45 protein-coding genes and 4 pseudogenes (2 of these 49 running past the window's edge) are annotated in these 57,671 nt (G+C 57.7%); 19 read left to right on the top strand and 30 right to left on the bottom strand.

Annotation, left to right across the window (positions count from 1 at the left end):
- Positions 1–1,629 (bottom strand): annotated as a pseudogene (aceE, locus tag KZ772_RS17395) (pyruvate dehydrogenase (acetyl-transferring), homodimeric type); it reaches 1,021 nt to the left of the window's first position.
- Between aceE (KZ772_RS17395) and KZ772_RS17390 the strand changes: the two are divergent.
- The 3 genes from KZ772_RS17390 to KZ772_RS17380 all read left to right on the top strand — a co-directional run bounded on the left by KZ772_RS17390 (position 1,607) and on the right by KZ772_RS17380 (position 3,637).
- Positions 1,607–2,419 (top strand): ATP-binding protein, encoded by an 813-nt coding sequence (locus KZ772_RS17390; protein ID WP_290539497.1) that lies wholly within the window; start codon positions 1,607–1,609, stop codon positions 2,417–2,419. The pseudogene aceE (KZ772_RS17395) and the gene KZ772_RS17390 overlap by 23 nt on opposite strands.
- Positions 2,416–3,087 (top strand): response regulator, encoded by a 672-nt coding sequence (locus tag KZ772_RS17385; RefSeq protein ID WP_290537691.1) that lies wholly within the window; start codon positions 2,416–2,418, stop codon positions 3,085–3,087. Before KZ772_RS17390 ends, KZ772_RS17385 begins: the two co-directional genes overlap by 4 nt.
- Before the next feature lie 223 nt (positions 3,088–3,310).
- A complete protein-coding gene (locus KZ772_RS17380; protein WP_290537690.1) occupies positions 3,311–3,637 on the top strand; it encodes a hypothetical protein in 327 nt (108 codons plus the stop codon).
- A gap of 97 nt (positions 3,638–3,734) precedes the next feature.
- On the opposite strand, the gene aceF is transcribed toward KZ772_RS17380, so the two are convergent.
- The 5 genes and pseudogenes from aceF to KZ772_RS17355 all read right to left on the bottom strand — a co-directional run bounded on the left by aceF (position 3,735) and on the right by KZ772_RS17355 (position 12,196).
- Complete coding sequence (gene aceF, locus KZ772_RS17375) at positions 3,735–5,381, bottom strand: dihydrolipoyllysine-residue acetyltransferase (RefSeq protein WP_290537689.1); 1,647 nt, start codon at positions 5,379–5,381, stop codon at positions 3,735–3,737.
- Positions 5,382–5,417: 36 nt separating this feature from the next.
- A pseudogene (aceE, locus tag KZ772_RS17370) lies at positions 5,418–8,086 on the bottom strand (pyruvate dehydrogenase (acetyl-transferring), homodimeric type).
- Between the two features lie 437 nt (positions 8,087–8,523).
- The gene (locus KZ772_RS17365; RefSeq protein ID WP_290537688.1) at positions 8,524–9,360 is read right to left on the bottom strand and encodes a hypothetical protein; all 837 of its coding nucleotides are present in this window, start codon (positions 9,358–9,360) and stop codon (positions 8,524–8,526) included.
- Positions 9,357–9,923: a 1,6-anhydro-N-acetylmuramyl-L-alanine amidase AmpD gene (ampD, locus tag KZ772_RS17360; protein WP_290537687.1), complete on the bottom strand. Its 567-nt coding sequence runs from the start codon at positions 9,921–9,923 to the stop codon at positions 9,357–9,359. Before ampD ends, KZ772_RS17365 begins: the two co-directional genes overlap by 4 nt.
- Positions 9,924–9,964: 41 nt before the next feature.
- On the bottom strand, positions 9,965–12,196 hold the full coding sequence (locus KZ772_RS17355; protein ID WP_290537686.1) for a DUF1631 domain-containing protein: 2,232 nt from the start codon (positions 12,194–12,196) through the stop codon (positions 9,965–9,967).
- Positions 12,197–12,404: 208 nt separating this feature from the next.
- Here KZ772_RS17355 and KZ772_RS17350 point away from each other — a divergent pair, with 208 nt between their 5' ends.
- The 3 genes from KZ772_RS17350 (at position 12,405) to KZ772_RS18655 (ending at position 15,590) form a co-directional block, all read left to right on the top strand.
- Entirely contained in the window at positions 12,405–13,742 is a 1,338-nt protein-coding gene (locus tag KZ772_RS17350) for a sodium:alanine symporter family protein (RefSeq protein WP_290537685.1), read from the top strand.
- 73 nt (positions 13,743–13,815) lie between these two features.
- On the top strand, positions 13,816–14,523 hold the full coding sequence (nadC, locus tag KZ772_RS17345; protein ID WP_290537684.1) for a carboxylating nicotinate-nucleotide diphosphorylase: 708 nt from the start codon (positions 13,816–13,818) through the stop codon (positions 14,521–14,523).
- 503 nt (positions 14,524–15,026) lie between these two features.
- Complete coding sequence (locus KZ772_RS18655; RefSeq protein ID WP_365870501.1) at positions 15,027–15,590, top strand: alanine:cation symporter family protein; 564 nt, start codon at positions 15,027–15,029, stop codon at positions 15,588–15,590.
- 122 nt (positions 15,591–15,712) lie between these two features.
- Here KZ772_RS18655 and KZ772_RS17340 read toward each other — a convergent pair whose 3' ends face one another.
- Complete coding sequence (locus KZ772_RS17340; protein ID WP_290537683.1) at positions 15,713–16,126, bottom strand: DUF1631 family protein; 414 nt, start codon at positions 16,124–16,126, stop codon at positions 15,713–15,715.
- Between the two features lie 208 nt (positions 16,127–16,334).
- Here KZ772_RS17340 and KZ772_RS17335 point away from each other — a divergent pair.
- Positions 16,335–17,671 (top strand): annotated as a pseudogene (locus tag KZ772_RS17335) (sodium:alanine symporter family protein).
- 73 nt (positions 17,672–17,744) lie between these two features.
- Complete coding sequence (nadC, locus tag KZ772_RS17330; protein WP_290537682.1) at positions 17,745–18,599, top strand: carboxylating nicotinate-nucleotide diphosphorylase; 855 nt, start codon at positions 17,745–17,747, stop codon at positions 18,597–18,599.
- A gap of 99 nt (positions 18,600–18,698) precedes the next feature.
- Here the strand turns inward: nadC (KZ772_RS17330) and KZ772_RS17325 are convergent, their stop codons facing one another.
- Positions 18,699–19,400 carry a transposase gene (locus KZ772_RS17325; protein WP_290537681.1) on the bottom strand — a complete coding sequence of 234 codons (702 nt, stop codon included), beginning with the start codon at positions 19,398–19,400 and terminating at the stop codon, positions 18,699–18,701.
- Here KZ772_RS17325 and KZ772_RS17320 point away from each other — a divergent pair.
- Positions 19,399–20,022, top strand: coding sequence for a Wzy polymerase domain-containing protein (locus KZ772_RS17320; RefSeq protein WP_290537680.1), 624 nt, complete (start codon positions 19,399–19,401; stop codon positions 20,020–20,022). The two genes, KZ772_RS17325 and KZ772_RS17320, sit on opposite strands and share 2 nt — an antisense overlap.
- Before the next feature lie 22 nt (positions 20,023–20,044).
- Here KZ772_RS17320 and KZ772_RS17315 read toward each other — a convergent pair whose 3' ends face one another.
- From KZ772_RS17315 to KZ772_RS18650, 4 genes and pseudogenes are all read right to left on the bottom strand, one after another.
- Positions 20,045–21,415 (bottom strand): O-antigen ligase family protein, encoded by a 1,371-nt coding sequence (locus KZ772_RS17315; RefSeq protein WP_290537679.1) that lies wholly within the window; start codon positions 21,413–21,415, stop codon positions 20,045–20,047.
- A gap of 91 nt (positions 21,416–21,506) precedes the next feature.
- Positions 21,507–21,944, bottom strand: a complete 438-nt coding sequence (locus tag KZ772_RS17310; protein WP_290537678.1) for a pilin — start codon at positions 21,942–21,944, stop codon at positions 21,507–21,509.
- A 357-nt stretch (positions 21,945–22,301) separates the two neighbouring features.
- Positions 22,302–22,829, bottom strand: a complete 528-nt coding sequence (locus tag KZ772_RS17305) for a pilin (protein WP_290537677.1) — start codon at positions 22,827–22,829, stop codon at positions 22,302–22,304.
- 44 nt (positions 22,830–22,873) lie between these two features.
- Positions 22,874–23,188: pseudogene (locus tag KZ772_RS18650) on the bottom strand (pilin); the annotation flags it as partial.
- A gap of 1,492 nt (positions 23,189–24,680) precedes the next feature.
- On the opposite strand from KZ772_RS18650, the gene KZ772_RS17300 reads away from it, so the two are divergent.
- Together KZ772_RS17300 and KZ772_RS17295 are read left to right on the top strand one after the other, a co-directional pair.
- Positions 24,681–25,322, top strand: coding sequence for a Wzy polymerase domain-containing protein (locus KZ772_RS17300; RefSeq protein WP_290537676.1), 642 nt, complete (start codon positions 24,681–24,683; stop codon positions 25,320–25,322).
- 191 nt (positions 25,323–25,513) lie between these two features.
- A complete protein-coding gene (locus tag KZ772_RS17295) occupies positions 25,514–26,683 on the top strand; it encodes an O-antigen ligase family protein (protein WP_290537675.1) in 1,170 nt (389 codons plus the stop codon).
- Here the strand turns inward: KZ772_RS17295 and KZ772_RS17290 are convergent.
- Positions 26,656–28,050 carry an O-antigen ligase family protein gene (locus tag KZ772_RS17290; protein ID WP_290537674.1) on the bottom strand — a complete coding sequence of 465 codons (1,395 nt, stop codon included), beginning with the start codon at positions 28,048–28,050 and terminating at the stop codon, positions 26,656–26,658. The genes KZ772_RS17295 and KZ772_RS17290 overlap by 28 nt on opposite strands.
- Before the next feature lie 75 nt (positions 28,051–28,125).
- Positions 28,126–28,557: a pilin gene (locus tag KZ772_RS17285; protein WP_290537673.1), complete on the bottom strand. Its 432-nt coding sequence runs from the start codon at positions 28,555–28,557 to the stop codon at positions 28,126–28,128.
- Between the two features lie 382 nt (positions 28,558–28,939).
- Here KZ772_RS17285 and pilB point away from each other — a divergent pair, with 382 nt between their 5' ends.
- The 7 genes from pilB (at position 28,940) to KZ772_RS17250 (ending at position 36,548) form a co-directional block, all read left to right on the top strand.
- Positions 28,940–30,646 (top strand): type IV-A pilus assembly ATPase PilB, encoded by a 1,707-nt coding sequence (pilB, locus tag KZ772_RS17280; protein ID WP_290537672.1) that lies wholly within the window; start codon positions 28,940–28,942, stop codon positions 30,644–30,646.
- Positions 30,647–30,648: 2 nt separating this feature from the next.
- On the top strand, positions 30,649–32,733 hold the full coding sequence (locus tag KZ772_RS17275) for an ATPase, T2SS/T4P/T4SS family (RefSeq protein ID WP_290537671.1): 2,085 nt from the start codon (positions 30,649–30,651) through the stop codon (positions 32,731–32,733).
- 2 nt (positions 32,734–32,735) lie between these two features.
- The gene (locus tag KZ772_RS17270; protein WP_290537670.1) at positions 32,736–33,959 is read left to right on the top strand and encodes a type II secretion system F family protein; all 1,224 of its coding nucleotides are present in this window, start codon (positions 32,736–32,738) and stop codon (positions 33,957–33,959) included.
- A 3-nt stretch (positions 33,960–33,962) separates the two neighbouring features.
- Positions 33,963–34,892 carry an A24 family peptidase gene (locus tag KZ772_RS17265; protein ID WP_290537669.1) on the top strand — a complete coding sequence of 310 codons (930 nt, stop codon included), beginning with the start codon at positions 33,963–33,965 and terminating at the stop codon, positions 34,890–34,892.
- Positions 34,879–35,637, top strand: coding sequence for an A24 family peptidase (locus KZ772_RS17260; protein WP_290537668.1), 759 nt, complete (start codon positions 34,879–34,881; stop codon positions 35,635–35,637). Before KZ772_RS17265 ends, KZ772_RS17260 begins: the two co-directional genes overlap by 14 nt.
- A 117-nt stretch (positions 35,638–35,754) precedes the next feature.
- Entirely contained in the window at positions 35,755–36,354 is a 600-nt protein-coding gene (gene coaE, locus KZ772_RS17255) for a dephospho-CoA kinase (protein ID WP_290537667.1), read from the top strand.
- Between the two features lie 2 nt (positions 36,355–36,356).
- The gene (locus tag KZ772_RS17250) at positions 36,357–36,548 is read left to right on the top strand and encodes a DNA gyrase inhibitor YacG (RefSeq protein ID WP_290537666.1); all 192 of its coding nucleotides are present in this window, start codon (positions 36,357–36,359) and stop codon (positions 36,546–36,548) included.
- A gap of 123 nt (positions 36,549–36,671) precedes the next feature.
- On the opposite strand, the gene KZ772_RS17245 is transcribed toward KZ772_RS17250, so the two are convergent.
- The 4 genes from KZ772_RS17245 to KZ772_RS17230 all read right to left on the bottom strand — a co-directional run bounded on the left by KZ772_RS17245 (position 36,672) and on the right by KZ772_RS17230 (position 42,940).
- Positions 36,672–37,631, bottom strand: a complete 960-nt coding sequence (locus KZ772_RS17245) for a Nudix family hydrolase (protein ID WP_290537665.1) — start codon at positions 37,629–37,631, stop codon at positions 36,672–36,674.
- Between the two features lie 151 nt (positions 37,632–37,782).
- Positions 37,783–38,985 carry a bifunctional glutamate N-acetyltransferase/amino-acid acetyltransferase ArgJ gene (gene argJ / locus KZ772_RS17240; protein WP_290537664.1) on the bottom strand — a complete coding sequence of 401 codons (1,203 nt, stop codon included), beginning with the start codon at positions 38,983–38,985 and terminating at the stop codon, positions 37,783–37,785.
- A gap of 135 nt (positions 38,986–39,120) precedes the next feature.
- On the bottom strand, positions 39,121–41,835 hold the full coding sequence (gene secA / locus KZ772_RS17235; RefSeq protein WP_290537663.1) for a preprotein translocase subunit SecA: 2,715 nt from the start codon (positions 41,833–41,835) through the stop codon (positions 39,121–39,123).
- Positions 41,836–42,007: 172 nt separating this feature from the next.
- The gene (locus tag KZ772_RS17230) at positions 42,008–42,940 is read right to left on the bottom strand and encodes a M23 family metallopeptidase (protein WP_290537662.1); all 933 of its coding nucleotides are present in this window, start codon (positions 42,938–42,940) and stop codon (positions 42,008–42,010) included.
- Positions 42,941–43,041: 101 nt separating this feature from the next.
- Here KZ772_RS17230 and KZ772_RS17225 point away from each other — a divergent pair, with 101 nt between their 5' ends.
- A complete protein-coding gene (locus KZ772_RS17225; protein WP_290537661.1) occupies positions 43,042–43,500 on the top strand; it encodes a hypothetical protein in 459 nt (152 codons plus the stop codon).
- A 134-nt stretch (positions 43,501–43,634) separates the two neighbouring features.
- Here the strand turns inward: KZ772_RS17225 and lpxC are convergent, their stop codons facing one another.
- The 12 genes from lpxC to KZ772_RS17165 all read right to left on the bottom strand — a co-directional run.
- A complete protein-coding gene (gene lpxC, locus KZ772_RS17220) occupies positions 43,635–44,552 on the bottom strand; it encodes a UDP-3-O-acyl-N-acetylglucosamine deacetylase (RefSeq protein WP_035248002.1) in 918 nt (305 codons plus the stop codon).
- Positions 44,553–44,674: 122 nt separating this feature from the next.
- The gene (gene ftsZ / locus KZ772_RS17215; protein WP_290537660.1) at positions 44,675–45,841 is read right to left on the bottom strand and encodes a cell division protein FtsZ; all 1,167 of its coding nucleotides are present in this window, start codon (positions 45,839–45,841) and stop codon (positions 44,675–44,677) included.
- A 125-nt stretch (positions 45,842–45,966) separates the two neighbouring features.
- Positions 45,967–47,202, bottom strand: coding sequence for a cell division protein FtsA (ftsA, locus tag KZ772_RS17210; protein WP_290537659.1), 1,236 nt, complete (start codon positions 47,200–47,202; stop codon positions 45,967–45,969).
- A gap of 19 nt (positions 47,203–47,221) precedes the next feature.
- Positions 47,222–47,995, bottom strand: coding sequence for a cell division protein FtsQ/DivIB (locus tag KZ772_RS17205; protein ID WP_290537658.1), 774 nt, complete (start codon positions 47,993–47,995; stop codon positions 47,222–47,224).
- On the bottom strand, positions 47,988–48,911 hold the full coding sequence (locus KZ772_RS17200; protein ID WP_290537657.1) for a D-alanine--D-alanine ligase: 924 nt from the start codon (positions 48,909–48,911) through the stop codon (positions 47,988–47,990). The genes KZ772_RS17205 and KZ772_RS17200 overlap by 8 nt, the downstream gene beginning before the upstream one ends.
- Positions 48,904–50,334 carry a UDP-N-acetylmuramate--L-alanine ligase gene (gene murC, locus KZ772_RS17195; RefSeq protein WP_290537656.1) on the bottom strand — a complete coding sequence of 477 codons (1,431 nt, stop codon included), beginning with the start codon at positions 50,332–50,334 and terminating at the stop codon, positions 48,904–48,906. The genes KZ772_RS17200 and murC overlap by 8 nt, the downstream gene beginning before the upstream one ends.
- Entirely contained in the window at positions 50,324–51,397 is a 1,074-nt protein-coding gene (murG, locus tag KZ772_RS17190; protein ID WP_290537655.1) for an undecaprenyldiphospho-muramoylpentapeptide beta-N-acetylglucosaminyltransferase, read from the bottom strand. Before murG ends, murC begins: the two co-directional genes overlap by 11 nt.
- Positions 51,394–52,551, bottom strand: a complete 1,158-nt coding sequence (gene ftsW, locus KZ772_RS17185; protein WP_290537654.1) for a putative lipid II flippase FtsW — start codon at positions 52,549–52,551, stop codon at positions 51,394–51,396. The genes murG and ftsW overlap by 4 nt, the downstream gene beginning before the upstream one ends.
- Positions 52,544–53,869 (bottom strand): UDP-N-acetylmuramoyl-L-alanine--D-glutamate ligase, encoded by a 1,326-nt coding sequence (gene murD, locus KZ772_RS17180; protein ID WP_290537653.1) that lies wholly within the window; start codon positions 53,867–53,869, stop codon positions 52,544–52,546. Before murD ends, ftsW begins: the two co-directional genes overlap by 8 nt.
- Positions 53,870–53,886: 17 nt before the next feature.
- Positions 53,887–54,969, bottom strand: a complete 1,083-nt coding sequence (mraY, locus tag KZ772_RS17175) for a phospho-N-acetylmuramoyl-pentapeptide-transferase (protein WP_035248018.1) — start codon at positions 54,967–54,969, stop codon at positions 53,887–53,889.
- The gene (gene murF / locus KZ772_RS17170) at positions 54,969–56,327 is read right to left on the bottom strand and encodes a UDP-N-acetylmuramoyl-tripeptide--D-alanyl-D-alanine ligase (RefSeq protein WP_290537652.1); all 1,359 of its coding nucleotides are present in this window, start codon (positions 56,325–56,327) and stop codon (positions 54,969–54,971) included. The genes mraY and murF overlap by 1 nt, the downstream gene beginning before the upstream one ends.
- Positions 56,324–57,671: the 3' portion of a UDP-N-acetylmuramoyl-L-alanyl-D-glutamate--2,6-diaminopimelate ligase gene (locus tag KZ772_RS17165; protein WP_290537651.1), read on the bottom strand. Its footprint extends 125 nt past the window's final position; only the last 1,348 of its 1,473 coding nucleotides appear in the window; the start codon falls outside the window, past its right edge; the stop codon is at positions 56,324–56,326. Before KZ772_RS17165 ends, murF begins: the two co-directional genes overlap by 4 nt.

Genomic DNA, 57,671 nt, shown 5'->3' with positions numbered 1-57,671 from the left:
GCATCCTCGGGCTCGTATTTCTGGCCACCGGAGGAATAGATACCCAGTTGCCGGAACAGGCCTTCCATGCCAAAGGTACGTGCCTCATCGGGCACAATCGGCACCACCCTTTCGCCGATCTGCTTGTCCTTGATCAGCGCACTCATCATGCGCACAAACGCCATGGTGGTGGAAATTTCCCGGTCGCCACTGCCCTCCAGGAAGTTGGCAAAGATATCCAGCCCGGGCAGGGTCAATGCCTGACTGGCCTGCTGTCGACGCACCGGCATATAACCGCCCAGCTTATCGCGCTGTTCTTTCATGAAACGCATTTCCGGGAGTCGGCGTCCGGCCGGTAGTAGGGCACATCCTTGAGTTCTTCGTCGGTGAACGGCATGTCGAAGCGGTCGCGGAATTCCTTCAGGCTTTCCAGATCCAGCTTCTTCATCTGGTGGGTCTTGTTGACCGCTTCACCGGCGCCGGTGGCATAACCTTTTACCGTCTTGGCCAGGATCACTGTGGGCCGACCGGTATGGTTAACCGCCGCGTGGTAGGCCGCGTAGACCTTGAACGGGTCGTGGCCACCGCGATTGAGGCGGTACACCTCATCGTCGGACATGTGCTCCACCAGCTTTTTCAGCTCCGGATACTCGCCGAAGAAATGCTCGCGGGTATAGGCGCCACCGTTCTTCTTGTAGGCCTGGTATTCACCGTCCACGCACTCTTCCATGCGCCGGCGCAGCAGGCCCTGGCTGTCCCGTTCCAGTAGCGGATCCCAGAGTCGCCCCCAGACCACCTTGATCACATTCCAGCCGGCGCCCCGAAACACACCTTCCAGTTCCTGGATGATCTTGCCGTTACCGCGCACCGGGCCATCCAGACGCTGCAGGTTGCAGTTGACCACAAAAATCAGGTTATCCAGTTTCTCCCGGCCGGCCAGAGCCAGGGCACCCAGAGATTCCGGCTCGTCCATTTCGCCGTCGCCCAGGAAGGCCCACACCTTGCGGTCATCCTTCTGGATCAGCTCACGGTTTTGCAGGTATTTCATCACGTGGGCCTGGTAGATGGCCTGAATCGGCCCCAGCCCCATGGACACGGTGGGAAACTGCCAGAAGTCCGGCATCAACCAGGGGTGCGGGTAGGAGGACAGGCCCTTGCCATCCACCTCCCGGCGGAAGTTGTCGAGCTGCTCTTCGCTGATACGCCCTTCCAGGTAAGCGCGGGCATATACCCCCGGCGCGGAATGGCCCTGGAAGAACACCAGGTCCCCTTCGTTCTTGTCACTGGGGGCCCGGAAGAAATGATTGAAACCCACATCATAAAGCGTGGCGGATGACGCAAAGGAAGCGATATGGCCACCCAACTCGTCGTCATTCATGTTGGCCCGCATCACCGTGGCCAACGCATTCCAGCGCACCAGAGAACGCACCCGGCGCTCCATGAAGATATCGCTGGGGATCGGCACTTCATCCTTGGCGGGAATGGTATTGAGGTACGGGGTATTGAGGTGAGTACGACGGATGCCCTGTTCCTGGGCCTCGTTGGTGATGGTATCCAGCAACCAGGCGGCCGGTTCCGGCCTTCGCGCTCGACCACGGATTCCAGGGCTTCTAGCCACTCTGCACCGATTCTTGCTCTGTCCAACCACACCCGCGACCTGCAGGAAGGCCACTACAGCGCCCGCCTGGAAACCCGGCGCCGGGACGAACTGGGCACCCTTACCAAACAGGTCAATCAGTTGGCCCAGCGGCTGGATCAGGGCCAGCAGGCCCGCCAGCGCTGGTTCTCGGATATCGCCCACGAGCTGCGCACCCCGGTGGCGATCCTGCAGGGCGAGCTGGAAGCCATCAGCGATGGCATTCGCCCCCTGAGCCCGGAGTTCATCAAGTCCCTGGAAGGGGAAGTGGCCCAGCTCACCCACCTGATCAACGACCTGCACGACCTGGCGCTGGCTGACGGCGGCAATCTGCGCTACCAGTTTCATCGGGACGATCTGGCGGACCTGCTTGGCGAGGTGGTGGACAGCTATCGCAACAGCTTTGCCCAGCAAACCATCAGCCTGGAGACCCGCCTTCCCGAACAGGCCGTTGTGGATATGGACCCGGTGCGCATTCGCCAGCTGCTGGACAACCTGCTACAGAACTCTCTCAAGTACACCGCCAGTGGCGGCACCCTGAGCATCTCGCTGACACAGCGACCAGACAACTGGGAACTGCTGATCGAAGATAGCGCCCCCGGAGTACCTGACGACGCCCTGCCCCGCCTGTTCGATCATTTGTACCGTGTGGAAAGCTCACGCAACCGTCGCACCGGCGGCGCTGGCCTGGGGCTGGCCATTTGCCAGCGGATTGTCGAAGCCCACGGCGGTACCATCGGCGCGGAGCACAGCCCCCTGGGCGGCGTCCGCATTCGCATCACCCTGCCGGGAGAGGCACCATGAATCGCATCCTGATCGTGGAAGACGAGCCACGTCTGTCACAACTGATGGCGGACTATCTCCAGCATGCCCACTTCCTGACCGAACAAACCGACAGCGCCCGGACCGCCATGACTCTGGCAAAAAAGGAACACTTTCAGGCCATCCTGCTGGACCTGATGCTGCCGGACGGCGACGGCTTGGAAGTGTGCAAGGCCATCCGCCAGCACAGCCAGGTACCGATCCTGATGGTCACCGCCCGGGTGGATGAGGTGGATCGGCTGCTGGGGCTGGAACTGGGCGCCGACGATTATATCTGCAAACCGTTCAGCCCACGGGAAGTGGTGGCCAGGATCAAGGCCGTACTGCGCCGGGCCAACCCGCAACTGGACAGCACCGCCCCAACACTGACCCTGGACGAAGAGCGCTACGAGGCGGTCATGGGCAAACAACGGGTGGCCCTCACCGCCATCGAATTCGCCCTGCTCGCCACCCTGGCCCGCCACCCCGGACGCATCTGGTCCCGAGACCAGTTGATGGATGAAATCTACCAGGACCACCGGGTCGTTTCCGACCGCACCATCGACAGCCACATCCGCAAACTGCGCCGCAAACTCAACGACGGCGACGACCAGTCCCATGACTGGATTGGTAGTGTTTATGGGGTGGGGTATCGGCTGGAGCAGCCGTAGGGCAGCTTCTAGCTTCTAGCTTCTAGCTTCTAGCTTCTAGCTATCAGTATGAGAGAGGACGGCAAATAGCCGTCAAGCACCCTCTGTCTTTTGTATTATCTTTTTCTAGTAGCTCGTAGCTCGTAACTGCTTCTTCCTTTTTTCCTGCATATTCCTTGCACCCTTTCCTTCCATACTGCTCCCACATATTCACAGGGACTCACTGAGTCACAAGGAGAGCATCATGAAAAAACTGGCTATCGTTGCCCTGGCAATCTTCACCACCTCTGCTTTTGCCTATGGCCCCGGCCATAAGGGCGGGGAGCACATGGTGGAACGTCTGGAGAAGAAACTGGAGCTGAGCGAAGAACAAAGCACCCAGCTCAAGGCCATCTTTCAGGAGCAGGGCGAAAAGATGAAAGCCCTGCACGAAGAAACCCAAGGCAAGATGAACAAGGTACTGACCCCTGAACAGCAGGAAAAGCTGGCCGAAATGAAGGAAAAACGCAAGGAACGCTGGGAAGAGCGCAAGGAGAACAGGAAAGAGAAAAAGGACAAGCGCGGGGAATAATTCAGGCTGCCGTTTGTAGTCGGACGTCCGACCCGCACCCTCCCAACGATGATAGCCGGAAAATTGCCGGCTATCATCGTTGGGTTGAGTGGACCTCTTAAAGCAACGCCCGCCGCATATCTGTCAGCAACTGACTGAGATAGGCGGTAAATCTTGCCGCGTCGGCGCCATCAATCACCCGGTGATCGTAGGACAGACTCAACGGCAACATCAGCCGGGGCTGAAACTGCTCACCGTCCCAGACCGGCTGCATATCGGATCGGCTCACCCCCAGGATGGCCACTTCCGGCCAGTTCACAATGGGCGTAAACGCAGTGCCACCAATTCCACCCAGAGAAGAAATACTGAACGTCCCGCCCTTCATGTCTGCCGGTGTCAGTTTGCGATTACGGGCCTTTTCCGCCAGCTCACTCATTTCAAGAGCAATGGCTTTCAGCCCCTTCTTGTCCGCATCCTTGATCACCGGCACCACCAGGCCATTGGGGGTGTCCACGGCAATGCCGATGTTAATGTAATGCTTCTGAATCAGGGCCTCACCGCCGTTTTCCAGGGAGCTGTTGAAACGCGGAAACTCCTGCAATGCCCTGGCACAGGCACTGACCAGGAACGCCAGCATGGTCAACTTCACGCCTTCTTTCTCCAGCGCCTTGTTTTGCTGTTTGCGGAAGGCTTCCAGGCCGGTGATATCTGCCACCTCGTGCTGGGTGACATGGGGAATGGTCAGCCAGGAGCGAGTCAGGTTCTGGGCGGACACCTTGCGCAGCTTGTTGAGCTCCAGCCGCTCGATCTCGCCGAACTGGCTGAAATCGATTTCCGGCAATTCCACCGCCAGGCTACCGCCAGCTGCGGCAGGTACACCTTCAAGGCGTTGTTTCACCCAGGCGTGCACATCTTCCTTGAGGATACGGTCCTTGGGACCGGTGCCGTTGACCTGGGCCAGATCCACACCCATTTCCCGGGCCAACTTGCGGACCGCCGGGCCAGCGTGCACGGACCGGGAAGGGGAACCGGCATCCGCAGTGGTTGGCTGCGACGTTGCCGGAGCCGGTTTTTGCTCGGTGGAGGCCTGCTCCGGGGCTGGCGCCGGCTTTGTTTCTGACTTTTCTGCCGCCTCGGCTTTGTTGTCCGCTGCCGGCTTGCCGCCGGCCACCGCCATGGTCAGCAGCGCATCACCGGTACCGACCTTGTCGCCCACCTTCACCGCCACCGATTCCACCTTGCCAGCGGAGGGCGCGGGAATTTCCAGGGAGGCCTTGTCCGATTCCACCACCACAATGACCTGCTCCTGCTCGAGCTCATCACCCACGGCCACATTCACTTCGATAATTTCTGCGGAATCGATATCGCCAAGATCCGGCACGGTAACGGTTTCGCTGCCACCGCTTTCCTGCGCTTCGGGCTCATCCTCTTCTTGCGGCTTTGACTCCGTATCCGTTTTTTCCTCTGCGGCCTGCGACGGTTCACTGGCAGCCTCGGAGTCCGCGGAGGCCTGATCTTCCGACTCGCCTTCGGCCTCGACTTCCATTAGTTCATCGCCTTCCTTGACCCGGTCGCCCACCTTGACACTGATGGCGGTAATTTTCCCCGCTTGCGGTGCGGGCACTTCTACCGTGGCCTTGTCGGATTCCAGAACAATAATGGTGTCTTCTGCGGCAATGGTGTCGCCGACTTTCACGCTGATCTCGATGACGTCAACAGGATCACTGCTGCCCACATCGGGAACACGAATCATGCTCTTACTCACACCGGTCTCCTTTTGTGAGATCACGTTGGGGTGCGATCAATGCATCACCGGATAGGGTTTATCCGTATCGATGCCGTATTTTTCGATGGCCTTTTTCACGGTAGCTGCCTCCACCTTGCCGTCCTTGCGCAATGCACTGAGGGCCGCCAACACCACGAAATGACGATCCACCTCAAAGAAGTGGCGCAGTTTCTGGCGGGAATCGCTGCGGCCGAAACCGTCGGTGCCCAGTACCGTATAAGGTGCGTGTACCCAAGGCCGGATCTGGTCGGCAAAGGCGCGCATGTAGTCGGTGGACGCGATCACCGGACCGTCGCGACCATCCAGGCATCTCTCTACCCAGGTGCGCTCGCGCTCCTGATCCGGGTTGAGGATTTCATCCCGGTCCAGACGCAGGCCTTCCCGGCGCAGTTCGTTGAAGCTGGTGACACTCCACACATCTGCCGCCACGCCGAAGTCATCACGGAGCAGCTCCGCCGCCGCTTCCACTTCGCGCAGAATGGTGCCGCTGCCCAGCAACTGCACGCGGGGGGATTTCCTGGTTTTCCCCTTGCCTTCGCGCAACAGGTACATGCCCCGACGAATACCTTCTTCGGCCCCTTCCGGCATGGCACCGTGCACGTAGTTTTCGTTCATCAGGGTCAGGTAATAGAAAACTTTTTCGTTGTCTTCATACATGCGCTTGAGGCCGTCGTGCAGGATCACCGCCAGCTCGTAGCTGTAGGTGGGGTCATAGCTGACGCAATTGGGCACGGTGCTGGCCAGCAAATGGCTGTGGCCATCCTGGTGCTGTAGCCCTTCGCCATTGAGGGTGGTACGTCCGGCGGTGGCACCCAGCAGAAAACCGCGTGCCTGACTGTCGCCGGCAGCCCAACAAAGATCGCCCACGCGCTGGAAACCGAACATGGAGTAATAGATATAGAACGGGATAAGGGTGAAATCGTGCACGCTGTAGCTGGTGGCGGCGGCCAGCCAGCCGGACATGGCGCCCGCTTCGTTGATCCCCTCTTCCAGGATGCGACCCTTCTTGTCTTCCCGGTAATACATGACCTGACCGGCATCCTCGGGCTCGTATTTCTGGCCACCGGAGGAATAGATACCCAGTTGCCGGAACAGGCCTTCCATGCCAAAGGTACGTGCCTCATCGGGCACAATCGGCACCACCCTTTCGCCGATCTGCTTGTCCTTGATCAGCGCACTCATCATGCGCACAAACGCCATGGTGGTGGAAATTTCCCGGTCGCCACTGCCCTCCAGGAAGTTGGCAAAGATATCCAGCCCGGGCAGGGTCAATGCCTGACTGGCCTGCTGTCGACGCACCGGCATATAACCGCCCAGCTTATCGCGCTGTTCTTTCATGAAACGCATTTCCGGGGAGTCGGCGTCCGGCCGGTAGTAGGGCACATCCTTGAGTTCTTCGTCGGTGAACGGCATGTCGAAGCGGTCGCGGAATTCCTTCAGGCTTTCCAGATCCAGCTTCTTCATCTGGTGGGTCTTGTTGACCGCTTCACCGGCGCCGGTGGCATAACCTTTTACCGTCTTGGCCAGGATCACTGTGGGCCGACCGGTATGGTTAACCGCCGCGTGGTAGGCCGCGTAGACCTTGAACGGGTCGTGGCCACCGCGATTGAGGCGGTACACCTCATCGTCGGACATGTGCTCCACCAGCTTTTTCAGCTCCGGATACTCGCCGAAGAAATGCTCGCGGGTATAGGCGCCACCGTTCTTCTTGTAGGCCTGGTATTCACCGTCCACGCACTCTTCCATGCGCCGGCGCAGCAGGCCCTGGCTGTCCCGTTCCAGTAGCGGATCCCAGAGTCGCCCCCAGACCACCTTGATCACATTCCAGCCGGCGCCCCGAAACACACCTTCCAGTTCCTGGATGATCTTGCCGTTACCGCGCACCGGGCCATCCAGACGCTGCAGGTTGCAGTTGACCACAAAAATCAGGTTATCCAGTTTCTCCCGGCCGGCCAGAGCCAGGGCACCCAGAGATTCCGGCTCGTCCATTTCGCCGTCGCCCAGGAAGGCCCACACCTTGCGGTCATCCTTCTGGATCAGCTCACGGTTTTGCAGGTATTTCATCACGTGGGCCTGGTAGATGGCCTGAATCGGCCCCAGCCCCATGGACACGGTGGGAAACTGCCAGAAGTCCGGCATCAACCAGGGGTGCGGGTAGGAGGACAGGCCCTTGCCATCCACCTCCCGGCGGAAGTTGTCGAGCTGCTCTTCGCTGATACGCCCTTCCAGGTAAGCGCGGGCATATACCCCCGGCGCGGAATGGCCCTGGAAGAACACCAGGTCCCCTTCGTTCTTGTCACTGGGGGCCCGGAAGAAATGATTGAAACCCACATCATAAAGCGTGGCGGATGACGCAAAGGAAGCGATATGGCCACCCAACTCGTCGTCATTCATGTTGGCCCGCATCACCGTGGCCAACGCATTCCAGCGCACCAGAGAACGCACCCGGCGCTCCATGAAGATATCGCTGGGGATCGGCACTTCATCCTTGGCGGGAATGGTATTGAGGTACGGGGTATTGAGGTGAGTACGACGGATGCCCTGTTCCTGGGCCTCGTTGGTGATGGTATCCAGCAACCAGGCGGCCCGTTCCGGGCCTTCGCGCTCGACCACGGATTCCAGGGCTTCTAGCCACTCCCGGTTTCTGCCGGGTCCATATCATCAAAGAAACTTCTTTTATGCATGGGCGTGCGTCCTTTTTCGCGTTGCCAGGCGGCACGGCAGGATCACTGCAGCACCGCGGAAATAAGCGCCCGGGGGTGTTGGGCGAACTGATACAAGCTCTTTCCATACTAGCCGCAATGACCGGCCGGTCAAATGACGATAATCACCACAGGCGAGTTACAGGCGGATGTTTTGGTACGGCAAAAGCCCTGCCAGCATGAGGCCTGACAGAGCAGGACGACATCAGACCTAAGTCGATGGGGAGAAAAGCAATTGATAATGGATAATTGAGAATTGATAACACGCGGAACACGCCCTTCTATCGTCAAACACAAGAGGCCGCGCCCAAGCTCTGGACGCGGTCACTCAGTTTTGACAAGCGCCACAGCGTTGATCGCGCCCTTATCAATTATCCATTCTCAATTAGATAGCACGTTCAGAACGCCTTGGGCTATCGTCAGATCACGATGATCCACAGCGCTGACAGGATCAGCCAGATGGCAACGCAGCGCAGTAGTAAGCCCTGCAGGGATTCCAAGTGATCCAGGGCGGCAGACAGGGAACCTCCTTGTTGAACCTGCGCATCCTCCAGGGCCACATTGGCCACCTCCTGCAGGCCCTGACCACTATGATCCAGGCGTAACCACTGGCCGCGCATCTTTTCCATGACAGCGGTGAAATCACCGGCCAGGGCCATGCTCAATACCAGCAGCTTGTTGGCCGGCCAGCATAACCAGCCATCCAGACGTACCTGCCAGCTATTGGCCTGCTCTTCCCCGGCCCAGGCCAGCCATGCCCGATTGAGCACAACCAGAAACGCCGCACCGAAGCCCAGCACTACCAGCCAGAAGATCGCGATAAAGAGCTGCTGCTCACGCGCCAGAATTTTTTCCGTCAGGGCACTCTGATAGGCCGGGTCACCCGGTGTACCGGTGACATCGAATTCATCCGTGGCCAAGGCGGCAAAGCCCTCCGGGTCGTTCATTCGACCGCGCACCAGCAATTCATCCACATGCCGGAACTCGCTCTGCCCGCCCACCAGCCACAGCATCAGCGCCATACCCACCGCCAGCACCAACAATTGGCCCCAGAAACCGTCCAGCCAGCAGGTCAGGAGGTAAATCAATAGTGCCGGCAACAGCACTGCCAACCACCAGACTCGTCGCCCCTGACCCAGGCGGTTGCTCCATTGCTGCAACCAGCCCTGATGACGCTGGGGGCTGACCAGCCAATACGGCCAGCTGGTATCCAGCCGGCGCAGGCCGAGAACCAGTATCAGCACCAGAAATTTCATGCCATTTCCTCCTTGAAACGTGTCAGGCGAGCCCGGTAAGCAGCCCAGTCGAAAGCGGGCCCCGGGTCGGTTTTGCGGCCAGGGGCAATATCTTCGTGGCCGGTGATGCGGGTATCGTCAATGGCCGGGTAGTGGGACTGCAACAGCGCGGTGAGCTCCGTCAGGGTCGCATACTGCGCGTCTTCATAGGGCACAGTATCTGCTCCTTCCAGCTCAATGCCGATGGAAAAATCATTACAGTTTTCCCGCCCGGCAAAGCAGGACACCCCGGCATGCCAGGCACGCCGGTCGCAGGGGACAAACTGCAACAGGCTACCGTCACGCCGGATGAGAAAATGCGACGATACGGTGAGCTGATGGATTTCGCGAAAATAGGGATGGTCGTCCGGGTTCAGGCAGTTCTGGAACAGGGCCTGGATATAATCGCCGCCGAACTGCTCCGGCGGCAGGCTGATGTTATGAATCACCAGAAGGGAAATATCATCGGGATCAGGGCGGAGATTGAAATTGGGGGATGGGCACCACTGTGCCTGATCAACCCGGTGTTCGTTAAGGGTGAGCACCCGCGCAAGCTCCTTATTCCTGCGCGGCACCAACCAGCGACTTAATGCTGTGCGTTGGCCTGCATGCGGCGCAGGTCGCCAATGACCGCTTCCAGAGCCCGGTCGAACAGGGCTCCCTCTTCGATGAGTTTAACAGTCCCTTCATGCAGGGCAACGGCCAGGGTGTAAGCGGAAAACTCTTCCACCTTGATACCGCGCCGGTTGGTAAACACCATCTTGACGCCGCTGCGGATATTGGCGGCCAGTTTGGCACGGCGAGGCTCATCGCCATCCACGATTTCAATCCACTGGCCGGGAGCAAGCTGGCCCGCCTTTTTCACCAGAAAATGATTTTCCGGCAAGGCCGCGTTCTCGGTAGCCTGTGGTTCCGTGGTCGGCATTTCCGGCTCCACCGCTACCCGCTCGGTTTCCAGCCCCTTGAGCAGCTGCTGGTGCACATCCCGGAACTTGATCAGCAATTGTTTGGCTTCCGCTTCGTCATAGCTGATTTGGCCAAGACCACTGTAAAGGGTTTTGAGGAGCTTGGGGCTTAGCGCCTTGAGCTTTTCCAGGGCGGTCTGGTCACGGTGCGGTAGTACACTCCAGACCACCCCGTCGACAACCTTGACCTGCTGCTGCCAGGTAGCGCTATCAGGCCCTTCTCGCAACCAGGTCAGATATAACACCTGTTGCCACCCCTGACGGAGCAGCCGCACCACCACATCAGGCAGCTGGCGGCCCGCCATGCGCTTGTCGAGCACGGCCACCACTTCCAGACGGGCCTGCTCGGCACGGGCCTTGCCCTCTTCCGCCTCACGGACCCGCTGCTCCACCCGTTCGGAGCGTGAGCTCTGGTTATCGAAAAAGCGCTGAAACTCGTCCAGAAGGGTGGCGAACAGGCTGGCATCCTCTTCAAAATCATCGATGATGCGGTGTACCGCGTGGTTGATTCGCTGGTACAGATCATCCTGGATACCCTGCTGCGGATCCCACTGGTTACCGGCCCGGGCCAGCATATTGAGCAGCAACCGGGCTTCGTGGTTGTCATTGCTGAAAAAGGTCTTGTCGGTGATCGCCACTTTCAGAAGGGGAATCTGCAAGCGGCCGATTAACGCCTTGATCTCCGACGGCAGGCCTTCGTCATCAAGGATGAAATCAAACAGCAAAGACACAAGGTTGATCACATCGTCATCGGCCTGGTCCAGGGCATGAATAGCTTCGCCATGCTCGCTGTCCAGTAGCTCGGACAGGTCTTCCTTGAGGTTAGCCCGTTCCCCGTCTTTTTCGCTGAGGCTACGCTCCACTCGCTGCAGGCGATTGAGCACACCCACCAGATCATCGGAACTGACCTGATGGACAGAAGCCGCATTAGATACCGGAGCGCCATTCAGGTAGGGCACGCCATTTTGCATTACCGCCATGGCTGCGCTCATGTCCGCACCGGGTGCAGCACCGCCCGCCGAGGCTCCACCGCCCTGGATACTGCGCATGGTAACCAGCAGCTCCTGCAGCAGGCTAAACATCTGGTCACTGCCTGCCGAGGAAGGGGCCGCTGATTGAGAGGAGGCACTCTGGGCCAGTGAGCGGTTACCAGGCTTGCGCACCGCGGCTATCGGCGCGGATTTCATGTCCGGCAATACACCGGCATCAATCAACACCTTGTTGACCTCGGTCACCATATAGCCGGTTTCCACCATTACCTCGCGCTCAAACAGCTTGAGAATGATCAGGCGGGCTTTGATATCCAGTGACAGCCGTTCGAGCCCCTGACTGAAGGCATCCACCAGTTGGCGAGGCTCCAGGGGGTTATTTTTCTCACTGACCTCAACCTTGCTTTCGAACAGGTATTCCAGGCGGTGGCACAGGACCTTCAGTTGTTCATCACAACCATTGCGGGCCCGGCGGGACATGTTATCCAGAGCTACCGTAGTCTCAAGGTCATCTTCATTGACCAAGGTCAGGGAGTCCAGATCGACCCTGGCATTCTCCAGAGTCCCGCCTGCGCGCTGCTGGGCAAGCTCGGCAAACTGATGCTGGAGTGACTGCTTCAGACCTGCAACCAGACCGGATCGCTGAATACGTAACTCGCGCATGGCATCAAAAAAACGCTCTCGCTCACCTTCCGCTTCTTTTTCGGCCAAATCGTAGAGGGTGTCATCAGCACCATCCAGCATGTCCTCAAGATAGGAAGAGGCCAGCGCCACATAGCGATCACGGACTTTTTCGATGGGCCTTGGCAGGCTGTTTGTTCCGGCTTTGCCAGAGACTGGTTTGAGCTGAGTAACTTTGGCCATGGCTCCCCCCAGGGAGAGTAAAATCAAGCCCGAGCATAACGGGACGATGGTTTTAATGCTTTACTACGCTATCATAGCATCGAGATAAGAATTTTGAACTAGTTCGCACGCAATGCTTTATGTGTAGTTTGCAGTAACCGCGTCGCCAGCTTTCCCTGCCCGCTAAATTCCCCTAGCCTAAGGCCTTTTGGGGAAATGGACGAGAGCCATGGAGCAAGCGGTTACCATTCTTAAACAGATCAGCGGCTTCCTGTGGGGATGGCCGGCACTGATCCTGATTGCCGGCACCGGCATCTACTTGACCCTGATCCTGCGCTTCCTGCCCCTTCGGCAGCTGGGGTTCGGCTTCAAGCAAATGTTCGGACCCCAGACCGGGGTTGGCACCATCGGCGCTGGCGCCGCCCTGGCTACGTCCCTCTCTGCCACTATCGGCACAGGTAACATCGTGGGCGTTGCCACCGCCATCCACTCCGGTGGTCCCGGAGCACTGGTGTGGATGTGGCTGATCGCCCTGGTGGGCATGGCCACCAAGTACGCGGAAGCCGTGTTGGCAGTGCAATACCGGGAAAAGGATGCCGCCGGCCAGTATGTGGGCGGCCCCATGTACTACATTCAGAACGGTCTGGGCCGTAACTGGCGCTGGATGGCCATCGCCTTTGCCATCTTCGGCATGCTCGCCGGGTTCGGCATTGGCAACAGCGTCCAGGCCAACTCTGTGGCCCATGGCCTGCAGGACAGCTTCGGCCTGCCCGCCTGGATCACCGGGGTGACACTGGCCGTACTGGTCGGCCTGGTTGTGCTCGGCGGCATGAAGCGAATCGCCACTGTGGCCACCTTCATTGTTCCGTTCATGGCGCTGACCTACCTGCTGGCAGGCCTGGTTGTGTTAGTGGACCATGCCGAGGCCCTGCCCGCCGCTCTTGCCCTGTGCTTCGAAAGCGCCTTTACCGGCACCGCCGCCGCCGGCGGCTTTGCTGGCGCCCTGGTCAAGGAAGCCATCCGTTTCGGTATCGCCCGTGGCATCTTCTCCAATGAGGCAGGTCTCGGCAGCGCGCCCATTGCCCATGCCTCAGCCAATACCGATCATCCGGCCCGGCAGGGGTCCATTGCCATGCTTGGCACCTTTATCGACACCATCATCGTCTGCTCCATCACGGGGCTGGCCATCGTCTCCTCCGGTGCCTGGACCAGCGGGGCCGAAGGCGCCCCCCTTTCCGCCCTGGCCTTCTCGTCCACCTTCGGGGACTTTGGCAACGTGATTGTGGCCGGCGGGCTGGCGATCTTTGCCTTTACCACACTGCTGGGCTGGAGCCTGTACAGCGAGCGCTGTACCCAGTTCCTGTTCGGCGACCGGGCCATCCTTCCCTTCCGGGTAATCTGGGTACTGGCGGTGCCTCTGGGGGCCGTTGTCAGCCTGAACCTGGTCTGGGCCTTGGCCGACATCATGAACATCCTGATGGCGATACCCAACCTGATTGCTCTGCTATTATTGTCCCCTGTGGTGGTGCGGCTCAGCCGGGAATTCTTTACCAACCGCCCGAATTGAAGGCACCATCGCCGCATAACACGACCCGCAGGCCTGTCTGCGGGTTTTCATTGAGTTCAGCACCGAGAACAGCATGACCATCACCCTGCCCGACTATGTGCGTGACGATATTCAGCGCAACGTGAGCTTTGCCCTGGAGGAAGATATCCGCAGCGGCGACATTACCGCCCAGCTTATCGATGCCGACAGCGAAAGCACCGCTACTATCATTACCCGTGAAGATGCGGTGATGTGTGGCATCCCCTGGGCGGATGAGGTCTTCCGGCAACTGGGTAACGTGCAGATCGAATGGCATGTTGAGGATGGCGACCGACTGGCTGCCGAGACCACTCTATGCACGCTTAACGGTAATACCCGGCAGATTCTCACCGGCGAGCGCACCGCGCTGAACTTTCTGCAGACCCTGATGGGCACAGCTACCACAGCACGCCGCTATGCGGATGCTGTAGAAGACACCAGAGTCACCATCCTGGATACCCGCAAGACACTGCCCGGCTTGCGAGCTGCCCAGAAATACGCCGTGCTTTGTGGTGGCTGCCAGAATCACCGCATCGGCTTGTACGATGCCTTCCTGATCAAGGAGAACCATGTGGCGGCCTGCGGGGGCATTACCGCTGCCATTGAACGGGCACGGGCAGGCGCTGATCCTGATTGCCGGCACCACGGCATCTACTTGGCCCTGATCCTGCGCTACACCCCAACACACGGCAGCTGGGGTTCACGGCTAACAAGCTTCGCTCGGCTCAAGGAATGCCTATCAGCACTAGGTAGCACTGTTTAAAGTCATATGTAGCGCTGTATCTGGCTGGGTGATCCGTGGGCGTTGCCACCCGCCATCCCACTCCAGTGGTCCCGGAGCACTGGGTGTGTGGATGTGTGGCTAATCGCCTGGTGGGCATGGCCGCAAGTACGCGGAAGCCAGCGTGGCGGTCTATTTTCCGGGAAAAGGATGCTGCCGCCGGCGGCCATGCTGAGGCGGCCCCATGTAGCCTACACATTCAGACGGTCTGGGCTGGCAGCCTGGCGAGCGCCTGTGGCCCATCATGGCAGCCATCTTAGCATCACTCTTGGGTTCGGCATTGTGCAGCAGCAATCCAGGAGCCCGGCTCTGTGGCCCATGGCCTGCAGGACAGCTTCAGCCTGCCCGCCTGGATCCTGCAGGGTGAGCCACTGGCCGTACTGAGTGAAGGCTGGTTGTGCTCGGGAGCATGAGAGCAAAATCGCCACTGTGGCCACGTTGTGTGTTCATGGCGCTGACTGCTGGCAGGCCTGGTGGTTGTGTTAATGGACCATGCCGGGGCCCTGCCCGCGCTCTTGCCTAATGCTTCAGCGCAGCACCGGCACCGCCGCCGCCGGCGTATGCCTGCAGCGCCCTGGTCAAGAGCCATCCGTTTCAGGCAATGTCGCCGTGGCATCTTCTCAATGAGGCAGGTCCTCGGCAGCGCACCATTTTGCCCATGCCTCAGCCAATACCTGCGATCAGCTCAGCGCGGGGTCATTGCTATGCTTAGCACCTTTATCGACACCATCATCGTCTGCTCCATCAGAATGCAGCCATCACGTCTCCTCGGTGCCTGGACCAGCTGGAATGAGGAGCGCCCCCCTTTCCGCCTGGCCTTCTCATCCACCTTCAAAGGGACTTTGGCAACAATGAGTTTGCTTAGCCCGACGGGCTGGCGATCTTTACCTTTACACTGCTGGGCTGGAGCCTGTCCACGTGAGCGCTGTGCCCAGTTCCCTGTTCGGCGACCGGAGCGCATCCTGCGCTTTCCGCATCTATCTGGGTGCTGGCGGTACCACTGGGCGCCGTTGTCAGGCCTAAGAACCCTGGGTCTGGGCCTTGGCTGACATCATGAACATCCCTGATGGCGATACCCAAGCCACAATTGCTCTGCTATTATTGTCTCTGTGGTGGTGCGGCTCAGCGGGATTCTTCTACCAACCGCCAGATTGAAGGCACCATCGCCGCACTAAGCACGACCCGCAGGCCTATCTGCGGGTTTTTCGTTGAGTTCAGCAGTCTCAAGGTCATCTTCATTGACCAAGGTCAGGGAGTCCAGATCGACCCTGGCATTCTCCAGAGTCCCGCCTGCGCGCTGCTGGGCAAGCTCGGCAAACTGATGCTGGAGTGACTGCTTCAGACCTGCAACCAGACCGGATCGCTGAATACGTAACTCGCGCATGGCATCAAAAAAACGCTCTCGCTCACCTTCCGCTTCTTTTTCGGCCAAATCGTAGAGGGTGTCATCAGCACCATCCAGCATGTCCTCAAGATAGGAAGAGGCCAGCGCCACATAGCGATCACGGACTTTTTCGATGGGCCTTGGCAGGCTGTTTGTTCCGGCTTTGCCAGAGACTGGTTTGAGCTGAGTAACTTTGGCCATGGCTCCCCCCAGGGAGAGTAAAATCAAGCCCGAGCATAACGGGACGATGGTTTTAATGCTTTACTACGCTATCATAGCATCGAGATAAGAATTTTGAACTAGTTCGCACGCAATGCTTTATGTGTAGTTTGCAGTAACCGCGTCGCCAGCTTTCCCTGCCCGCTAAATTCCCCTAGCCTAAGGCCTTTTGGGGAAATGGACGAGAGCCATGGAGCAAGCGGTTACCATTCTTAAACAGATCAGCGGCTTCCTGTGGGGATGGCCGGCACTGATCCTGATTGCCGGCACCGGCATCTACTTGACCCTGATCCTGCGCTTCCTGCCCCTTCGGCAGCTGGGGTTCGGCTTCAAGCAAATGTTCGGACCCCAGACCGGGGTTGCACCATCGGCGCTGGCGCCGCCCTGGCTACGTCCCTCTCTGCCACTATCGGCACAGGTAACATCGTGGGCGTTGCCACCGCCATCCACTCCGGTGGTCCCGGAGCACTGGTGTGGATGTGGCTGATCGCCCTGGTGGGCATGGCCACCAAGTACGCGGAAGCCGTGTTGGCAGTGCAATACCGGGAAAAGGATGCCGCCGGCCAGTATGTGGGCGGCCCCATGTACTACATTCAGAACGGTCTGGGCCGTAACTGGCGCTGGATGGCCATCGCCTTTGCCATCTTCGGCATGCTCGCCGGGTTCGGCATTGGCAACAGCGTCCAGGCCAACTCTGTGGCCCATGGCCTGCAGGACAGCTTCGGCCTGCCCGCCTGGATCACCGGGGTGACACTGGCCGTACTGGTCGGCCTGGTTGTGCTCGGCGGCATGAAGCGAATCGCCACTGTGGCCACGTTCATTGTGCCGTTCATGGCGCTGACCTACCTGCTGGCAGGCCTGGTTGTGTTAGTGGACCATGCCGAGGCCCTGCCCGCCGCTCTTGCCCTGTGCTTCGAAAGCGCCTTTACCGGCACCGCCGCCGCCGGCGGCTTTGCTGGCGCCCTGGTCAAGGAAGCCATCCGTTTCGGTATCGCCCGTGGCATCTTCTCCAATGAGGCAGGTCTCGGCAGCGCGCCCATTGCCCATGCCTCAGCCAATACCGATCATCCGGCCCGGCAGGGGTCCATTGCCATGCTTGGCACCTTTATCGACACCATCATCGTCTGCTCCATCACGGGGCTGGCCATCGTCTCCTCCGGTGCCTGGACCAGCGGGGCCGAAGGCGCCCCCCTTTCCGCCCTGGCCTTCTCGTCCACCTTCGGGGACTTTGGCAACGTGATTGTGGCCGGCGGGCTGGCGATCTTTGCCTTTACCACCCTGCTGGGCTGGAGCCTGTATAGCGAGCGTTGCACCCAGTTCCTGTTCGGCGACCGGGCCATCCTTCCCTTCCGGGTAATCTGGGTACTGGCGGTGCCTCTGGGGGCCGTTGTCAGCCTGAACCTGGTCTGGGCCCTGGCCGACATCATGAACATCCTGATGGCGATACCCAATCTGATTGCTCTGCTATTATTGTCCCCCGTGGTGGTGCGGCTCAGCCGGGAATTCTTTACCAACCGCCCGAATTGAAGGCACCATCGCCGCATAACACGACCCGCAGGCCTGTCTGCGGGTTTTCATTGAGTTCAGCACCGAGAACAGCATGACCATCACCCTGCCCGACTATGTCCGTGACGACATTCAGCGCAACGTAATCTTTGCCCTGGAAGAAGACATCCGCAGCGGCGATATCACCGCCCAGCTTATCGATGCCGACAGCGAAAGCACCGCTACTATCATTACCCGTGAAGACGCTGTCATGTGTGGCATCCCCTGGGCGGATGAGGTCTTCCGGCAACTGGGCGATGTGCAGATTGAGTGGCATGTGCAGGACGGCGACCGGCTGACCGCAGATACCACCCTCTGCACTCTGCACGGAAACACCCGCAAGATTCTCACCGGCGAGCGCACCGCGCTGAACTTTCTGCAGACCCTGATGGGCACGGCTACCACAGCGCGCCGCTATGCAGATGCTGTAGAGGGCACCAACGTCACCATCCTGGATACCCGAAAGACACTGCCCGGCCTGCGGGCTGGCCAGAAATACGCCGTGCTTTGTGGTGGCTGCCAAAATCACCGCATCGGCCTGTACGATGCCTTCCTGATCAAGGAGAACCATGTGACCGCCTGTGGAGGCATTACCGCCGCCATTGAACGGGCGCGGGCACTGGCGCCGGAGAAGAAGATTATTGTAGAAGTGGAAACGCTGGAGGAGCTAAAGGAAGCAGCACGACTGCAACCGGATCAGATCATGCTGGATAATTTCAGTGTGGAGATGCTGAGTGCAGCGGCGGAAATGGGAGTGGAATCCGCACTTGAAGTGTCTGGCAACCTGACAGTAGAAAATGCTGCAAGCCTTCCTGGAACACGGGAGTGGTTTCTCTCTTCAGGGGCATTGACAAAGCATGTACAGGCAATGGACTTGTCTCTTCGGCTGACTAACCAGGCACCAACGTAGAGCCCAAAAAATATTGGCAGGCAGCCCTCCAGTATAAGATTCACAAAGAACAACAAATAACCACTTTCCGGCCCCGGCCGGATTCAAGCGACGCAAGGCCTATGATAACAACAAACAAAAAGCTTTCAAGACGACGGCGTTAACAATGCCCCACAAGTGGGTCTTCAGGGTGACCGCTACTGTCTTCATCGGCGCCAGGCGACTACGCGCCATCCAGTTGATCAGGCGCTTCCACCCTTTCATCGCCCACGCCCTGTGCTGGTAGTGCCACAGCTGCGCCGCAAAGTCTTTCATTGCCCAGGCTCGGGCCGTTTTCAGGGTTGAATGGCGCAACGCAGTGAAGGCCCGCTGCTGGTGCCAGCTCATGTTGGCAGAGGATCTCAGCCACTGGTACTTGGTGCCCTTGAGCTGTTGGTCGCCAGCTTTGAGCAGCTGCCGGTGCTCATCACGGCGCACCTGATCAACGCCTTTGCCGAGGTATTGCGCAACGTGGAAGCGGTCAAAGGCAATTTTGCGATCAGCGCCCTCAATGGCCTCCCGGGTCGCCTTAATGTAAGCCGGCCACATGTCCATACAGACGACTTCAATAGCATCCAACTGATCATCGTCAAGCTGTTCGTAGAAACTGCCGAGACTGGCTGTCAGGCGGTCTTCGGCAACGTGCAGAACCGTGCCGGAATCCTGGTCGGTGACCACCGTAATGTAATCGTGGCCCTTGCGATAGGCCGTCTCATCAACGCTCAATCGCTTCGGCGCCAGGGCCTCGCGGCGCGACAAACCACGTCGCACGGCCCGTTGCATGATGCCGTCCACCGCATTCCAGCTCAGTCGCAGGCGCTCTGCCACCGCGCTGTNGTGCACATGGCTTGGCCTGTTTGGTTTATTGATATATTCAATGGTCGAATTCCCCTATGCCTTCACTTTTTTCATGATTCCATTTGGTTTGCTGCTGGGAACCACTATCAAAAAATCACCTACAGTCAATAACCGCACAGCCCCACTGTTTTGGATTGGCATCAGCATAGCACTGGCATTAGGGACTATTTCTGCAGTCAAAGACTATCAATTAATTGAGAAAGACCAGCTCAATGAAAAGCTGCGTAGGGCAAATTTGATGGGATTCCCGCCAGAAGACATGAACCAGATCCTTCTTCTGGAACAGCTTGCAGACGATCGGAGAATAAGGACCTTTCCTACCGATCAGGCGCTGAGTAAAGAACAACTTTCCACATTAGAAAAAGTATCTCAGCGCCGCCCAACACTCTCTAACCTTGCAAGGCTAGCATTAGCCTACTCACAGGAAAATGATCGAGGAAACGCCTGTGAAACTCTCCTGACAATCAGGAAAATCTACAAGAACGAAAGCTATAAGGAAGGACGTAAAATGGTTGAAACCATCTCCGGCATCGAATGCGATGATTAGCCCATTCGTGCCGGGAAAAGGATCAGAGAGATGGAATACGACTTTCGATCTGCCCATCTGTCCAGAAGCGCATCCCTTGCCCTGGCGTTGTTTCGGCAGCGATCTTGCCGGGCAAGTCTCGATAAACCACTAAAACCAGCCATAAAACGGCAGCACCAAAGAACAAAATGACAGGATAATTTCGGGGTTGCCTCTTCCAACCTTCGGGACATATGGCCGCCGGATTCGACATTCCCCAGTAAACGCCGACAAGAACGGCAAGCCACAACTGAGTATAGGGAACCACAAAGACACCGCTCACCAATGAATGCAGGCAGGCAGCAAGAATGGACGCCAACACAGCGACCCTTTCCGTACGGGGCCCCTCGCTCCCACGAGCTTCATGTTTATAAGCCAACCACAGCAGCCTGCCCACAACCAATAACGACACGGCTAAAGCCAGCCCACCCCACTCGTAGCCCAGCTGCAACAGCACATTATGCGGATGATTGCTGTGGGGCTGATCCAGAGCAGCAAAGCCCATAGGGCCCACACCCCAAAAAGGGCTCTCCAGAAATCCAGCCAGCGCCACGCCCCATAGTTCAATTCTCCCGGAGCTGGACATAACAAGTCTTTCAGCCCCTCCAGAGACGAGTTCCGCACTCACAAACGACATCATGCCCAGGTAAAGGCCAACCGCAACAGACAAGGCGGCAACCTGCACCAGAGCCCAATGCCGCCATACAGTCCCCATCATTAAAAACACAAGCATCACTGAAACCAGGGCCACCCAGCTTCCTCTCGTCCCGCCAATGATGCAGACAAGCCAGGATGCAACCAGAACGCCACCCATCAGCGATCCATACCCTTTGGATCGCGCAAAGAGCGCCGGTATCGCAACCATTATGGGGATGGTTATTGTCTGGAATTGACCAAAAAAACGGATATTATCAAATCCACTCATCAAGGCCTGAGGGTACAGAGGTAGTTCAAACGTGACTGCAGAGACTATCGAAACCAGGAACTTTGCTGTCAACGCCACAGAAATAAAAATTGCCAGTTTCAGTATAATAGGTGCCGCCCAACCCCTTTGTGCTACCAATGAAGCCGTGAATAGCGTCAACAGAAACAAACTGCAAAAGGTAGCCAACTCCGTCAAAGACCAAAGCCAGTGCCCCCCCATTAAAGATGAGAGCCCACCAAGCGCCAAAATCAACCACAGACACGAGCGAGTCAATCGTTCAACTCTCATCCAGTGATGCAAGAGCAGCCCCATCCCAGCAACAACGATGGCGAAAATCTGAAGCACCCTTTGCTGGTCATACCAGCTAATGCCAGGTATCACATCGACGAGAGGAGCCACCAAAAGGATGCCTCCTATCACAACCCAGCAGATCAGTCCCAACAGGTGCATAAACGGGCATCTCCAGACACGTTGATCCTTTGCACTCCTCATACAGAAAAGGCGCCCTGTGGGCGCCTTTCTCGTTATCCTGAAAAGGATATTAGGTGTTGCAACCAGCAGGAGCAAATTTCACATCAAAGCTGCCATTGACTACGCACTGGTAAAGACCAGTATCAGTACGGTCCAACCGGATGACGGCACCAGTACCAATACGACCCGGATTGTTGATGATGCAAGAGATTGCGCCAGTAGCGGAACCATCTGCTGCCGGAGCCACAACACCGATTGTGGAACAGTTACCAGTTGAAGCGCTCAGACCGATATCAGCAGGTGCAGAGATTGCTGCGGCACCATCCTCGATAAACAGTAATTCATAGCTGGTCTCACCAGCAGCGATATCAGCCAGAGCAGCAGCGGCCTTGGCTTTGGATACATAGTCCTGATAAGCCGGGATAGCGATGGCAGCCAGGATGCCGATGATGGCCACCACAATCATCAGTTCGATAAGGGTAAAGCCCTGCTGTATTTGTCTTTGCATGTCGTTCCCTCCAATAAATTGGCCAATCTTCCTATTGAGCCCACCCTTGGCGAACACTCTATGCAAAACAATGCATGAATGGGGCCAACTTTCTTCTTATTCTGAAATCAGTCATCTTCAGCGACCATCACCCCTCATCCAGTGATGCGATAGCATTTGAAGCCCCCTTATCCCCCATACCAGTAAGTATCGGGTATGACATCAACGAGAGAAATCTGCAGAAGACCTCCCCTATCAAAACCAAGTAACTCTCTCCCCCAGTGGGCATAAACACCCCAACCGAATACTTTGATTTTTGTGCCCCCTGATACAAAAAAGGCGCCCTAAGGGCGCCTTTCCCGCTATCCTGACTGAATATCAGGTACCGCAACCGGCAGGAGCAAACTTGGTGTCGAAGCCGCCGCCTACAACACACTGGTACAGACCAGTGGTAGTGCGGTTAAGAGCGATAGTCGCACCAGCACCGATACGACCCGGGTTGTTGATAGTACAGCTGATAGCACCAGTCGCAGAGCCGTCAGCAGCAGGAGCTGTGGTGGCAATGGCGCTACAGTTACCAGTAGAGGTATTCAGGCCAATGGAATTGGCACCGGAGATCGCAGTAGAACCTTTTTCAGTATACAGCAGCTCATAGCTAGTCTTACCGGCAGAAATGTCGGCCAGAGCAGCTGCGGCCTTGGACTTGGATACATAGTCCTGGTAAGCCGGGATCGCGATGGCGGCCAAAATACCGATAATGGCCACCACGATCATCAGTTCAATGGGTATGACATCAACGAGAGAAATCTGCAGAAGACCCCCCCTATCAAAACCAAGTAACTCTCTCCCCCAGTGGGCATAAACACCCCAACCGAATACTTTGATTTTTTGTGCCCCCTGATACAAAAAAGGCGCCCTGAGGGCGCCTTTCCCGCTATCCTGACTGAATATCAGGTACCGCAACCGGCAGGAGAAAACTTGGTGTCGAAGCCGCCGCCTACAACACACTGGTACAGACCAGTGGCGGTACGGTTAAGACCGATAGTCGCGCCAGTACCAATACGGCCCGGGTTGTTGATCGTGCACTGAATCGCCGGACTGGCAACACCATTGGAGTTTGCAGTAACACTAATAGTACTGCAGTTACCAGTGCTTCCATTCAGGCCAATGGATGCAGCACTGGTGATCGCGGTGTCACCTTTCTCGGTGAACAGCAGCTCATAGCTGGTCTTACCAGCAGAGATGTCAGCCAGAGCAGCAGCGGCCTTGGACTTGGATACATAGTCCTGGTACCACTAAAACCAGCCATAAACGGCAGCACCAAAGAAAAAAATGACAGGATAATTTCGGGGTTGCCTCTTCCAACCTTCCGGGACATATGGCCGCCGGATTCGACATTCCCCAGTAAACGCCGACAAGAACGGCAAGCCACAACTGAGTATAGGGAACCACAAAGACACCGCTCTGTGAATGCAGGCAGGCAGCAAGAATGGACGCCAACACAGCGACCCTTTCCATGCAAGGACCCCTCGCCCCCACGAGCTTCATGTTTATAAGCCAACCACAGCAGCCTGCCCACAACCAATAACGACACGGCTAAAGCCAGCCCACCCCACTCGTAGCCCAGCTGCAACAGCACATTATGTGGATGATTGCTGTGGGGCTGATCAGAAGCAGCAAAGCCTGGGCCCCACCCCCAAAGGGCTCTCCAGAAATCAGCCAGCGCCACGCCCATAGTTCAAATTCTCCGGAGCTGGACATAACAAGTCTTTCAGCCCCTCAGAGACGAGTTCTGCACTCACAAACGACATCATGCCCAGGTAAAGGCCAACCGCAACAGACAATGCGGCAACCTGCCAGAGCCCAATGCCGCCATACAGTCCCCATCATTAAAAACACAAGGCATCACTGAAACCAGGGCCGCAGCCTCGTCCCGCCAATGATGCAGACAAGCCAGGATGCAACCAGAACGCCACCCATCAGTGATCCATACGCTGGATCGCGCAAAACTTTATCCCGGTATCTGCCAACCATTATGGGGATGGTTATTGTCTGGAATTGACCAAAAAAACGGATATTATCAAATCCACTCATCAAGGCTGAAGGGTACAGAGGTAGTTCAAACGTGAGCTGCAGAGACTATCGGAAACCAGGGAACTTTGCTGTCAACGCCACAGAAATAAAAATTTGCCAGTTTCAGTATAATAGGTGCCGCCCAGCCCCTTTCGTACTTTACAATAGGCAATGAATAGCGTCAACAGAAACAAACGCAAAAGGTAGCCAACTCCGTCAAAGACCAAAGCCAGTGCCCCCATTAAAGATGAGAGCCCACCAAGCGCCAAAATCAACCACAGACACGAGCGAGTCAATCACGTTCAACTCTCATCCAGTGATGCAAAGGCAGCCCCATCAGCAACAACGATGGCGAAAATCTGAAGCACCCTTTGCTGGTCATACCAGCTAATGCCAGGTATCACATCGACGAGAGGAGCCGCAAAAAGTGCCTCCTATCACAACCCAGCAGATCAGTCCCAACAGGTGCATAAACGGGCATCTCCAGACACGTTGATCCTTTGCACTCTCATACGAAAAGGCGCCCTGTGGGCACCTTTCTCCTTCCTCCTGAAAAGGATATTAGGTGTTGCAACCAGCAGGGCAAATTTCACATCAAAGCTGCCATTGACTACGCACTGGTAAGACCAGTATCAGTACGGTCAACGGATGACGGCACCAGTACCAATACGACCCGGATTGTTGATGATGCAAGAGATTGCGCCAGTAAGCGGGACCATCTGCAAAATCCTGGCTCAAAGCCAAAACAGCGCAGACAAGTGCACATGGCTTGGCCTGTTTGGCTTATTGATATATTCAATGGTCGAATTCCCCTATGCCTTCACTTTTTTCATGATTCCATTTGGTTTGCTGCTGGGAACCACTATCAAAAAATCACCCACAGTCAATAACCGCACAGCCCCACTGTTTTGGATTGGCATCAGCATAACACTGGCATTAGGGACTATTTCTGCAGTCAAAGACTATCAATTAATTGAGAAAGACCAGCTCAATGAAAAGCTACGCAGGGCGAATTTGATGGGATTCCCGCCAGCAGACATGAACCAGATCCTTCTTCTGGAACAGCTTGCAGACGAGAGGAGAATAAGGACCTTTCCTACTGATCAGACGCTGAGCAAAGAACAACTTTCCACATTAGAAAAAGTCTCTCAGCGCCGTCCAACACTCTCTAACCTTGCAAGGCTGGCATTAGCCTACTCACAGGAAAATGATCAAGGAAGCACCTGTGAAGCTCTCCTGATAATCAGGAAAATCTACAAAAACGAAAGTTATAAAGAAGGCCGCAAAATGGTTGAAACCGTCTCCGGCATCGAATGCGATGATTAACCCATTCGTGCCGGAAAAAGGATCAGGGAGATGGAATACGACTTTCGATCTGCCCATCTGTCCAGAAGCGCATCCCTTGCCCTGGCGTTGTTTCGGCAGCGATCTTGCCGGGCAAGTCTCGATAAAATGCTGGCCGCCCCTTTGCCAACATCGGCCAGCCAAACCTGTTAAGTGGGCTTCTGGCCCTGGGCTTGACTGCCACACTCTATCTATACCAGAAAAAAAAGGTCCCTGCGGTCGCGGCACTGTTAATACCCATAGTACTTATTCTTGCTCTTGCTTTGGCTCAGTCGCGATTCGCCTGGGTCTTCATGATTTTCAGCACTCTCTATCTTTCCTGGCAAGCACACAAAAAATCCATTCAGCTACGGATTATTACCCCTTGGCTCATAACAGCCGTCTTTATCTTACTGGTTGTTGCATCACCCTATCTTGGTGAATGGCTGGGCCGCCCAGTCTCCAACCCCTTTTCCCATGCCAGCTCCAGTGGTCGGCTCCACATCTGGAAACTTATCCTCGATGCAATCCCAAACAGACCATGGACAGGATTTGGATGGAACCAGGCCGTCTTTGCACAGATTGAAAGCACATTTTCAACCCTTGAAGCCACCAGGCTAAACCACTCACACAACCTGATACTCGATTTATGTGTTTGGCTCGGCCCGATTATCGGCCTCGTTGCTGCCATTTCTGGTGCCATCATCCTGTTTAAAATCCTGACTCAAAGCCAAAGCAGCGCAGACAAGTGCACATGGCTTGGCCTGTTTGGTTTATTGATATATTCAATGGTCGAATTCCCCTATGCCTTCACTTTTTTCATGATTCCATTTGGTATGCTGCTGGGGATCACCATCAACAAGCCAGCCAGTATCAAAAATCGCCCCGCTCCACTGTTCTGGTTTGGTATCACTGTCGTTCTGGGCTTCGGGGCCGTTATCGTAATCAAGGATTATCAACTAATAGAGAAAGATCAGTTCAACGAGACATTACGCCGAGCAAAGGTAATAGGTCACCCCCCTGTTGATATGGATAAAGTCACCATTCTTGAGCAGCTTGCTGACGAGAGAAGAGGCAGAACCTACCCAACTGACAGCCCCTTAACTGAAAAACAGCTAAAAACTTTGACAAGGGTATCCAAACGACGCCCAACGTTGGCTAATCTGGCTCGCCTGGCACTGTCATACGCCAATGCAAACCTAGAAAGTCAATCCTGCCAAACCCTAGATCTGATAAAGAAGATCTACAGGGACGAAAATCATCAGAGGAGCCTTGAGATGATCCTGGAACGGTCAGCAGTAGAATGCCCAGATAACCCGAAAAGAAAGCATCCCATTCAACGGCTCACCCCCTCTGCCCCATGAATAGACCCCTGCGACCAGAATCTGGGGGCATCTCCCCCTTTTCCCGGCCTCAGTTCATAGGGGTACAGCGTTGGCAAATCTCTTAAAATCACTCCGCCCAAAAAAAGACAAGAGAGGCACACAGAAATTTGGAAAAGGGCTTTCACTCTTATGGGGTATCGGTACGAACAGTTCACGGCACGGCCCATTTTCAGCTCAGATGCAAGCACACCCACCAAAACCGCCAACCAGAGCTGACTATATGGCATAACGATCACACCACTTACCAAAGAATCAGCCATAACTGCCAGTATGGCTGCAAATAAAGAAACGTATACTAAATGCAGCCTACCGGAATCAAGCCTAATTCTTTTATAAACACTTAACACAAAGAGAAGAAACAACCAAAAACAAACCAATAAAGCAGGGATTCCCCATTCGTATGCTATCTGCAACACTGAATTATGCGGGTGAGCTACCCTAAAAACATAATTGGACGCAAAGCCCATAGGCCCTGCACCAAACAGGGGGGCAGACAATATACCTTTCAAGGTATACCCCCATATATCCAGACGGTTTGAGCTTGTTGCCAAATCTCGCGAGGTTCCCATGCCATCCCCCAAGATGCCGAACTCTCCTGCCAGATAAATAAAACAAAACCAAACCAGTGACATCGCCACCGTGACCGCAGCCAACTGCCACTTCAACCATTGCCTATAATCCTTGCCCAGACACACAAAGAGCAGCCCTACAGCAATCATGGAAGCCCAAACACCTCGGTTCCCAATCGCAATCGCCGAAACCCAGAGTGAAACCAAGGTAATAAACAAGCCCCATTTCATTAATGGCCTGCCTGTATATGCAATAAGCCCTGCAAAAACTGGCAGGCTTAGCGCCTGAAACTGACCAAACCAACGGACGTTATCAAACCCATTAATGACGGCATCAGGGTATAAATCTGCCTTAAAGTAAAATGCGGCAAGAACCGAAGAAACAAATCTCAACGCCAACAGGGCAGCCACGCAAGACAAAAGCACCATCACCCACAGCACTAACTGGCGCGAACAATTCGATGTCAGAGTGTATGCAAACAAACCAACAATAAATACACCGCCAAACAGGAACACCTCAACGAACGACCAAAGCGGGTATTTAGAAAGACTCGCTGACAAAACACCCAACAGGAAAAAAAGGCCCACAAGAATATGGACCTTAAAGGAAAAAACAGGTAGCAGGTGACGATTAATCCAAAGCCCTATAGCGGAAAGCAGAATTGATGCAACCTGCAGCGTTCGTTGCTGATCGTGCCAAGTCAATCCTGGCGTAAGATCAAAGAGAGGAGCAACAAAAAGAAAAAAGGTTATTATTGTCGCAACAAGAACAGACATAGACCAATCTTGCCCAATAAAACAATAGAAAAAGGGCGCCATATCCGGCGCCCTCTTCATCATTGCCAGGCTATTTTAGCTACAACCGGCCGGCTTGAATTTTGCGTCAAAACTGGCGCTTACAACACACTGGTACAGACCAGTGGCGGTACGGTTAAGACCGATAGTCGCGTTAGTACCAATACGGCCCGGGTTGTTGATCGTGCACTCAATCGCCGGACTGGCAACACCATTGGAGTTTGCAGTAACACTAATAGTACTGCAGTTACCAGTGCTTTGATTCAGGCCAATGGATGCAGGACTGGTGATCGCAGTAGCACCTTTTTCAGTGAACAGCAGCTCATAGCTGGTCTTACCGGCAGAAATGTCGGCCAGAGCAGCTGCGGCCTTGGACTTGGATACATAGTCCTGGTAAGCCGGGATCGCGATGGCGGCCAGAATACCGATAATGGCCACCACGATCATCAGTTCAATAAGGGTGAAACCCTGTTGCATTTGCTTCTTCATGTCGTTCTCTCCAATAAATTGGCAAATCTTGTTATCGAGCCCACCCTTGGCGAGCACCTGTGCATGGTAATGCAGGGACCGGGCCAACTTTCTTCTGATGTGGCAACCCACCGTTTTCACTGGCTTTCGCCGCTGCACACCCACGCATACTGCCACTTCAGGGCACCAAACGCCGACAATCGGTGACAATATGTGTCACTCATAACCACCCAGCGTCACACTTGCCTGCCCTAACTGCAGCTTTCTAATGAAGCGAGTGAAGAAAATGTGGCAAGGCGCTGATTTTCATGCACTCAACCTTCCCTGTACCACGTCTAACGGGTATGTTAAGAATAAAGTTTTGGGCACCCCCACAACTCTAAGCATAAACAAGCAGGTTGCCATGACGTCTCAGAACTCCCCCTTCAGCGGGCTACCCCTTCGTCTGGTCAAGCAGGAACTGCTGACCCAGGAAGAAGCCCAGTCTGCCATCCAGCAGGCCAGACAGGAACGTGTAAGCCTTGTCCACCACCTGGTGAGCAGCGGCAAGGTCGCGTCGGTTCCCATTGCCTGTACCGTGGCTGAAGAGTTTGGCGACCCGGTTCTGGACCTTTCTGCCTTTTCCCGGGATAGCCTGATCAAGGAGCTGGTCGACCCAAAGCTGATCACCAAGCACCATGTGTTACCCCTTTTTCGCCGTGGCAGTCGTCTTTTTGTCGCCGTGTCCGACCCGACCAACCTTCCGGCTCTGGAAGAAATCCGCTTCAACACCGGCCTCAACGTCGAGACCGTCATTGTAGAAGAGGACAAACTTACCCAGTGGATTGACAATCTGGAGTCCGAAGCGGAAGGCTCTGCCTTTGACGATCTTGATGACGGACTCGATGACCTGGACGTCAGTGCTCCAGAGGAAACCACAGACGAGACCAAGTCCGGTTCCGACGACGCCCCCATTGTTCGGTTCGTCAATAAGCTGCTGCTGGACGCCATCAAGAGCGGCACGTCAGATTTGCATTTCGAGCCCTATGAAAAAACCTATCGGATAAGGTTTCGCCAGGACGGCATCCTGCAAACTGTCTCCAAGCCTCCGATCAACATTGCCAGCAAGCTCTCGGCACGCCTCAAGGTCATGTCACGGCTGGACATCTCAGAACGGCGTGTTCCCCAGGATGGACGGATCAAACTGAAGATCTCCAAGACCCGGGCCATCGACTTCCGCGTCAACACTTGCCCCACACTCTTCGGCGAAAAGATTGTACTGCGGATCCTTGATCCCGAATCTGCCAAGATGGGCATTGATGCACTGGGTTACGATGAAGACCAGAAACAGCTATATATGGATGCTCTACAAAAACCCCAGGGCATGATTCTGGTAACCGGCCCCACTGGTTCCGGGAAAACCGTTTCTCTGTACACCGGGGTCAATATTCTCAACACGCCGGAGCGCAATATTTCCACAGCTGAAGACCCTGTGGAAATCAACCTGGAAGGCGTTAACCAGGTGAACGTGAACCCCAAGCAGGGAATGGACTTTTCTGCTGCACTGCGAGCTTTTCTTCGACAGGATCCGGATGTAATCCTGGTGGGGGAAATCCGCGATCTGGAAACTGCCAACATCGCCATCAAGGCAGCGCAGACCGGACACCTGGTATTATCAACCCTTCACACCAACAGCGCACCGGAAACCCTTACCCGTCTTCGCAACATGGGCGTCCCCTCGTTCAATATTGCTACGTCGGTCATATTGATCATCGCCCAGCGGTTGGCCCGCCGCCTTTGCGAACACTGCAAGACCCAGGTGGATATTCCCAAGCAATCGCTGCTGGAAATGGGCTTCACGGATGACGACCTGGGATCTGCTTTTACCGTTTACGGCCCCCAAGGTTGCGACAAATGCAAGAACGGCTACAAGGGTCGGGTGGGCATTTACGAAGTGGTGAAGATTACTGATGGCATTTCCCGCATCATCATGGAAGAAGGAAACTCCCTGGAAATTGGTGACCAGTGTCGAAAGGATGGATTTAATGATCTGTATCGTTCAGGTCTGGTGAAAGTCATGCACGGCGTGACCAGCCTTGAAGAAGTCAGCCGTGTAACGAGTGGACATTAATTATGGCCAGCAAAGCAGCACAGAAAAACGTTACCTTCATCTACGAAGGCACAGACCGCAAAGGCACCAAGGTCAAGGGCGAAGCAACCGGCAAGGCCCCCTCAGTGGTCAAGGCGGAGCTCCGCAAACAAGGCATCAACGCCAAGAAAGTGGTTCGGAAGCGGGAAATACACCTGGGCGGCAAGAAAAAAATCAAGCCCATGGATATCGCCCTCTTTACCCGCCAGATGGCCACCATGATGAAAGCGGGCGTCCCCCTTGTTCAGGCATTTGAGATTGTTGCAGATGGCCTCGAAAATCCCTCCATGAAGGAGCTGGTTTTAAAGCTCAAGGTAGACGTAGAAGGAGGCAACAACTTCGCAGGTGCACTATCCAAGCATCCAGACCAATTTGACGACCTTTATTGCAGCCTGATTGATGCCGGCGAACAATCCGGCGCATTGGAAACCATGCTAGACCGGGTTGCCATCTACAAGGAAAAAAGTGAAGCGCTGAAGATGAAAATCAAGAAGGCCATGAAATACCCCATGGTCGTTGTCGGCGCTGCTGTCATTGTAACTGCAATTCTATTGCTCAAAGTTGTGCCTGTTTTTGAGGAGTTGTTTGCAGGCTTTGGTGCTGAGCTACCCGCTTTCACTCAGTTTGTCATCGGGCTCTCAAAGGGGCTACAGGCAAACTTCCTGTTCATTCTGGTAGGTATAATTGTTTTCGTTATTGGCTTCACACAGCTGAAAAAACGCTCAACTGCATTCGCCAATTCACTTGATAGAATGATCCTGAAGATGCCCATCGTGGGTGACCTGGCTTTCAAGTCCACCATCGCCCGTTATGCACGAACTCTTTCCACCACCTTCTCTGCTGGCGTGCCCCTGATTGAAGCTCTGGACGCCTGTGCAAGGTGGCTCAAAATGGTGACCAGTGTCGAAAGGATGGATTTACCGATCTTTTCGTACCGTTCAGGTCTGGTGAAAGTCATGCACGGCGTGAAGGAAGATGTTGGTGGACTTCAATTACAGCTCCAGTTTGCATGCGATCCAGAAAGCGGAAGCAACCACTGCCATGGCTGCCGCAACATTGCCAGCAAGCTCTCGGCACGCCTCAAGGTCATGTCACGGCTGGACATCTCAGAACGGCGTGTTCCCCAGGATGGACGGATCAAACTGAAGATCTCCAAGACCCGGGCCATCGACTTCCGCGTCAACACTTGCCCCACACTCTTCGGCGAAAAGATTGTACTGCGGATCCTTGATCCCGAATCTGCCAAGATGGGCATTGATGCACTGGGTTACGATGAAGACCAGAAACAGCTATATATGGATGCTCTACAAAAACCCCAGGGCATGATTCTGGTAACCGGCCCCACTGGTTCCGGGAAAACCGTTTCTCTGTACACCGGGGTCAATATTCTCAACACGCCGGAGCGCAATATTTCCACAGCTGAAGACCCTGTGGAAATCAACCTGGAAGGCGTTAACCAGGTGAACGTGAACCCCAAGCAGGGAATGGACTTTTCTGCTGCACTGCGAGCTTTTCTTCGACAGGATCCGGATGTAATCCTGGTGGGGGAAATCCGCGATCTGGAAACTGCCAACATCGCCATCAAGGCAGCGCAGACCGGACACCTGGTATTATCAACCCTTCACACCAACAGCGCACCGGAAACCCTTACCCGTCTTCGCAACATGGGCGTCCCCTCGTTCAATATTGCTACGTCGGTCATATTGATCATCGCCCAGCGGTTGGCCCGCCGCCTTTGCGAACACTGCAAGACCCAGGTGGATATTCCCAAGCAATCGCTGCTGGAAATGGGCTTCACGGATGACGACCTGGGATCTGCTTTTACCGTTTACGGCCCCCAAGGTTGCGACAAATGCAAGAACGGCTACAAGGGTCGGGTGGGCATTTACGAAGTGGTGAAGATTACTGATGGCATTTCCCGCATCATCATGGAAGAAGGAAACTCCCTGGAAATTGGTGACCAGTGTCGAAAGGATGGATTTAATGATCTGTATCGTTCAGGTCTGGTGAAAGTCATGCACGGCGTGACCAGCCTTGAAGAAGTCAGCCGTGTAACGAGTGGACATTAATTATGGCCAGCAAAGCAGCACAGAAAAACGTTACCTTCATCTACGAAGGCACAGACCGCAAAGGCACCAAGGTCAAGGGCGAAGCAACCGGCAAGGCCCCCTCAGTGGTCAAGGCGGAGCTCCGCAAACAAGGCATCAACGCCAAGAAAGTGGTTCGGAAGCGGGAAATACACCTGGGCGGCAAGAAAAAAATCAAGCCCATGGATATCGCCCTCTTTACCCGCCAGATGGCCACCATGATGAAAGCGGGCGTCCCCCTTGTTCAGGCATTTGAGATTGTTGCAGATGGCCTCGAAAATCCCTCCATGAAGGAGCTGGTTTTAAAGCTCAAGGTAGACGTAGAAGGAGGCAACAACTTCGCAGGTGCACTATCCAAGCATCCAGACCAATTTGACGACCTTTATTGCAGCCTGATTGATGCCGGCGAACAATCCGGCGCATTGGAAACCATGCTAGACCGGGTTGCCATCTACAAGGAAAAAAGTGAAGCGCTGAAGATGAAAATCAAGAAGGCCATGAAATACCCCATGGTCGTTGTCGGCGCTGCTGTCATTGTAACTGCAATTCTATTGCTCAAAGTTGTGCCTGTTTTTGAGGAGTTGTTTGCAGGCTTTGGTGCTGAGCTACCCGCTTTCACTCAGTTTGTCATCGGGCTCTCAAAGGGGCTACAGGCAAACTTCCTGTTCATTCTGGTAGGTATAATTGTTTTCGTTATTGGCTTCACACAGCTGAAAAAACGCTCAACTGCATTCGCCAATTCACTTGATAGAATGATCCTGAAGATGCCCATCGTGGGTGACCTGGCTTTCAAGTCCACCATCGCCCGTTATGCACGAACTCTTTCCACCACCTTCTCTGCTGGCGTGCCCCTGATTGAAGCTCTGGACGCCTGTGCTGGCGCCACCGGCAATGTGGTCTATCGAAATGCGGTATTTCAAGTCAAAGAAGATGTTGCTACCGGCCAACAGCTCCAGTTTGCCATGCGATCCACTGGCGTATTCCCTGCCATGGCACTGCAAATGACCGCCATTGGCGAGGAGTCCGGCGCCCTGGATGCCATGCTCGAAAAGGTGGCGCTCTATTATGAGGATGAGGTCGATAATGCCGTAGACGGCCTTACCAGCATGATGGAACCTCTCATCATGGGTGTGCTCGGTGTCGTGATTGGCGGTCTGATCATCGCCATGTACATGCCGATCTTCCAGCTGGGCAACGTTGTAGGCTAATACATGCAAAATACATTGGAGCTACTCTCCACAAGCCCAACCCTGCTGGTTGGGCTTTGTGTTTTTCTGGGGTTGCTGGTTGGCAGTTTTCTCAATGTCGTCATTTACCGCCTGCCGGTAATGATGGAGCGTAGCTGGAAGCAGGAAGCACGGGAAATTCTGGAGCTGCCCGCAGAGGAGGATGAGGGGATCTTCAATCTGGTCACTCCGCGCTCCCGCTGCCCCAAGTGCAGCCACGCCATTGCCTGGTATGAAAATATTCCGGTGGTGAGCTGGCTGGCACTGAAAGGCAGGTGCAAAGGCTGTGCAACACCGATCAGCAAGCGTTACCCGATCATTGAAGTGACCAGTGGCCTGCTGGCGGGTCTGTGTGCCTGGCACTTCGGGTACGGCCCCTGGCTGATCTTCACACTGTTTGCCACATGGACCCTGCTGGCGGCGGCCTTGATTGACGCGGACACCACCCTGCTGCCGGACAGCATGAATTACCCACTAATGTGGGCGGGTCTGCTGGCGGCGCTGCTTGGTGTATCGCCGGTTTCCCTGCCAGATGCGGTAGTGGGTGCTATGGCCGGCTACCTGTCCCTGTGGAGTGTGTACTGGCTGTTCAAGCTGCTCACCGGCAAGGAAGGTATGGGCTATGGCGACTTCAAGCTGCTCGCCGCCCTGGGTGCCTGGGTGGGCTGGCAGTATCTGCCACTGATTATTCTGCTTTCTTCAGTGGTGGGGCTGGTCTTCGCCCTACTCGCCGCGCTCTTTGGCGGTGAAAAGCGCACCCAGATTCCTTTCGGCCCCTATCTCGCTGCAAAATACATTGGAGCTACTCTCCACAAGCCCAACCCTGCTGGTTGGGCTTTGTGTTTTTCTGGGGTTGCTGGTTGGCAGTTTTCTCAATGTCGTCATTTACCGCCTGCCGGTAATGATGGAGCGTAGCTGGAAGCAGGAAGCACGGGAAATTCTGGAGCTGCCCGCAGAGGAGGATGAGGGGATCTTCAATCTGGTCACTCCGCGCTCCCGCTGCCCCAAGTGCAGCCACGCCATTGCCTGGTATGAAAATATTCCGGTGGTGAGCTGGCTGGCACTGAAAGGCAGGTGCAAAGGCTGTGCAACACCGATCAGCAAGCGTTACCCGATCATTGAAGTGACCAGTGGCCTGCTGGCGGGTCTGTGTGCCTGGCACTTCGGGTACGGCCCCTGGCTGATCTTCACACTGTTTGCCACATGGACCCTGCTGGCGGCGGCCTTGATTGACGCGGACACCACCCTGCTGCCGGACAGCATGAATTACCCACTAATGTGGGCGGGTCTGCTGGCGGCGCTGCTTGGTGTATCGCCGGTTTCCCTGCCAGATGCGGTAGTGGGTGCTATGGCCGGCTACCTGTCCCTGTGGAGTGTGTACTGGCTGTTCAAGCTGCTCACCGGCAAGGAAGGTATGGGCTATGGCGACTTCAAGCTGCTCGCCGCCCTGGGTGCCTGGGTGGGCTGGCAGTATCTGCCACTGATTATTCTGCTTTCTTCAGTGGTGGGGCTGGTCTTCGCCCTACTCGCCGCGCTCTTTGGCGGTGAAAAGCGCACCCAGATTCCTTTCGGCCCCTATCTCGCCGCCGCTGGCTGGATTGCATTGCTGTGGGGCGATACCATCGTCAGCTCGTATCTGGGGATGTTTAGGATCAGTTAATAGTTAACAGTGAATAGTTAACAGCTGACAACATTCCCTTGATAATTTTCTGTTGGAGCTTTGGATTCGCCTTGCGAGCAAGGCTCCAGCGCCGGAGAAAACCCGTCTGGAGTGTGCATGTTCGTAGTCGGCCTGACTGGTGGCATTGGTAGTGGCAAGACCGCTGCCACGGATTTCCTCGCCCAGCAGGGCATCACCATTGTGGACGCAGATCTGGCATCGCGGGTAGTGGTAGAGCCCGGCCAGGCCGCGCTTGATCGTATCGCCGAACATTTTGGCAGCCATGTACTCACCGAGGATGGTGCTCTGGATCGTCGCGCCCTGCGCGAAATCGTATTTGCGGATGCGGATGCCCTGAAGGTGCTTGAAGGCATCACCCACCCCGCCATCGGCGAGGAGCTGCAACGGCAGATTGCGGCCAGTCAGTCACCCTATACCGTACTGGTTTCCCCGCTGCTGCTGGAGACCAGCCAGAAAAATCTGGTGGACCGTATTCTGGTGATTGATGCACCCGCAGAGCTGCAGGTGCAGCGCACCATGGAACGCGACCATGTGCCTGAAGACCAGGTTGCCGCCATCATGAAAGCCCAGATGGAAAGAACCAAACGCCTGGACCAGGCCGACGATGTGGTTGAGAATCACGGTTCGCTGCAGGCATTTCATGAGCAACTGATGGACCTGCACCAACGCTATCTGAAAATGGCCAACGCACTCTGAACATGTCTGAGACCAATAACACCACCCGCACCTATCCCTGCCCCCAGTGCAAATCCCTCACCCGCTGGGACAATAATCCCTGGCGCCCATTCTGTTCAGAGCGTTGCAAGCTGATCGATCTGGGCGACTGGGCGGCAGAGCGCCATGCGATCCCCGGTGATGACAATGCACCCGGGGATTTTGAGGAGTTTTGATCGTCTAACGGATGGGCTGTTACTTGAACTGCACGCAAAGCGTGCAGCCTGCTCTAACAAGGTGACGGCGCCCAAATACTGGCCCGACATCATGCATTCAGGATGCTTGCGACGAACTACACCCTACATCAGCGCAGGAGCAGCATCTGGCCAGAAGGCGCGGATGCCTGCCACGCCGATGGCACCATGCTGGCGGGCCGTTTGCAGATCCGCTGGCGTAACGCCACCCAGCCCATAGCATGCCAGCGGCAACCCGGTGATCCATTCCCCCGCCTGTTGCCAGCCAAGAGGAGCACGATCAGGATGGCTGGCCGTGGTTTTCACCGGAGAAACCAGCGCCATATCCAGCCCCAGGGACACCGCCTTTTCCAGGGCCTCACGGCGGTGACAGGCCGCCGATACTACGCCGGGGAAATCCGGTCGCTTCTGGCAATCCATCAAGACGGTCCCGGGCAGATGCAGCCCGAAGACGCCTTGCGAAGAGGCCAGCTCCACCTGCTTCGCCGATGAAGCCCGCAACCATACCTTGATGCCCTTCTCCTGACACAGCGACAGAATCTCCGGAAGTGCCGCATGCTCGCTCCACTGGCGCAGATACAAGCCTGTGGCGGCAGCATCCAGACGATCAATACCGGCCTTCAGTGCCTCCAGACCCAGGTTATCCGGCGCGATGGCAAGTTGGCCGGGCAAGGTAATCGCCGTCACCACGGGTCGGTTTGCCGCTGGAAACTCCAACGTTGGTAGCTGGGGAATCTCGAACCAGGCCACCTGCTGACCTTCACGGCCCGCAGGCTCGCCCTGCCAGGCAGTGACATCGCGAAAATGCAGGGTGACGTGCAGGTCTTCGTACTGGTGGGCAATGGTCATGAACGGGGAGGAAATGGCCGCCTGCATACCCAGCTCTTCCTCCAGCTCCCTGGCCAGGGCTGTCGAAAGGGGCTCCCCGGGCTCCACCTTGCCGCCGGGAAACTCCCAGCGACCACCTTGATGCTTGTGGTCCGGGCGCTTGCTCAGGCAGATACGACCGTCGTTGCCGCGGATGATGGCGGCAACGACGGTGATGGCAGGAGTGGTTGCGGTCATAAACAAGGTTTCTTCAGGAGCGTCGGAAGTGTCACGCCCGCAGGCGCAACAGCGGATGAACGTCGCGAGCACGTTCGCCATGCAAGCATAGCTCCCACAGAGGCTACGGCGTTTTGCGTCAGACGTCAGACGTCAGACGTCAGACACTAAATCATGTGCGATATTCCGCATTGATCTTCACGTAATCGTAGCTGAAATCACAGGTCCACACGGTGCACTCGGCATCACCGCTGGCCAGATCCGCACGAATACTGATCTCCGGCTGGGCCATCACTGCTGCCCCTTTCGCTTCTTCATAGCTGTCCGCCACACCGCCCTGCTCCACCAGCAACAGGTCGTCCAGCCAGACGTTGACCTTGTCCACGTCCAGAAACGCAATGGGGGCCCTACCAATAGCAGCAAGGATACGGCCCCAGTTGGGGTCGGAAGCAAACAGGGCGGTCTTCACCAGCGGCGAATGAGCGATGGTTTCTGCCACGACGCGGGCGTCGGATTCACTGGCCGCGCCTGTCACAGTTATCGCCACAAACTTGGTGGCGCCTTCGCCATCACGGACCAGAGCCTGGGCCAGCTCAACGAAGACACTTTCCAGCGCCTGATACAGCACCTGGCTATGGTCATCCAGCGTCTGGATTTCCGGCATCTGGGCCGCACCGGTGCTGATCAGCATGCAGGCATCATTGGTGGAGGTATCACCATCCACCGTGACCCGGTTGAATGACTTGTCCGCCAAGTCTTTCACCCATTGATCCAGCAACGGTTTGGCGATCGGCGCATCGGTGGCGATAAAGCCCAGCATGGTGGCCATGTTCGGTTTGATCATGCCCGAGCCCTTGGCCATACCGGTAACGGTAATCGGCACCCCGTCAATCTCGACCCGACGACTGGTTAGCTTGGGATAGGTATCGGTGGTCATAATGCCTTCCGATGCGCGTCCCCAGTGATGTTCATCCAGTTCAGCCAGTGCTTTGGGCAGGCCTTTTTCAAACGCTGGTAGCGGGAATTGCTCACCGATCACCCCGGTGGAGTACGGCAGAATCTGATCTTCTTCACAGCTCGCCGCTTCGGCCAGCAACCGACAACTGGCCAGGCAGTTTTCCATTCCCTTCTTGCCGGTACCCGCATTGGCATAACCGGTGTTGATCATCAGGTACTTGGGAGTCCCCGCCGCCAGACGGCTTTTCGCCACCTGCACCGGCGCCGCGCAGAAACGGTTCAGGGTGAAAACACCACTGACATGACTACCTTCGGCCAACTCCAACACCACCAGATCCTTGCGGTTGGCCTTCTTGATGCCAGCCTCAACAGCGGCAAGACGGATACCGGGGACGGGCAACCATTCTGTCTGTGTCATAACCAATCCTTGAAAGTTCAGCTACTAGCTTCTAGCGGCAAGCTACTAGCCATAATAACGAAAAGCACCGGTTTTCACCGGTGCCTTTGTCTTTCTCGTAGCTCGTAGCTCGTAGCTCGTAGCTCGTAGCTGATTCTATTCAATCTTGCCGTGGCATTGCTTGTATTTCTTTCCGGAGCCACAAGGACAAGGCTCATTGCGACCGACCTTTCGACCTTCACGAACCACTGTCTTCGGACCGTCAGCCTGATTGTTCTCGCCGGCCGTGCCATCAGTGCCAGGTTCTTGAGCCGCCTGCATCTTCATCTTTTCCGCCTGACGACGGGCTTCTTCCTGGCGCTGTTGCTCAAGGCGCTCCACTTCATCATCACGACGTACCTGGAAGCTGTGCAGTACCCGAATCAGCTCATGCTGAATCTGGTTGAGCAACCCCTGGAACAGCTCGAAGGACTCTTTCTTGTATTCCTGCTTGGGATTTTTCTGGGCGTAACCGCGCAGATGAATGCCCTGACGCAGGTGATCCATGTTGGCCAGATGCTCTTTCCAGTGACGGTCGAGAATCTGCAGCATCAGATGCTTCTCGATCTTGCGCAGGTCATCAGCACCGATCTCCCCTTCCTTGCGCAGGTAATCCTGCTCCAGGGTTTCCACCAGCTTCTCGATAACACCATCGATATGCATCTGGCTGTCTTCATTGAGCCACTGCCCCACCGGTGCATTGCACTGAAATTCTGCTTCCAGGGTCTTCTCCAGACCCGGCACATCCCACTGGTCTTCCACGGAGCCCGGCGGCAGGTAGCTGTGTACCAGCTCGGTCACCACATCATAACGAATGCCTTGTACGGAAGTGCGCAGATCCTCGGTTTCCAGAATCTGGTCACGCTGCGTGTAGATCACCCGACGCTGGTCGTTGGCCACATCATCGTATTCCAGCAAGTTCTTGCGGATATCGAAGTTGCGCCCTTCCACCTTGCGCTGGGCATTCTCGATGGCACGAGTCACCCAGCGATGCTCAATGGCTTCACCATTCTCCAGACCCAGAGAGCGCATCATGTTGCGAATCCGGTCGGAGGCGAAGATCCGCATCAGGTCATCTTCCATGGACAGGAAGAAACGGGTGTAGCCCGGGTCACCCTGACGACCGGCACGACCACGGAGCTGGTTATCGATACGACGGGATTCGTGACGCTCGGTACCGATGATGTGCAGACCGCCGGCTTCCATCACCTTGTCATGGTTGGCCTGCCACTCGGCACGGATTTTTTCCGCTTCCGCGTCCGAGGGAGCATCCATGTGCTTGATCTGTTCTTCCGGGTTACCGCCCAGCATGATATCGGTACCCCGGCCCGCCATGTTGGTGGCGATGGTTACCGCGCCTGGACGACCGGCCTGGGCAATAATCTGCGCTTCGCGCTGGTGGAACTTGGCGTTCAGTACCTCGTGCGCAATCTTGTCTTTCTTCAGACGCTTGGACAGATACTCGGACGCTTCAATGGTCGCGGTACCCACCAGCACCGGAGCCCCCTTGGCCACCGCCTCGGAGATTTCCTTGACGATGGCATCGAATTTTTCTTCCAGGGTCAGATACACCAGATCATTGGCATCCACACGAACCATGGGCCGATTGGTCGGCACTACCACCACGTCCATGCCGTAAATCTGACGGAATTCCATGGCCTCGGTATCAGCCGTACCGGTCATACCCGCCAGCTTGTTGTAGAGGCGGAAATAGTTCTGGAAGGTGGTGGATGCCAGGGTCTGGTTTTCCTGCTGGATATTCACCCCTTCCTTCGCTTCGATGGCCTGGTGAATCCCCTCGGACCAACGACGCCCGGGCATGGTGCGGCCGGTGTGCTCGTCAACGATGACGATCTGGTTGTTCTGGACAATATAGTCCCGGTCCACATGGAACAGGGCGTGGGCCTTCAACGCCGCATGAACGTGATGCAACAACGCCAGATTGTGGGCCGCATAAAGACTCTCACCCTGTTCCAGCAAACCATTACTGACCAACAGGCCCTCGATTTTCTGGTGACCCTCTTCGGTGAGCTCCACCTGCCGCTGCTTTTCATCAACAAAAAAGTCACCTTCCTGCTCTTCCTTCTGCGCAGTCAGGTTGGGCATCAACTTGTTCACGGCCAGGTACAGCTCGGAGGAATCCGCCGACGGGCCGGATATGATCAACGGAGTACGGGACTCATCGATGAGAATGGAATCCACCTCATCCACGATGGCGTAGTTGAGGCCACGCTGCACCCGGTCTTCCAGGCGAAAGGCCATGTTATCGCGCAGGTAATCAAAGCCGTATTCGTTATTAGTGCCGTAGGTAATATCGGCGGCGTAGGCTTCCCGCTTCTGGTCGGTGGGCTGCTGGGAGAGAATCACGCCGACACTGAGGCCCAGGAATTCGTACAGGGGGCGCATCCAGTTGGCGTCCCGCTCAGCCAGGTAATCGTTCACGGTGACCACGTGCACACCTTCACCGGACAGGGCATTCAGGTAAGCAGCCAGGGTAGCGGTCAGGGTTTTCCCCTCACCAGTACGCATCTCCGAAATACGCCCCTCGTGCAAGGCGATACCGCCCATCATCTGCACGTCGAAGTGGCGCAGGCCCATCACCCGGGTGGAGGCTTCACGAACTACCGCAAAGGCTTCCGGCAGTAATTCGTCCAGGGTCTTGCCATCCTGGAACGCCTGACGAAATTCACGGGTCTTGAGCTGCAGGTCCGCTTCACTGAGCTGTGCCAGGGCTTCCCCGTGGCTGTTGATCGTTTCGACCAACTTGCCCATGCGTTTCAGCTCACGATCATTCTTGGTGCCGATGATTTTTTTTACGATGGTACCCAGCATACAACTTCCGGTTCAGTAAACAGTCAGGACAAACAGCCCGTTGGCGGCAAAGTGGTGCCCACAAGGCCAGTCATTCTAAACACAATAAGATGAAGAGATAAGGTGATATTCCCGGTTATCAAGGGTGCTTAACGAAAAACGGCCCCTTGCGGGGCCGTTTTGCGCGATCCGGTTAACGTCGCGCACGATAGATATAAGGCTGGGGATTCACCTGGGTGCCATTTTTCAGCACCTCGTAATGGATGTGCGGCCCGGTGGAGCGGCCGGAATTACCCACTTTGCCGATAACGTCACCGGTGCGAACAATCTCGCCCGGCTCCACCAGTAATTCCAGGGCATGGCCATAGCGAGTGGCAATACCATTTCCGTGGTTGATTTCCACCATCAGGCCATAGCCAGACCGATCACCGGAATACGTCACCACACCGGCGCCAGTGGCAATAATCGGTGTGCCTTCCTTGCCGGCAAAGTCCACCCCCTTGTGCCAGGCCACACGACCGGTAAAGGGATCGGAACGACGGCCGAAGCGACTGGACATCCAGCCCTTGGCCAGAGGCCGCCCGGACAGGTAGGTCTGATCTTCAATCTGCTTGCCGGCCAGCAGGTTTTCCAGAATTTCCAGCTGACGCTCCCGGCGTTCCAGGGTATCCGCCATCTGGTCCACCGCTTCCATGAAGGAAGGCAGCTCGTAACTGGCCCCCTCTTCCGAGCCTTCCGGCCCGCCCAGCCCAGGCACGGTACTGAAATCAAATTCGTCACCGTCAATGTCGGCCACTTCCACCAGCCGCTCACCCAGCGCATCCAGTCGAACCAGTCTAGCCTGGGCCTGGGCCAGTTTCAGGGTCAGCGCCCGGAACTGCTCCTGGCTAAGACGGTCCAGGGATTCCAGGGCTTTTTGCTGCTCTTCCAGATGGGTGGAAAAACGTTCGGTCATTACCGGCGTATACTCTGGCTGGTCGCTGAGTCGCGATACCAGCAGGTAGCCGCTGACACCCATCAGCACCGGCACTACCACCAGCACGGCCGCCAGCAACCAGGGCCAGTGACGCGGGACCGGAAGTGTGCGCGAATGGCCACGCTTGCTGTTAATGACTAAGATATTCATAGATTCGTGTAACGCACCGACTAAAAATTAAGAATTTCAAATAGTTGCACTGGTTTTCTTGATTATTTTTTACAATTTGCAGGCTAGTCTAAGTAAAACCTATGAGCAAGACAACTTCGCCCAAAGCCCTGCTCGCCCTGCTGAGTGGTCATCCTACTCTCTCCAGCCTGACCAGGGAGGCCAAAAAAGTCGCCCGCAAGGCGCCGGATGACCTGACGCCCGCAGACCCGCTTGACTGCCTGCCACCGGCATTGCGCGAACGCGTCATGCTGGTAGAAGACAGCATGCGCTGGCTGGCCATTGCCGAAACCAGCGCGACCGCACAGCTGCTGCGCTTTCACTTACCGAAACTTCAGCAGGCCCTGCCCGGGCAACAGATCAAGATAATGGTCGGCGGCAAACGCCAGATGCAGAACAGCAATGTCCGTGCCAATCAACAGGATAAGCCCAGACTGGCCCGGGAAAGCGCCAGACAAATTGCGGATCTGGCAGACAGCATTGAGGACGAAGGCCTCAAGGCATCCTTGCAGCGGCTGGCCAGCCGCGGTGAATCAGAGTGAGTGATGCAGGAGCCATGTGAGCATGGCTCCTGCAAAAAAATCCTGTCTTCCCTGAAACGAAAAACCACCCGGCGGCGGGAGAACCGCCGGGTGGCAACAGGGTTTCGACGTTTCCAACGTGCTGCTGAGTATGACTACTCCGCCGCCGCCAACACCGGTCGCATGTAGGACACCGGGGCATCGGTGGCATCTTCGAAGGTCACTACCTCGTAAGAGTCTTCCTGACGGAGAATCTCGCGCAGCAAGGCATTGTTGAGGGCATGGCCGGACTTGTGACCGATGAACTCGCCGATCAGGCTGTGACCCAGCAGATACAGGTCGCCGATGGCATCCAGCATCTTGTGCTTGACGAATTCGTCCTCGTAGCGCAATCCGTCCTCGTTGAGGATGCGGTACTCATCCACCACGATGGCGTTATCGACACTGCCGCCCAGCGCCAGATTCTGGCTGCGCAGGAACTCGATATCGCGCATGAAGCCGAACGTCCGCGCCCGCGCCACTTCCTTCACGAACGAGGTCGTGGAGAAGTCGATGCTGGACACCTGGTTACGCTCTTCAAACACCGGGTGATCGAATTCGATGGAGAAGGTCACCTTGAAGCCATCAAAGGGAACGAAAGTCGCTGACTTGTCGCCCTCACGCACCGTGACTTCCTTCTTGATGCGGATGAACTTCTTGGCCGCTTCCTGCTCCTTGATGCCGGCAGACTGCAGCAGGAACACGAATGGACCAGCACTGCCATCCATAATCGGCATTTCCGGCGCAGACAGCTCCACGAAGGCGTTGTCGATACCGAGCCCCGCCATGGCGGACAGGAAGTGCTCCACGGTACCCACCTTCACGCCATCCTGAACCAGGGTCGACGACAGGGTGGTCTCGCGGACCGCATCGGCAGAAGCCTTGATCTCCACCACCGGGTCCAGGTCCACACGCCGGAACACGATACCGGTATCCACGGGTGCCGGACGGACGGTCATGTAGACCTTTTCGCCGGTGTGAAGCCCCACGCCGGTGGCGCGGATCACGTTTTTCAGCGTTCGTTGTCTGATCATCAGTCTGTCACACAGCTGCGGGTATCCTGCAGGATACCGCTTTCCTCAACACAAAATTAGGGCCGAATTATACTGCAATGCCCAAATTTTGCACCTTTATGGCCAATTCGGCCGCCAGACCGTTAGTCGGCCTGGCGACGGAGGAAGGTCGGGATATCAATGAAATCCAGATCTTCCGCGGTGTTCACCGCCTGTTGACCACGGCCGCTGGCCGCCTGCTGGGCAGCGCGTTTGCGCTCCACTGCCGGGCGATCCAGGTCGCTGTAGTCCACCCGACCATCCGCGGTGACCGGAGTCTGACGACCACGCACCACTTTTAGTTCCTGCTGGGCGGCACCCAGGCCGGTGGCAACCACGGTGACGCTGATGTTGTCGCCCATATCCGGGTCGATGGCGGTGCCGATAATCACGTTGGCGTCATCGCTGGCCAGTTCGCTGACAATGTCACCCACTTCGGAGAACTCGTCCAGGGCGATGGACTCGTTGGCGGTGATGTTGATCAGGATGCCGCGGGCGCCACGCAGGTCCACGTCTTCCAGCAGCGGGCTGGAAATGGCCGCCTGGGCCGCCTCTGCCGCCCGGCCTTCGCCGCTGGCAGTACCGGTGCCCATCATGGCCGTGCCCATTTCGCTCATCACGGTGCGCACGTCAGCAAAATCCACGTTGATCATGCCCGGGCGAACGATCAGGTCGGCGATCCCTTTCACTGCCCCTTGCAGCACTTCGTTGGCTGCCTTGAAGGCGTCCAGCAGGCTGGTGGAGCCGCCGAGAACCGCTTGCAGCTTCTCGTTGGGGATGGTGATCAGGGAGTGAACGTGCTCTTTCAGCTCCTCAATCCCTTCCTGGGCGGAGCGCATGCGCTTCTTGCCCTCAAAGGGGAACGGCTTGGTCACCACCGCCACGGTCAGAATACCCAGCTCCTTGGCGATCTCAGCCACCACGGGGGCTGCACCGGTGCCGGTGCCACCACCCATGCCGGCGGTAACAAACACCATGTCAGCGCCATCCAGCAGCTCGGCGATGCGGTCACGGTCTTCCTGGGCGGATTGACGACCGATTTCCGGGTTTGCGCCTGCGCCCAGCCCCTTGGTCACCTGGCTGCCCAGCTGAATCACGGTTTTGGAGGAGGCATTTCGCAGTGCCTGGGCATCGGTGTTGGCGCAGATAAAATCCACCCCTTCCACACCGGAACGCACCATGTGATCCACGGCGTTACCGCCGCCACCACCGACACCTACCACTTTAATGACCGCGCCATGCGGTACGCTGTCTTCCAGTTTGAATTGCATGGTTGATCTCCCGTTATTGCTTCCCTGTTACTACTTTGAACGTCATTTAACGTCGAATTGTCCCGGTGATGTTGCTGCGGCCCGGAACTGCCGCTTCCGCTAAAACGGTTAACCGGCCGAGGAAACTAGAAGTTGCCCTTGAACCAGTTTTTGAAACGCTCTACCCAGTTCACTTCCCCGCCACCGGCAAGGGCGCGGGCGCTGGTGCCGTCCTTTTCCATGCGCTGGCCGTACAACAGCAGGCCCACCGCGGTGGAATAGATCGGGTTCTTGACCACGTCGATAAGCCCGGAGATACCCTGCGGGGACCCCAGACGCACCGGCATGTGAAAGATTTCTTCGGCCAGGTCCACCGCGCCCTCGATCTTGGACGAGCCACCGGTGAGCACGATGCCACCGGGGATCAGATCCTCGAAGCCGGAGCGGCGAATCTCGGCCTGGATCAGAGTGAACAGCTCGTCGTAGCGCGGTTCCACTACCTCGGCCAGGTTCTGGCGGCTGAGAGTACGTGGTGGTCGGTCGCCCACGCTGGGCACCTTGATGGTCTCGTCGGCGCCGGCCAGCTGAGTCAACGCACAGGCGTACTTGATCTTGATCTCGTCCGCGTGCTGCTTGGGAGTCCGCAGGGCCATGGCGATATCGTTGGTCACCTGATCCCCGGCAATAGGGATATTGGCGGTGTGACGAATGGCGCCTTCGGTGAAGATGGCAATATCCGTGGTGCCACCACCGATATCCACGATGCAGACGCCCAGCTCACGCTCATCTTCAGTGAGAACGGCGTGAGCACTCGCTAACTGCTCAAGAATGATGTCATCGACTTCCAGGTTGCAGCGGCGCACGCATTTCTCGATGTTCTGGGCGGCGTTCACGGCACAGGTCACCAGGTGTACCTTGGCTTCCAGGCGCACCCCGCTCATGCCGATGGGCTCGCGCACCCCCTCCTGGTTGTCCACCACATATTCCTGGGGCAGCACGTGCAGGGTTTTCTGATCCGCCGGAATCGCCACCGCCTGGGCCGCGTCGATCACACGGTCGATATCTGCCTGGGCCACTTCCCGGTCGCGGATGGCGACGATGCCGTGAGAATTAAGGCTACGCACATGAGAGCCGGCGATGCCCGCATACACGGTATGAATGTGGCAACCGGCCATCAGCTCGGCCTCTTCCACCGCCCGCTGGATCGAGCGCACGGTGGCTTCGATATCCACCACCACGCCCTTCTTCATCCCCCGGGACGGCTGGGAGCCGATGCCGACGATTTCCATGGTGCCATCGGCGGATGACTGACCGACGATGGCCACCACCTTGGAGGTGCCAATGTCGAGTCCGACAATCATGTTTTCTGATGCGTTTGCCATGTCATCCATTCTCCTAAAACTAGCTTTGCTCGCCCCAGGTCACCGCCATGCCATCGGCATAACGCAAGTCGACCCGGGTTACCCGGCGGCTGTCCGTGCTCAGCACACCGCGATAAAGCCGCACAAAGCGGCGCAGTTTGCTGGTGTAGGCTTCACGGTCTACCACCAGCTGCATATCGTTGTTCAGGGTCAGTCGCGCGGTCAGTCGTGCGTTGACCTCCATGCTGCGAATACCCAGGTCCACATCTGCCAGCATCTTGCCCATGCTGTGATAGAACCCCATCACTTCTTCCAGCCGTTGTTGCGGTCCGCTCAGCCGCGGCAGGCCGCTCAGGTCATACTGCTTGAGCGCCTTGAAGGGCTCGCCGCTGTCTGAAATCAGTACGGTGTCATTCCACACCGCCACCGGGCGCCGCTCTTCCACGGTCAACACCACGGTGTCGGGCCACTGCCGGCGAACGGAAACCCGTTCCACCCAGCTCAGGCCCTGTGCCTGCTGGTAGATCTCTTCCAGCGGCACGGAAAAATAATTTTCGTCGCGAACCAGGGCCGCCAGGGCGGTCTGGATCTGCTGTTGACGGCGCACATCGGTAACACCGTCCACACCCACCTTGCGCACCGGATAACCATCCAGCGCCGCCGGCAGGTAGATCACACCGACCAGCAGCACCACCGCCACGGTGCCGACCAGCATCCAGGGCACCGCTGCTGCCAACCGCTCATTGAGCGGTACGCCGGTTTTTTTCACCGGCTTGCGGCGGGCCCCGCGCGGGGTCGCGGCCTGCTTAGCCATCACTCCGTTCCAGCGCATCCAGCAGGATTTCCCCCACCAGGGTGTCGAAATCCCGCCCGGCCGCCTTGGCCGCCATGGGCACCAGGGAGTGATCGGTCATTCCCGGTACCGTGTTCACTTCCAGCAGCTGCCAGTGGCCCTGCTCGTCGCGCATCACGTCCACCCGGCCCCAGCCCCGGCAGCCGGCCACCCGGAAGGCGGTCAGCGCCAGTTGCCGCAGGGCCTGCTCATCGGCATCGTCCAGCCCGGCCGGGCAGAGGTACTCGGTGCTGTTGGACTGGTACTTGGCTTCGAAGTCATAAAACGCATTGGGCGTCTTCAGGCGGATCGCCGGCAGCGGCTCCTCGCCAAGGATGGCCACGGTGTATTCCGGGCCGTTGACCCAGGCTTCCACCAGCACATCGGAGTCGAATTTTTCCGCTTCTTTCAGCGCCACTGCCAGCTGCTCGGCGTTATCCGCCTTGGCCATGCCAATGGAAGAGCCCTCATGGGCCGGCTTGATCATCAGCGGAAAGCCCAGATCGGTATCATTACGCCCGGCCACATAGAACGCCGGGGTCGGCAAGCCGGCGCCTTTCCACAGTTGTTTGGTGCGCACCTTGTCCATGCCGATGGCCGAGGCCATCACCCCGGAGCCGGTATAGGGAATGCCCAGATGCTCCAGGACACCCTGGATGACACCGTCTTCGCCACCCCGGCCATGCAGGGCGATAAAGGCCACATCGAACCCTTTCAGGGTATCCACGCTCTTGTGCGCCGGATCCACCAGCTCGGCGATCAGGCCCAGATTGCGCAGGGCCTGATGGACCGCCGCACCACTTTTCAGTGACACGGGACGCTCGGCGGACTTGCCGCCGGCCAGTACCGCTACCCGGCCCACGCTGGCCAGTTGCTTCTTCAGCAGCACCTTATCCACGCTTGGCGCCTCCCTGTTCAGCCAGTTCTTTGGCGATGGCACCCACGTTGCCGGCACCCTGGGTTACCAGCAGATCGCCGTCCTGCAACTGGGTGGCCAGAATCTCGGCCAGCTTGCCCGGGTCATCCACAAACACCGGCTCTACTCGGCCACGCTTGCGAATACTGCGGCACAGGGCGCGGGCATCCGCACCGGGAATCGGGTCTTCGCCGGCGCCATACACTTCCAGCATCAACAACACATCAACCCCGGACAGCACGTCCACGAAGTCCTCGTAGAGATCCTGGGTACGGGTATAACGGTGCGGCTGGAACAGCATGGCCAGGCGACGGCCCGGCCAACCGGCCCGAATGGCATCGATGGTGACAGCCACTTCGCTGGGGTGGTGACCGTAGTCATCCACCAGGGTCGCGCTGCCGCCATCGAAGTGGTATTCGCCCTGCACATCAAAGCGCCGGCCAACACCGGTAAAGTTATTCAGGCCGCGAATAATGGCGTCATCGCTGGCGCCTTCATCGGCGGCCACGGCAATGGCCGCCAGAGCATTGAGCACGTTGTGCTTGCCAGGCATGTGCAGAACCACATCCAGCGGCTCGCCTTCCTTGCGGATCACCCGGAAAGACGTGGTCATGCCCTGCTGCTGCACGTTCTCCGCACGCAGGTCCGCATCGTCACTGAAGCCGTAGCGAATCACCTGACGGTTCACCCGTGGCAGCAGCTTGCGCACCACCGGGTCGTCCACGCACATCACCGCCACGCCGTAGAACGGCAGGTTGTGCAGGAACTCGATAAAGGTGTTCTCCAGCTGGGCAAAGTCCCCGCCATAGGTGTGCATGTGATCCGCTTCGATATTGGTCACGATGGCAGTCATGGGCTGCAGGTGCAGAAAGCTGGCATCGGACTCATCCGCTTCCGCCACCAGGTAACGGCTCTGGCCCAGACGCGCATTGGTGCCGGCACTGTTCAGCCGCCCACCGATCACAAAGGTGGGATCCATGCCCGCCTCCGCCATGATCGCCGCCGTCATGGAGGTGGTGGTGGTCTTGCCGTGGGTGCCGGCCACCGCGATGCCGTGCCGGAAGCGCATCAGCTCCGCCAGCATCTGGGCTCGCGGCACCACCGGAATCCGGCGAGCGTGGGCTTCTGCCACTTCCTCGTTCTCGGTGGTCACCGCCGTGGACGTCACCACCACGTCGGCACCATCAATGTTTTCCGCCCGGTGACCGATTTCCACCCGCACACCCAGGCCTCGCAGGCGTTCTACTACCGCCGATTCCTTGATGTCGCTACCGCTGATGGCATAGCCCTGGTTGGCCAGCACCTCGGCAATGCCGCACATGCCAACGCCACCGATACCCACAAAGTGGATGCCGCTGATACGCCGCATTTCGGGCACGATATGGATGTTGTCGTTATCGGCCATTGGCCACCTCCTCACACAGCGTGGCCGCGCGCTCGGCGCTGTCGGCCACGGCCTGTTCGCGGGCCCGCTGCGCCATCTGCGCCAGCAGCCCACGCTCTGCAACCGGTTTCAGCGTGCCAGCCAGGCTGGCGGCGCTCATATCCCGCTGGGGCAGCAACAGGGCCGCGCCCCGGTCTGACAGCCAGCGGGCATTCAATGTCTGGTGATCGTCCACGGCGGTGGGCAGGGGCACGAACAGGGCTGCCACACCGGCAGCCGCCACTTCCGCCACAGTCAGCGCCCCGGCCCGGCAGATCACCAGATCCGCCCAGCCGTAGGCTTCCGCCATGTCGTCGATAAATTCACTGACCTGGGCATCCAGACCCAACGCCTGATAGATCGGCGCCGCTTCACCGGTACGGCCGGCACCACACTGGTGACGCACCTGGATATCCCGGCCCAGCACCGCCAGCAGCAGTTCCGGCAGGTCCTGGTTCAGTATCAGCGCGCCCTGACTACCACCCAGCACCAGCACCCGCAAACCACCCTGATGCTGGGCATAACGGCGAGCCGGCTCGTCCAGGCTGGCAATCTCGGCGCGTACCGGATTGCCCACCCAGCAGGCACTCTGGGTGCCGAAGGCACCCTGGAAACCTTCCAGAGTCACGGTGGCCATTTTGGACAGCAGGCGGTTGGTCAGCCCCGGCACCGCATTCTGTTCGTGGACCACCACCGGTACCTTGCACAGACGCGCGGCCAGGCCGCCAGGACCGCTGGCAAAACCGCCAAAGCCCACCGCCAGCAGCGGCTGGCGCTGGCTGATCAGGCTGCGCGCCTGCAGCACCGCGCGTAGCAGATTGAACGGGGCGGTGAGCTTGCGCTTGAGTCCGCCGCCACGCAACCGGGACACGGCCAGCTCGGCAATCTCGTAGCCGTACTGGCGCACCAGCTTGCCTTCCATGCCGTTTTCCGCGCCCAGCCAGAGAATCCGGAAGCCGCGCTCACGCAATTGATCCGCCACTGCCAGCGCCGGGAACACATGCCCGCCTGTGCCGCCTGCCATGATCAGGATGGTGCCGCTCATCGTGCCGCCCTCCCTCTCGCTTTCAGCTGCTCGGCTTCGGCGCCGGCGCGCAGGATCAACCCCACCATGGCGGAGAAGATCAGCAGTGAAGAACCGCCGTAGCTGATAAACGGCAACGTCAGACCCTTGGTGGGCAACAGCCCCATGTTCACACCCAGATTGATAAAGACCTGGGAGCACAAGACGAAGGCGCAGCCATAAACCAGATAGGCGTGGTACAACAGACCGCGGGTTTCCAGGCTGTGCCCCAGCCGAAACACCCGCCAACCCAGCAGCACAAAACCGCCGATCAATGCGAGATTACCCAACAGCCCCAGCTCTTCCGCCATCACCGCGTAAACAAAATCGGTATGAGCTTCCGGCAGGTAGAACAGCTTCTGCACGCTGTTACCCAGGCCCACGCCACTCCAGTGACCGCGGCCAAAGGCAATTAGGCTCTGGGTCAGCTGGTACCCGGAACCGTATTGATCGGCCCAGGGATCGGTAAAGGTCATCAGACGTGCCACCCGGTACGGCTCGGCAAACGCCACCAGGGCGCCCAGTGCCACCGCCGCCAGACCGATCAGCAGGAAGCGCAGGGTCGGCACCCCGGAAAGAAACAGCATGCCCATGGCGGTGATACCCAGCACCACCACGGCGCCGAAGTCCGGCTCCAGCAGCAACAGCAGGGTCAGTACACCCAACAACGCCAGCGGCAGCAGGAAGGCCTTCCATTCGGTTTCCAGGGCGGCCTTGCGCTGGGCGATGTAGCCCGCCAGGTAGAGAACAAAACACAGCTTGACGATTTCCGAGGCCTGAACGGTCAGGCCCGGCAGAGCAATCCAGCGGGTGGAGCCATTCACGGTGCGGCCCAGGCCGGGGATAAACACCATCACCAGCACCACCAGGGCCACCGGCAGCATCAGAAAGCGCAACCGTTCCAGCAGCGCCAGCGGCACCGCAAAATAGACGAACGCCCCGGCGGCCAGCCCCAGCGCCAGATAAATGCCATGACGCAGCGCATAGTAGAAGGGATCGCCCAACCGGGTTTCGGCGATCTGCAGGCTGGCTGACGACACCATCACCAGACCGGCCAGGGCCAGCAGGATGGCGCTCCACATCAAGGTCTTGTCCAGACCCCGGTTATCCAGCTTGAGGATCATGCGCTCAGTCATGGCACACCTCCCTGGCCCGGGCGGAGAAATCATCGCCACGGGCAACAAAGCTGGAATACATGTCAAAAGACGCACATGCCGGTGACAGCAACACCGCGTCGCCAGGTTGCGCCAGGGCATGGGCCCGGGCCACGGCGGCCTGCATGTCGGCGACCAGCTCACAGGGGGCGGCGGACATGCCCTGGGCCAGGGTACTGCGGTCTTCGCCCATCAGCAGACCGGCACGCAGATACTGACGCGCCGGCTCCGCCAGCGGCGAGAAGTCCTGCCCCTTACCCTGGCCACCGGCAATCAGGATCACCTTGCCGTCAATGCTTTCACCGATCCCCGTCAGGGCCGCCAGGGTGGCGCCCACATTGGTGGCCTTGGAATCGTTGAACCAGCGCACCCCACCTGCTTCAGCCACCAGCTGGCAGCGGTGCGGCAGACCGGTAAAGGCCTTCACCGTGGCCAGCGCCTTGTCCCGGTTCAGGGACAGGGCATCACTGATCGCCAGCACGGCGAGAATATTCATGGCGTTGTGGTGACCGGTGAGCGCAAGCTCGGATAGCGACAACAGGGTTTCGCCCCGGTACAGCAGCTGGCCTTTGTCACTGTCCAGCCGGTAGTCCGCTTCAGGATGAGCACCGAAGGTAATCTGGCGCGGCACCCCGGCAGGGGGGCGGGTGGCCAGGTCATCCCGGTTCCACACCGCCACCTGGCAGCCATCATAAATGCGCTGCTTGGCGGCCACGTAATCGGCGAAGCTGGCGTAGCGATCCAGATGATCCTGGGACACATTGAGGATGGTGGCCACTTCCGCACTCAGGCTGTAGGTGGTTTCCAGCTGGAAACTGGACAACTCCAGAACGTACAGGCGGGCCTTGTCATCCAGCAGCTCGAGAGCGGGCACCCCCAGATTGCCGCCGATGCCCGGGTTCATGCCACAGGCATCCGCCACCTGGCCCAGCAAGGTGGTGACGGTGCTCTTGGCGTTGGAACCGGTAATCGCCACCAGCGGCTCGCTGGCCGCACGGGCAAACAGCTCCACATCGCCGATCACTTCCTTGCCGGCAACCACTTGCTCGGCAATGGCCGGTGTCGCCACGGCCACGCCAGGGCTGACGATCAGGCGACGAGCGTTGTTCATCCAGCCGGCCTTGAAGCCGCCAGTGTGAATCTTTACCTCGGGGAATTCGGCGCGCAGCGCCTCCAGGCCGGCGGGCTCGGCACGGGTGTCCAGGGCGCGCACAGGCATCCCCTGGTCCGTCAGATAACGGATCACGGAACGCCCGGAAACTCCCAGGCCAATTACCAGATCAAACCCGTCTTTCGCCATAAAGTTAACTCAATCCCCTATCGGATTTTCAGGGTCGCCAGACCCACCAGGACCAGAATTACGGTGATGATCCAGAAGCGCACAATGATCTTCGGCTCCGGCCATCCTTTCAGTTCAAAGTGGTGATGAATCGGCGCCATGCGAAACACCCGCCGGCCGGTGAGCTTGAATGAGCCCACCTGCAGCATCACCGAAACGGTTTCCATCACGAACACGCCGCCCATGATGAACAGCACGATTTCCTGGCGGACGATGACCGCCATCACACCCAGCACCGCGCCCAGGCCCAACGCGCCCACATCGCCCATGAATACTTGTGCCGGGTAAGCGTTGAACCACAGAAACCCGAGGCCCGCGCCACACAGGGCGGCAGAAATAATCACCAGCTCACCGGCGCCGGCCACATAGGGAATCTGCAAATACGGCGCGAATTCCGCATGGCCACCGGCATAGGCAAAGATGCCCAGGGCCCCGCCTACCAATACCGCCGGCATGATCGCCAAGCCATCCAGGCCATCGGTCAGGTTCACCGCATTGCTGGTACCGTTGATCACGAAGTAGGTCAGCACGATGTAGAACCAACCCATGTTGATGACCACATTCTTGAAGAAGGGCACGATCAGCTGGGTTTCCACCGGGCTCTGGGCAGTAAAGAACAGGGCAAAAGCCGCGCCAAGGGCCCCGATGGACAACCACAGGTATTTCCAGCGGGCCGGCAGGCCGCGGGGATTTTTTTCCACCACCTTGCGCCAGTCATCCACCCAGCCCACGGCACCGAAGACGAACAGCACGCCCAGGGTGATCCAGATGAAGCGGTTGCTCAGGTCCGCCCACAGCAGGGTGGAAATGACGATGGCAATCAGGATCAACGCGCCGCCCATGGTGGGGGTACCGGCCTTGCTCAGGTGGCTCTTCGGGCCGTCGTCACGGATGGCCTGACCCACCTGCTTTTCCTGCAGCTTGCGGATCATGATCGGGCCCACCCAGAAGGCGATGAACAGGGCCGTCAGTACGCTGAGAATGCCGCGCAGGGTGATGTACTGCACCACCAGGAAACCGCTGTGAAATTCTGCCAGAAGCTCGGCCAGCCAAAGCAACATCAGTGTGCCCCCTGTTCCGGTTTGTGCGGGCCTGCGCCCATGGTCAGTCGCTGTACCACCGCTTCCATACCGGCGCTACGTGAGCCTTTCACCAGCACGGTTCCACCCTGTTGCAGAACCGGGGCACTCCAGGTTGCCGCCTGCTGATCGTTTTCTGCCGTCATGGCACCGTCACCAAACCCCTTGGCGGCAGCACTGGCGCCGGTCATCACCACCAGGTCACTGATCCCCGCCTCGCGGGCATAGCCACCCAGCTCTTCGACCAGTTGCTCCGCCTGCGGCCCCAGCTCGCCCAGGGCGCCCAGCACCAGCATCTGTGGTGCCGGCTGAACAGCCAGCCAGTCGATGGCGACCCGCACGGAGCCGGGATTGGCGTTGTAGGTGTCATCCACCAACACGCCACCACCTACCGCATGCAGATTCATACGGCCGGGCACCGGCTTCAGTTGCGCCAGTCGGGGCAGCACTTCGCCCAGGTTCACACCCAGCGCTCGCACAGCGGCACAGGCCAGCAAGGCATTGCTGACCTGATGAGCGCCGGGCAGTGGCACGGTGACCGCCTCGCCCAGTGGCTGAAGCACAAATTCCACCCGGTCCTGATGCAAACGGATGTTGTCAGCATAGAGATCCGCCGGCGCCTGGCTGCCCACACGAATCACGGTGAGGCCGGCCTTTTCGGCTTCACCGGCAAAGAAATCGGCAAAGCTGTCGTCGTTGTTGATGATCGCCTGGCCGCCGGCCTGACAACCGCCGAAGATTTCCGCCTTGGCGTTGGCAATGCCCTGCATGGAGCCAAACCCTTCCAGGTGGGCGCCGGTCACATTGGTCACCAGCACCACCTTCGGTTTGGCCAGGGAACTGGTCCAGGCGATTTCACCGGGGGCATTGGCGCCCAGTTCAATGACCGCATAACGGTGCTCGCCTGAAAGGCGCAGCAACGTCAGCGGCACACCGATGTCATTGTTGAAGTTGCCACGGGTGGCCAGGGTGCCCTCGCCCAGCATGGCGGCGGCCATTTCCTTGACGGTGGTCTTGCCGGCATTGCCGGTTACCGCCAGGCGTTCACTCGTAAACTGGTCCGCATAGCCACTGGCCAGACGGCCCAGCCCCAGGCGGGTATCGTCTACCTGCACGGCGCTGGCAAAGTCATTTTGCTCACGGTCCACCAGGGCGGCGATGGCTCCCCCCTCGGCAGCCTGAGCAAGAAAATCATGGGCATCGAAACGCTCGCCCTTGAGCGCCACAAACAGGCAGCCCGGCGCCATGTCACGGGTGTCGGTAACCACGGCGCTGACCTTGCGGTCTTCACCGATCAGGGTGCCGCCGGTCCACTGGGCGATCTGCGACAACCACATCATGAGGCACCTCCCCGAGCGGCCAGTGCCTGGCGGGCAAGTTCTCTGTCATCACTGGGGTAACGCACGCCGTTGATTTCCTGATAGTCCTCATGGCCCTTGCCGGCCAGCAGAATCACATCGCCGGCCTGGGCACTGTTGACGGTTTCCTGCACCGCCTCGGCACGGTCCACGTTTTCGCGGACCGCCTGCGCCCCGGTAAGGCCGGCGCGCATCTGGTCAATAATGGTTTGCGGGTCTTCGCTGCGCGGGTTGTCGCTGGTCAGCACCACGGTATCGGCAAACTTTTCTGCCACCGCTGCCATTTGCGGACGTTTGCCCTCATCCCGGTCGCCGCCACAGCCGACCACGCAGAACAAGCGGCCGGCAAAGTGATCCCGACACGCCTGCAGGGCTTTTTCCAGGCCATCCGGGGTGTGGGCATAATCGACGATCACGGTCGGACAGCCATCAGCCTGCACCGGTTCCATACGCCCCGGTACGGGCGTAATCGCCGCCAACGCGCCGCCCAATGCCTCAGAGGCCACGCCCTGGCCATGCAGAATGGCTGCCACTGCCATCACATTGCTGAGATTGAAACGACCAAACAGCGGCAGACTCAACGGCACCACGGTGCCGCCAACGAACAGCTCGGCCTCGATACCCTCTACCGTGCATTGCAAAGACTGGCAACGCACCGTGGCACCCTGCTGGCTGCCGAAAGTGACGCACCGGACACCATTGGGCAGACAGGCAATCAGGGTCTGTGCCACCGGGTCATCGCAGTTGATCACCGCCAGCTGCACACCTTCGCGGGTGAACAGCATGGCCTTGGCAGCCAAGTAGGATTCCATGTCACCGTGGTAATCCAGATGATCCCGGCTCAGATTGCTGAATACCGCAGTGGTGACCAGGGTGCCGCCCAGACGATTCTGGTCCAGGGCATGGGAGGAAATTTCCATGGCCACGGTATCAGCCCCGGCATCACGGACTTTCGCCAGCCCGGCCTGGAGGGTAATAGGGTCTGGCGTGGTATGACCGGTGGTCTGCTCCTGGCCTTTCAGCCCCAGCCCCAGGGTCCCTACCAGGGCACAGCGATGCCCCAGCGCATTCAGTGCATCGCGCAGGAACCAGGTAATGCTGGTCTTGCCATTGGTGCCGGTCACCCCGGTAATGCGCAGACGACTGGCCGGCTCCCCGAACCAGCGCGCAGCCAGATCACCTACCTGCGCCGCCAACCCCGGCAGATTCACGCGAGGCACCGGCTGCTGCAGGTCTACGGAGAACGTCTCCGCGTCCGCCAGCACCACGGCAGCGCCGGCGCTGATGGCCTGACTGATGAAATGACGGCCGTCGCTCGCCACACCC

It is taken from the genome of Alcanivorax sp. (genome assembly GCF_019431375.1).
Taxonomy (GTDB): domain Bacteria; phylum Pseudomonadota; class Gammaproteobacteria; order Pseudomonadales; family Alcanivoracaceae; genus Alcanivorax; species Alcanivorax jadensis_A.
The sequence above is the reverse complement of the archived record's forward strand: the minus strand, read 5'-3'. Positions and strand labels throughout refer to the sequence as shown.

What these genes read in the sequence shown, in the direction of transcription:
- KZ772_RS17310 (WP_290537678.1), bottom strand. Translation starts at nt 21,944, where the DNA reads ATGCAAAGACAAATACAGCAGGGCTTTACCCTTATCGAACTGATGATT.
- KZ772_RS17245 (WP_290537665.1), bottom strand. Translation starts at nt 37,631, where the DNA reads ATGACCGCAACCACTCCTGCCATCACCGTCGTTGCCGCCATCATCCGC.
- KZ772_RS17205 (WP_290537658.1), bottom strand. Translation starts at nt 47,995, where the DNA reads ATGGCTAAGCAGGCCGCGACCCCGCGCGGGGCCCGCCGCAAGCCGGTG.
- nadC (WP_290537684.1), top strand. Translation starts at nt 13,816, where the DNA reads ATGACCATCACCCTGCCCGACTATGTGCGTGACGATATTCAGCGCAAC.
- KZ772_RS17325 (WP_290537681.1), bottom strand. Translation starts at nt 19,400, where the DNA reads ATGCAACGGGCCGTGCGACGTGGTTTGTCGCGCCGCGAGGCCCTGGCG.
- murC (WP_290537656.1), bottom strand. Translation starts at nt 50,334, where the DNA reads ATGGCCGATAACGACAACATCCATATCGTGCCCGAAATGCGGCGTATC.
- KZ772_RS18655 (WP_365870501.1), top strand. Translation starts at nt 15,027, where the DNA reads ATGGACCATGCCGGGGCCCTGCCCGCGCTCTTGCCTAATGCTTCAGCG.
- ftsZ (WP_290537660.1), bottom strand. Translation starts at nt 45,841, where the DNA reads ATGCAATTCAAACTGGAAGACAGCGTACCGCATGGCGCGGTCATTAAA.
- KZ772_RS17270 (WP_290537670.1), top strand. Translation starts at nt 32,736, where the DNA reads ATGGCCAGCAAAGCAGCACAGAAAAACGTTACCTTCATCTACGAAGGC.
- argJ (WP_290537664.1), bottom strand. Translation starts at nt 38,985, where the DNA reads ATGACACAGACAGAATGGTTGCCCGTCCCCGGTATCCGTCTTGCCGCT.
- KZ772_RS17290 (WP_290537674.1), bottom strand. Translation starts at nt 28,050, where the DNA reads ATGTCTGTTCTTGTTGCGACAATAATAACCTTTTTTCTTTTTGTTGCT.
- nadC (WP_290537682.1), top strand. Translation starts at nt 17,745, where the DNA reads ATGACCATCACCCTGCCCGACTATGTCCGTGACGACATTCAGCGCAAC.
- pilB (WP_290537672.1), top strand. Translation starts at nt 28,940, where the DNA reads ATGACGTCTCAGAACTCCCCCTTCAGCGGGCTACCCCTTCGTCTGGTC.
- murD (WP_290537653.1), bottom strand. Translation starts at nt 53,869, where the DNA reads ATGGCGAAAGACGGGTTTGATCTGGTAATTGGCCTGGGAGTTTCCGGG.
- ftsA (WP_290537659.1), bottom strand. Translation starts at nt 47,202, where the DNA reads ATGGCAAACGCATCAGAAAACATGATTGTCGGACTCGACATTGGCACC.
- mraY (WP_035248018.1), bottom strand. Translation starts at nt 54,969, where the DNA reads ATGTTGCTTTGGCTGGCCGAGCTTCTGGCAGAATTTCACAGCGGTTTC.
- KZ772_RS17350 (WP_290537685.1), top strand. Translation starts at nt 12,405, where the DNA reads ATGGAGCAAGCGGTTACCATTCTTAAACAGATCAGCGGCTTCCTGTGG.
- KZ772_RS17275 (WP_290537671.1), top strand. Translation starts at nt 30,649, where the DNA reads ATGGCCAGCAAAGCAGCACAGAAAAACGTTACCTTCATCTACGAAGGC.
- KZ772_RS17385 (WP_290537691.1), top strand. Translation starts at nt 2,416, where the DNA reads ATGAATCGCATCCTGATCGTGGAAGACGAGCCACGTCTGTCACAACTG.
- KZ772_RS17355 (WP_290537686.1), bottom strand. Translation starts at nt 12,196, where the DNA reads ATGGCCAAAGTTACTCAGCTCAAACCAGTCTCTGGCAAAGCCGGAACA.
- KZ772_RS17380 (WP_290537690.1), top strand. Translation starts at nt 3,311, where the DNA reads ATGAAAAAACTGGCTATCGTTGCCCTGGCAATCTTCACCACCTCTGCT.
- KZ772_RS17340 (WP_290537683.1), bottom strand. Translation starts at nt 16,126, where the DNA reads ATGGCCAAAGTTACTCAGCTCAAACCAGTCTCTGGCAAAGCCGGAACA.
- KZ772_RS17365 (WP_290537688.1), bottom strand. Translation starts at nt 9,360, where the DNA reads ATGAAATTTCTGGTGCTGATACTGGTTCTCGGCCTGCGCCGGCTGGAT.
- KZ772_RS17265 (WP_290537669.1), top strand. Translation starts at nt 33,963, where the DNA reads ATGCAAAATACATTGGAGCTACTCTCCACAAGCCCAACCCTGCTGGTT.
- murG (WP_290537655.1), bottom strand. Translation starts at nt 51,397, where the DNA reads ATGAGCGGCACCATCCTGATCATGGCAGGCGGCACAGGCGGGCATGTG.
- KZ772_RS17250 (WP_290537666.1), top strand. Translation starts at nt 36,357, where the DNA reads ATGTCTGAGACCAATAACACCACCCGCACCTATCCCTGCCCCCAGTGC.
- KZ772_RS17260 (WP_290537668.1), top strand. Translation starts at nt 34,879, where the DNA reads ATGATGGAGCGTAGCTGGAAGCAGGAAGCACGGGAAATTCTGGAGCTG.
- KZ772_RS17230 (WP_290537662.1), bottom strand. Translation starts at nt 42,940, where the DNA reads ATGAATATCTTAGTCATTAACAGCAAGCGTGGCCATTCGCGCACACTT.
- KZ772_RS17315 (WP_290537679.1), bottom strand. Translation starts at nt 21,415, where the DNA reads ATGCACCTGTTGGGACTGATCTGCTGGGTTGTGATAGGAGGCATCCTT.
- murF (WP_290537652.1), bottom strand. Translation starts at nt 56,327, where the DNA reads ATGATGTGGTTGTCGCAGATCGCCCAGTGGACCGGCGGCACCCTGATC.
- lpxC (WP_035248002.1), bottom strand. Translation starts at nt 44,552, where the DNA reads ATGATCAGACAACGAACGCTGAAAAACGTGATCCGCGCCACCGGCGTG.
- secA (WP_290537663.1), bottom strand. Translation starts at nt 41,835, where the DNA reads ATGCTGGGTACCATCGTAAAAAAAATCATCGGCACCAAGAATGATCGT.
- KZ772_RS17300 (WP_290537676.1), top strand. Translation starts at nt 24,681, where the DNA reads ATGATGCAAGAGATTGCGCCAGTAAGCGGGACCATCTGCAAAATCCTG.
- ftsW (WP_290537654.1), bottom strand. Translation starts at nt 52,551, where the DNA reads ATGACTGAGCGCATGATCCTCAAGCTGGATAACCGGGGTCTGGACAAG.
- coaE (WP_290537667.1), top strand. Translation starts at nt 35,755, where the DNA reads ATGTTCGTAGTCGGCCTGACTGGTGGCATTGGTAGTGGCAAGACCGCT.
- KZ772_RS17285 (WP_290537673.1), bottom strand. Translation starts at nt 28,557, where the DNA reads ATGAAGAAGCAAATGCAACAGGGTTTCACCCTTATTGAACTGATGATC.
- KZ772_RS17225 (WP_290537661.1), top strand. Translation starts at nt 43,042, where the DNA reads ATGAGCAAGACAACTTCGCCCAAAGCCCTGCTCGCCCTGCTGAGTGGT.